Origin of the sequence: Legionella quinlivanii (genome assembly GCF_900461555.1) — a bacterium.
Classification (GTDB): domain Bacteria; phylum Pseudomonadota; class Gammaproteobacteria; order Legionellales; family Legionellaceae; genus Legionella_C; species Legionella_C quinlivanii.
Genome location: NZ_UGOX01000001.1, coordinates 57,672 through 115,342, shown reverse-complemented (window position 1 = coordinate 115,342; position 57,671 = coordinate 57,672). Strand labels below are relative to the sequence as shown.

Genomic DNA, 57,671 nt, shown 5'->3' with positions numbered 1-57,671 from the left:
CACTTTTGGAGGCAATCCATTAGCTTGTGCAACAGCACTTACTGTTCTGGATGTAATCGAAAGAGAAAAGCTCTGTGAAAAAGCGGCTCATGATGGAATGCAGCTGCAGGATAAACTGATGCGTAGTCTGCATGAGCATCCGGGAATTCGTGCCATTCGTGGCCGCGGACTGATGCTTGGTATCGAAATTGACAAACCGGCCAGCGACGCCCGCCTGATTGGCCTGGAGAATGGAGTTCTATTTAATGTGACAGCTGAGAATGTTATTCGGCTTCTACCGCCGCTTACTATCACCGAAGAAGAAATGGATGAACTGGTGAAGCGTTTAAGTAAAACTATCTATCAGTTTTATGGAATGTGAGCGCCTGGCTTTCTCTTGCCCTGACCGGCTTGAGAAAGCCTGTCTTTGAAGCACTCGTTTTTTATTGCAAAGGGATCTCCTTTCCTGACAACACGATGCTGTCCGCATGCTGAATATTTAAGTATTCGCTACGCATCGCCTGCAATATTTGCTGCAAGGTTAAAAACTCATAACTGAGCTGAAAATACAATTCTGCGCTTTGATTTTCCTGCAGCTCACCCACTGTGAGATAAGCGGCCTTCCCCATATCTGAAAAATAACGGAGACTGACATGCCGTTTCTGAGCCATTCCGGGAAACAATCCGCAGAATAATAAGCTCTTATCCCCTACATCTCTTAGCAATTCAACCTGCTTATGCCGAGTGGAATGCATGGACTCGAGAAAATCCATCGCAATTACCGATTCAATCAGTTTAGTGCCTTGTGAAAAACGCATTAATAGAAAAACCAGATAACTTTCAGTGGTTTCATTTAAGACCATCTGCGTTGAGGCTTGCGCTTCATTCACCAATGCATGCCATTGACTAAGTTCTGTGGGATGCAATATCAACTTCTTCATGAATGGCTTCCTTTTTTTGTACTTGTCATAGAAAGTTTAGCAAAGTGCATACCAAAAGATTAAAATTTAGGCATGAGCCGAAAGAAAAACCATGCTGAATAAAGTATTTGAATAGCAGCTTTTTAACGCGCAGAACATAAAAAAATTATGCATTTTTATATTATTTTTCAATAAGTTAAATAATAGTTTGTACTTGAACCCTTCTCTGTTTTTTCCTAAACTGAAATTTTGCATCGCTTGGGTGTTGCAATGTATAAACGCATATTCGCATTCCTGTTAAGCTTCCTGATTCTCAATTTATATGCCAGTAATCAGCCAGATTGTGATGGAACTACAGCAAACCCCTGTTTGATTCAGGATACTATGCCGGAGACTATCGCGTTGGCCTCCATGCGGGATTTATCGCAAATTATTCAATTTAAGAAAGAAGAGCCCTCAGCATTGTGGGTTTCTGCAAGTGCAAATCCCAATTTGCAAGGCTGGCTTCAACTGGCAAGCTATATCACCGCAAAAAGCAATGACGAAGCATCGCAGCGCATCGTTCTGGATTTAAGACAGGAAAACCATGCCTATCTGAATGGTAATTCCATCACTCTTTCTGACACTCATAACTGGATCAACCTGGGTAAATCCACTGAACAAGCGGAACAGGCAGAACTGGATTGGCTTAAAGATCTGGGTAAATCGGAAGTTATTTCTGGAATATTGACTCCTGATCAATTCATCGAGCAGAGTTTTGACGCGGGTTCGACAGTTCAGATCGAATCTTTGAGCAATGAGAAGCAACTGGTGAGCAGTTTAGGCTTCGTCTATTACCGTTTAGCAGTAAGTGACCATCAGAGACCCACTGATGAAATTGTCGATGAATTTGTCAGCTTTATTGATCATTTGCCGCCGCAAACCTGGCTTCATATTCATTGTCGTGGAGGGAAAGGACGCTCCACAACATTCATAGTGATGTATGATATGTTAAATAATGCAGCAGAAGTGAGTTTTGATGAAATCATTGCCCGCCATGCCGCCGTTCCCCCCTACTATGATCTGGCCAATACAAGCCGTTCCGATAGCGAGCTGACTCATTATTTTGTTGAGCGCTATCAATTTCTTGGTTATTTTTATAATTATTCTCAGGCACGTCTTACAGGTTACTCGGGGAGCTGGTCGGAATGGATAAACCAGCAAACCATAGGAAGCGCTTCAAAACTACAGTGATTAATTCAGGCAATCTTATCAAAAAAGGAATAGTCAATCTGGGTATCGGGGAGATTTAAACCTATGGGGAAGACAAAACTATTCAAAAGCGCATGCCAAAAATCAGAATATAAATAATTCTGCAAGGGATGCTCTGCTTCTATCGGAAAACAGGGCCCGTGATTAACTTCCAGCAACCAGACCCGTCCATTGCTATCCACCATAAAATCCACGCCGAATAAAGCAAATGTTTTTAATGTGAAGCGGGTAAAGGCCTGAGGGTAGCGTTGCTTCAAGCCCTGAACCAATTGGGAAATAATCTGCTGGATTTGTGGATAAAGGGTTGAGAAAAATTCAAAACGCTCGGAAGGAATCTGAATGACATTGCTTTCCTCTTCATGCAAGTGTTCATTAGTCAGATGGGGACGCAAATCGCTGAATTGTTCAGGAGTGTAGGGGTGGCGGGATACATTCAGATAGCCTTTTGGAAAAAGATAAGCGCCTGCATAATTACTGAGCACCAGAAACATGCGAATACTATATTTACGCTGATCCCTTAATAAGTGGGGCTGGTTAATGTATTCCTGCAGTACATGCTCTCCGCCAAGTCGCTGGTTACTGGAGAAATGGGTTTCCAGGTCAACGAGATTATTAAAGATTTTAATAAATTGCCCATTATTTAATAAGGAAGGCTTTAAAATCCAAACAGAATTTTGCCTTCTAAAGCTGTTTTGATTAAGAAATTGCAGAATAACAGGCCAATTCAGATCGTTAATGATAAAAGTCGGCATCATGACTTGCGGACAATATTCAGCGACCAAATCGCTCAGGCAGTGCTTGAACTCGAGACACTGCGCCGCATTTTCATCAAACTGCAGATTGGCGTCACTGAAACGAGCCATCCATTTGAATCTGGCAGGCATCCATCCCGCTTGAAGCAGATAATAATTCAAATTAAAAAAAGTAGGACTTGTCGTTTCTGTGAACAGAAAACGCCCCGTTTTTAACCTATTCATTACACAATTCCGGATCCTTTTCGTTTAACAGGGATTTGGCTACAGAACTCTGTTTAATAATTAAAGAAGATAATATGCCTGCGAGCAAGCCCCAGAAGGCCGCATTGATCCCCAAAAAGTTAAGGCCTGAAGCAGAAACCAGAAAGGTAAGTATAGCCGCTTCGCGCTGCCTGTCATTGTCTAAGGCTTCCTTGAGATTGGCAGCCAAGGTACCAAATAAAGCCATACCGGCAACCGCCAGAACCAGCGTTGATGGGAATGCTGAAAATAAAGCGACGATAGTAGCACTGAATAATCCCATCATTAAATAAAACAGACCTGCACTGATTGTGGCACGATAACGTTTTGAGGCATCAGGGTCAGCCTCTTCATTCGCACAAATAGCTGCAGTGATCGCGGCCAGATTCAAACTGAATCCGCCAAAAGGAGCCATCAGCAAATTACCTGCCCCCATGATGCTAATCAGTCTGGACACAGGAGGATTAAACCCCTCTGCTCTTAATACCGTCAGACCGGGAATATTCTGCGAGGTCATGGTGATGATAAACAGAGGTAAGCCCACGCTGAATAATACCGTCCAGGAAAACTCAGGCCAGGTAAACACAGGACCCGAAAAGCTCCAATGCAGAGACTGGAAACGAAGCTCTCCTTGTAAAGCTGCAACCGCAATGCCCAGCAACAAAACGACAAGCAACACATAGCGAGGATAAAAACGCTTTCCGAGAATATAGGCAGCCAGCATCGCTAAAACCATTAGCTGGGCATCCTGTAAGGCAAGAAATACATTCAAACCAAAATGCAGGAGAATGCCGGCGAGCATGGCAGAAGCCAGCTCACCCGGTATACGCGCCATGAACCGCTCAAAACAGCCGCTTATACCCGCCAGAAATGTCAGTAACGCGGAACAAATAAAGGCGCCCACCGCCTCAGACAAACGCAGGCCTGTCAGACTGCTTGCCAAAAGGGCCGCTCCCGGCGTGGACCAGGCGGTCAGAATAGGCATGCGGTAATACAGCGAGAATCCAATACAGCTTATCGACACGCCTACTCCCAAAGCAAAAATCCAGGAAGCTAGTTCGGCTGTAGAAGCATGCACAGCAGAAGCGGCCTGAAAAAGAATAGCAGCCGAACTGGTAAAGCCGACCAGGACCGCGATGAATCCGGCAGAGAGATGAGAAAGAGAAAAATACGATCGCATGCTTGGATTCCTATTAAAAACACTCTAGGTATGTTATGATCGATGCGCTATAACGCACAGGACCCAAAGCATAGCATTGTGCGTTATAACGCTCAAGTTTTTATTTATCAGACTCTCGTATCAGGTTCTCCACCCGGATACGAGAGTGCTTTAATAGGGGAACCCTGTGGACGAGTTAAACCAGCGTATTGGAATACGCCTGCGTGAGTTGAGGCAACACTATGGATGGAGCCTTGATAAAGCAGCCCAGGAAACCACTGTCAGCAAAGCGATGCTGGGACAAATTGAGCGTTTTGAATCATCACCTACCGTTGCCACTCTTTGGAAAATTGCGAGCGGCTTTCGAGTTTCCTTTTCCTCTTTTTTAGAAGAACCTGCCGAGGAGTCAACCAAACTGTTTCTCGAAGGAAGTACCAGTGCCTGGGAGCACAGTGACGAGCTTATTAAAGTCACTCCGCTGTTTCCCTTCGACAGGCATTTGCATGTGGAAATATTCAAGATCGAACTACTCCCTGGCTGTGAGCAACATTCAGCAGGCCATGAGCCCGGCGTAATCGAACATGTTATTGTGATTGACGGCGCTTTAGATGTATTAATTGATCAGCAATGGAAGCGGCTTAATAAAGGAGAAGCAATCCGTTTTGCTGCCGATCATGTACATGGATATCGTAATTTAAGCGAAGAGACCGTTTATTTTCACAATATTATTCATTATCCCCACTCCGCCCCTGCATTAGAAAAATGCGTTTAATACTAAATAAACACTAGTTACAAACAAACAACTCCATAACGTAAAGATTCCATCAAGAATTTGTAGCCCTCTTTTTGGAGATACTGGCTATGCTATGATTAACATATACCGTACTTCAAGAGAATTACCACAATGTCAGGTACTACTACCCAGTCTAGCAGCGCTGAAACCGTCGAAACTGTTTCAACTCCGGCTCCCACTACAACAAGCCCCGAGCCAGAGAGTACAGTAGCCGCTCCTGCGCCAACTGCCAGCAGTGATACCGCTTCCAAAACCGAGGAAACGAATAAAAAAGCCGCTCAGGATAAAGAAGTTAATGCAGCGCTTGCCGCAGAAGCCGCCAAGGCAAAAACCACAATGGCCCCAGCACAGCCCGCCAATACCGCGGGCGTAAAAAAAGAAGATAAAGCAGCGCCTGCCGCGGAAGAATCTTTTTTTCATCAGGAAGTGGATAAAAATGCAGACCCCTGGATGCAGATGATTCAGGAATGGATGAACCTTATCAATGACCTCAATGCCCAGTTTACCGACTTTGCAGCAGATAAGATCAAAGGCGCTGCCGCTACCGGTAAAGCACTGGGAGGCCAGGCAGTTGATTCAATAGCCGCCCAGGTCACCAGCTTCTTCAACAAATTTAATAATAAGCAACCTGCTGAACTTCCACCCGGTCAAGAGGTCAAACCTAAACCGAATGAAGGCTTGGACCTGGATGCGGATCATGATATTACAATGGGGGTTGTAACCAGTCCTGAAAATGCCAACACAGGTGATGAACTTGATTTAGGTGAAACTAAGGCCCCAAAAGCAGATATGCCTTTGCCAACTCCTTCTCTACAGGAAAGTGCTTCCCTGTTGGAAGAGGATGATGAACTTTTTGAGATGAGCGAACTCCCCGAATCCCCAGAGGATATTCTTGGCAGTTCTTTTATGAATGAAGCCGATTTTCAGATTGGGGATCCTGTCAGCGCAGAAGCTGATGACAACAGTTCCTCGCTAATGACTTCCATAGACGATGACGCGGTGAAGAATTCAGAAGCGGAAGACGTACCCGATCTGCCTGCACCCACAGCTTAGATCAAAATAAATAGTTGTTTGCGCCGGCTACAGCATAAAAAATGGCTATGCTATGATTAATGAATATGATGTTTCTGACGAGATTTTAAAGAATGTCCGGATCTACCAGTAATACAGCGCAGACTGAAGAGAACAATAAAAAAGCTCGGGAAAATGAAGCCAATGCTGCGCTTGCAGCCGAAGCTTCCAAAGCAAAAATGGCAGTTGCCCCGGTGGCGCCTGCAAAAGGAGCTGCTCCAGAGAAAGACGATAAAGAAGCTCCTGCAGCAGAGGAAGGACATTTCTTTAGTGTAACTGTCGACAAGAATGCCGAGCCTATGCAGCAGGTGGTTCAGGAACTGCTGAATATGGTTCTTGAAATGAATCAAATGACCACTGATTTTGCAGAGACGAAACTAAAAGGTGCTGCTCAAGGCGCGAAAGAGCTCGGCGGGCAGGCTTTAGATGCCCTGAAGCCCAAACTCTTAAGCGGTCTGGATGCAATCAAGAATTTCGTCAATCCGCCTCCCAAACCCGCTGAACTTCCTCCTGGCCATGAAGCCAAGCCCACGCCTGATGCCGGGCTCTCGCTGGGCCCCAGGCACTCTATCACAATGGACGAAATGGAAGAGCCGGAGGATATTATTGGTTCTTCTTATTTATACAATTCCAGTGCTGATTTTTCAGATACTGGCGACAGCCCTGATCTCGGAGATACCCAGGCGCCTAAAGCGGATATGAGCTCGGTAATGCTCCACGATCCGGAACAGCAAAAGACCGTTGAGCTTACTGCGGAAAAGTTGCAGACCTGGTTAAATAAAGTGGATATCACCCCAGCTCCTGAAGGGGAAAACCCTTCTATCAAACTTGGAAAGCAGGGCTTGCAGCAAGCAAAGGATGTCATCAACTTTCTGAATACTCCGGCAGGCGATACCACCAAAGAGAAAGTTGCGGCTGAACTGATGCAGGCTGTGGAACAGGAAAAAGCCCGGGAAGAGATGCAGAGGGAAGAACTGCTGCAGCAACAGCGCCTGGCCGCTTTCCTTGTTCATATAGCACAACAGGATGAAGACAAGATTGCAGAAAGAAACATTCAGATTCAGGAAGCGATTGACCAGAAAATACAACAGGACAGACAACATCAACTGGCCGATACAGATTCTGCCTCTGTCAAAGCGGAAAAAGAAGCCGAACTGGATGCAAGGATTGATGCCTATGACGCTCAGATAGGCGAACTGCAACAATCAATCGATAGTCTTAATAAAGACATTGAAGCGACCAATAGGGAGATTGAGCGTTTAGAAAAGAATACCAAGACAATTGATGCAAAGCATGATGCCTACCAGGCTAGTGCCGACAAAGTAAAAAAATATGATCCCAAAGATCCGGCTGAACGGGCTAAAATCGAGAAGGGGCTCGCGGATTTGAAAAAAGAGATCGCAAAGGATATGGATAAGATCGCCGAAGAGGCAGGCACTGTATCCCCGGAACAAACCAAAGCGGATATTGCCAAGGTGAATGCTAAACAGGTGGAGGTAGCAGCCACGGAAGATATGCTTGCTGTTTACAAGGGCGAAAAATCGGCCTATAAGGCAGACGGCACCCCGACTTCTGACTTCAATGACACCGCGTATGTAGCGCCTAAAGGAAAAAGTATATTGAAAGGCGATGATGGCAGTCTTTATCTGGTTAATAAAGATGTCACCGATGTGAACAGTTTAAGCGCTTCGCAAAAGCAGCAGGCAAGCAGCGATTTTAATCGCGCCAAAGGCCAGATGACCAGTGTAGAGGATGTCATTAAAAATAACAGAAGCGGTGAGCATGGTTTAAATAACCAGCAATTAGGCGCCGCAAGACAAACACAGCAGACCCAGCTTAGCCAGCTGTCTGAAATGCGCATGCAGATACAAAAAGCACAGGAAGAAAAGACCCAGACCCAACAGGAACGAAATAATCTTAGAAATCCATCTCCTGCACCCGGCAATTCAAGACCTTTATCCAAAGCGGAAGTCGATCAGGCCACGACGGTATTTAACAAGATGCTTAACCGGGTCGCGGATAAATACAGTGATGGAGGTATACAGGCTCTGCAAAACCAGGTTGTTAATACTTTTGGAAAAAACCCGCAAACCGATGCCCTGCTTAAGCAGATTCCTCAGGGTCAGCCTATTGACCCAGCGAATATCAGACAATTAACCCAGCAATTCCGCTCCTGCGGCACGACACCTGATGCGTCCATGCAGGCAACGGCCGAGGCTGATCAGCAAAATCAGCAACGTGTCGGGCTTGGATGACGCACCCAAAGACGGTTTTTTTGATTCGCCCATCTTTATTTATTCAAGCGCCACTAACAAATCGCCATTAGGATTGTGACCGCATCTAGTGTATAATGTAAGCACAATTAATTACTACACTGCCGCAAGAATCCAAAAAGAGTGTTTTTTTGGCAAAAATGGGCTTATAGGCCTGCAGCTGTGCATCGTTTTCGTCCTGAACAAGGTTTTTTATGATTGAGAAGATAAGAAATATAGCCATCATCGCGCACGTGGATCATGGTAAAACGACATTGGTTGACAAATTATTGCAACAAACTGGTACGCTGAATGAGCGCGGACCTAAAGTGGAACGCGTCATGGACTCCAATGCCCTGGAAAAAGAACGGGGTATTACCATTCTGGCCAAAAACACCTGTGTTTACTGGCGTGATTATCAGATTAATATTGTTGACACCCCGGGGCACGCCGACTTTGGCGGCGAAGTGGAGCGAATTCTTTCTATGGTGGATAGTGTGTTGCTGCTGGTCGACGCCGTGGACGGTCCTATGCCGCAAACCCGTTTCGTCACTCAGAAAGCCTTTGCCCGTGGATTAAAGCCCATTGTCGTAATTAACAAAATTGATCGCCCCGGCGCTCGTCCCCATTGGGTTATGGATCAGGTATTTGATTTGTTTGACAATCTGGGCGCTACTGATGAACAGCTTGATTTTCCGGTAGTTTATGCTTCCGCTCTGAATGGCTATGCCATGCTGGAACTGGATGAGGAAGCCACTGACATGAATGCCTTGCTGGAAACCATCGTCGATCGCGTGGCTCCGCCAGACGTGGATGAGAACGGCCCCTTCCAGATGCAGATCAGTTCGCTTGATTACTCCTCCTATGTCGGAACCATTGGCATTGGCCGAATTACTCGCGGCAACATCAAGGCAAAATCACCGGTCAAAATCATTGATAAAGACGGCGCAATCCGCAGCGGTCGTCTGTTGCAGCTGCTTGGCTTTAAAGGTCTGGAGCGGGTTGAGGTCGAAGAGGCCAGTGCCGGCGATATTATCGCGGTAACCGGTATTGAGCAGTTAAATATTTCCGATACGCTCTGTGATCCTAATAACGTGGAAGCCTTAACGCCGCTGACAGTGGATGAGCCGACTATCAGCATGACCTTTCAGGTTAACGATTCTCCTTTTGCCGGTCAGGAAGGCAAGTTTGTAACCAGCCGCAAGATTCGCGAACGTCTGCAAACTGAATTGCTGCACAATGTCGCCCTGCGGGTGGAAGATACGGCAGATCCTGACAAGTTCAAGGTGTCAGGCCGCGGCGAACTCCATTTATCCATTCTCATTGAAAATATGCGCCGCGAAGGCTATGAGCTGGCCATTTCCAAACCGGAAGTGATTATGCGCGAAGAGGATGGGGTGATGCTGGAACCTTATGAACGCTTGACTGTTGACGTTGAAGAAACGCACCAGGGCAGCATTATGGAAAAACTTGGTGAACGGCGCGGAGAACTGCAGAATATGCTCCCCGATGGAAAAGGTCGTGTTCGCCTCGATTATCTGATCCCAACTCGCGGCCTGATTGGCTTTCACACCGAGTTCCTCTCCAGCACATCTGGTACTGGTTTGAACTATCACGTATATGACCACTATGGTCCCGCTTTCAAAGGCCGTCTCGGCAAACGGAACAACGGCGTGATGATTGCGAACTGTCAGGGGGCTGCGAGAGCGTTTGCTCTCTTTAACCTGCAGGAACGCGGCCGTTTATTCATCGAACCGCAAGTAATGTGTTATGAAGGTATGGTGGTTGGAATCCATTCCCGCGATAATGATTTGGTCGTGAATGTCACCAAGGAAAAACAACTGACCAATATTCGCGCCTCAGGCAGTGATGAGAATATTTTGCTGACGCCGCCAATAAAACTCAGTCTTGAACAGGCTCTGGAATTTATTGATGACGATGAATTGGTTGAGGTAACGCCGCAAACCATCCGAATCCGTAAAAAGGAATTGAAAGAAACCGATCGTAAACGCAGTTCTCGTGCTAATGTTGAAGAATAACATTTAATTTTGCCATTGAGATGATGAAGCAGAAATTTCAACGCGTAATTTTGTATGCACGTCAACACCGAGCCAATCAGGGGGTCAATGAAACCATACAGCGTTTGATTGATTTCCTGGCCAAGCAAGTTGAAACCTTTGTTGATACCGATACGGCAGACCATTTCGATACCGGTCTGCCGGTACTATCCCGAATTCATATGGGTAAAAAACAGGATTTAATCGTGGTCGTTGGCGGGGACGGCAGCCTGCTATCCGCCGCACGAATGGCCATCGGGGTTGATGTGCCGGTTATTGGTATTAACCGCGGACGGCTCGGATTCTTAACCGATATTCTTCCCTCTGAACTGGAGAAACAGATTAAACCTGTTCTTGACGGAGAATATTATGAAGAACGGCGCTTTTTACTGAGAACGCGAATCCATGACCAGGAAAATACCTACTTTCAGGGCAATGCCTTGAATGATGTGGTCTTAAGCCGTGGCAATGAAACCCATCTGATTGAATTTGACGTTTACATCAATCAGCAGTTTGTCAGCCATTACCGCTCAGACGGGATGATTCTGTCAACCCCTACCGGCTCCACGGCCTATTCATTATCCGCAGGCGGTCCCATTATGCACCCGCATCTTAATGCCATTGTATTAGTGCCGATGTTTTCTCACAGCTTAAGTTCGCGTCCACTGGTCGTGGATTCACAGGTTTCAATCGATCTGGTTATCAGTAACTCCAATGAGTCAGATCTGCGAATAAGCTGTGATGGTCATGAGTCAAGACTGGTTAAACCGGGGCAGCAAGTGAATATTGAAAAAAATGCGCAATGCCTGCGCCTCTTGCATCCGCTTGACTATCACTATTATGATACACTACGCATTAAATTGGGTTGGGAATCCAAGCATCAGGGATAAATCATGCTGACCACCTTACGCATCGAAAACTTTGCAATTGTACAATTACTGGAGCTTGATTTCGCCAGGGGAATGACTGCCTTTACCGGGGAAACCGGAGCGGGTAAATCCATTATGATTGATGCTCTGATGCTAGCCCTTGGTGAACGTGCCGACTCATCCGTAGTGAGACCTGGGGCCGAACGCTGCGACATCACTGCCGTTTTTGACTGCAGCGGGTCAAAAGACACGGAGCTTTGGCTGAAAGCCCATGAAATTGATTCAGATGGTGAGCTGGTTTTGCGTCGTCTGCTTTATGCCGAAGGCCGTTCAAAATCCTATATTAATGGCAATCAATTCCCATTACAGAAAATAAAAGAGCTCAGTGAAATGCTGGTTCATATTCACGGCCAACATCAGCATCAGACGCTCATGCAGCACGCAACCCATCGTCAGCATCTGGATCATTATGCCAACCACCCTGAGCTTCTGCAGAATGTGCAGCTTCATTACAAGCAGTGTCAAAAAATAAAGCAGGAACTCGAACAATTACAAAAACTCGAGAATCAGCAGGACCGTATAGATTTACTAGGATTTCAAATTGAAGAACTGGATAATCTGGAGCTTAAAGCAGGAGAAACAGACAGTCTGCATACTGAACATCAGCATTTGCATCATGCCAAGGATTATTTACTAAACGGCAATCAGCTTCTGCAAATTCTCGATGGCGATGAAAGCCCAAATGTAAGTCAGGCTTTACACCAGAGCCTACAGCTTCTGGCTGATTTGCCATCACAGCATCCCGCTATCCAGAATGCGCTTGAGCTGTTGCAAACCGCCTCGATTCAATGCGAAGAAGCACTGTCTGAAATAAAACAATTTGTCGAATCAGTGCAATTGGATCCTGAGCGCTTGCAGGAGGTTGAATCGCGCTTGGGTGCAATTCATCAGGCTGCCCGTAAATACCATGTTGAGCCAGAGCAGCTTGTCGCCCATGCAGAAAAGCTGAGAGAAGAAATCCGGCAATTAAAGGACGCCGAGCAAAGAACAGTAGAACTTGAGAAACAGTATCAGATTCACTTGCAGGCGTATCAGAAAGCCGCTGCTTTACTCAGCGAATCGCGCAGAAAGCATGCTGTACAGCTCGCCAAAGAAATTACCAGCATAATTCAGCAATTAGGGATGCCGAAGGGGTTCATTAGTATGGAAATCAGCACCCTTGATAAAATGCAATCTCATGGCCTGGATAAAGTGGAATACAAGGTTTGCACTAACCCCGGCATGACCCCTGATGCTCTGAACAAGATTGCTTCTGGTGGCGAATTATCGCGAATCAGCCTTGCGATTCAGATGATTACGGCCCAACGCGGCGCCACCCCTACATTATTATTTGATGAGGTGGATGTCGGCATTGGCGGCTCGACAGCCGCATTGGTAGGGCAATTACTTCGCAAATTAGGAGAGCGACTGCAAGTATTTTGTGTGACCCATCAACCACAGGTGGCCGCTTCAGCGCATCACCATTTTATGGTGCAAAAACACAGCGATGCACATCATACCTACTCGAACATTCTCCCGCTCAATGAGATAGAAAAAGTGAATGAAATAGCCCGTATGTTAGGCGGAATCACCATTACCGAGCAAACACGCTCGCATGCTCGTGAACTGCTGACGCAACACTCCTGAGCAAAGCGAAATGGAAAAGGATTTTCTATGAAACAGTTTATTTCACTGATTGAACGTTTACGATTTCTCTTTTTATTTTTTGTGCTGATAGCATTCTGTTTAGCAAAAACAATCCATGCGATTTATGCCGATTCTGCGGAAGGCCTGGCCAACCTCTTCTTCTTTTTGCTAATCGTTTCCAGTCTGTTTGTCATTGGAAATCGTTCCCTCAAACTTCTGGCAATATTGACAACAACCGCCGCCATAGAAATTCTGCTGGTTCTAATTGATTATCCCCAACTAAATACCATCCGCTCTTCCTTTGCTGCAATCTATTTTATGCTGATGTTCGCAGGTTGCCTGCGTTATACTTTTCGTGATAAGTCCATCAATATAACTACTTTATTCGGCTCTTTATGTGCCTACCTTTTTATCGGTCTAAGTTATGCCTATATTTATCTGATGCTTTCCAGCTTAAATCCTGGGGCTTTTTCAAACCTGGCCATGAATGAGGAAAATCTGGCCATCTATTACTCATTCGTTACATTAACCACTATAGGCTACGGCGATATTTTACCGCTGAGCCCTTTTGCTCAAACGCTCTCATGGTTTGAATCCTTTACCGGTCAGGCCTATCTGGCGATAGTAATTGGGCAGTTGGTAGGCCGCTATGTGGCAGACCGTATGAGTTCACAGGAGCATTAAAAAATGCGGTTGCTCCATAACTGGCAACCCGCTAAACTTGCGCCAGACAATTCGTCTCCCTTCGGGTGAATAGAAATTTACTGGAAATGCTTAATGAATCAGGAAACACGCCGCAGGATATTTAAGATCTTTCAATCCTTAAATCCACATCCAACCACTGAATTGATTTACCATTCACCTTTTGAGTTGTTAATCGCTGTTTTACTTTCAGCGCAAGCCACTGATGTCAGCGTCAACAAAGCGACTGCCAAGCTCTTCGCCGTCGCCAATACGCCGGAGTCCATTTTAGAGCTTGGAGAAGAGCGGCTTAAAGAGTACATCAAAACAATCGGCCTTTTTAATACCAAGGCGAAACACGTCATCGCCACCTGTGAGATTCTGGTTACACAATACCAAGGGGAAGTACCTGCTGAGCGTGCAGCATTGGAGAAGCTGCCTGGTGTAGGGCGAAAAACGGCCAATGTAATCCTCAATACCGCCTTTGGTCAGCCCACAATGGCAGTTGATACACACATTTTTCGTGTGGCGAATCGCACTGGAATTGCCCCCGGCAATACCCCTTTAGCAGTTGAAAATGCTTTATTAAAGCGTGTCGATAAGGAATTTATTCATGACGCGCATCACTGGCTTATTCTGCATGGCCGCTATACCTGTCAAGCGAGAAAGCCACGTTGCCCACAATGCCCTATTCGTCAATACTGTGAATATCCTGATAAAACCATCGAATCCGATTTTAAATGAAAATCAACCAGATACTAAGCAACTGATTCCATTCATGAGTATTAGGTAATTCAGCGAAAAATGAACGTCTTGCTCTGGTTATTTGCAGATTTTCCCCATAGAATGAAATTTCGGACTATTGCAGGAGAGCATTATGGGATGGATGGCCAGCGTTCAAAATTTGGGAACCACGGTTCAAAATTGGGGAAAAAGTCTGAACAATGCGCTGACTTCGTTGAGTAATAATAGCACATTGACAACGGTTGCAAAGGGATTGGGTAATTCAGCGCATAAAGTCGTTTCCTATGGGTTCAAACAAATGGCGGTCGCTCCTGATCTGGCATACAACCTCACCAATTCGTCAGTACGTTCAGTATACCATAATATGGCCTATATCCTGGGCCGTGATGTTGCTCCTTTGGTTGCGGCTAGTTTTATTAATAAATTAGCCGTCGAGCAATTGCAAGCCTTGTACACTGAGGACGAAGGGCAGCTGGTTAGTGTCAATACTGGGCTGACCCTCCTTATTGGTGGTCTCTATGTGCTGGGTTTCGTGTATCGTTCAAAAAAAAATGTCGAAACGACAACCCATATGCTAATGCACATTTCGGATGCCTCAAAAAAGTTTTCGACGGCAGGAAGTGAATTAAATGGCGCTTCATTCAGAGTAATGGCTCCCCCTGCTCAAGGGGCGGCGCCAATTCCGATGACCATTTGCCAACAGCAGAAATGTGGTTTCATGGAAAAATTCAAAGGTTCTATTGAAAACAGTATCACCTACTGGGCAACTCGGGGTCTGATCTGGGGGATTAGTTTCATTCCCTATGTTGGAGAGATGGTTTCTACCGTCTTATTAATTCTTTATGATGGCCAGTTTATTCTGGCGATGGCAATGCCTGAGCATTGTAACCGGCATATTACTGCCTATCTTGAGGAGAATTGGGAGCTAGCCGCCTCACTGGGAATAGGGTCGCGCGGCGTGGCCTTTGCCTTTGTTGAAGGGATTTTTTATTTAACCGGAATACCTCGTGAACACTATCAGGATGTAATGCTGAAATTTGCAGTATTGATGCAGATTGCCACTGCGACGCATATGAATCTTCCCCCTCCCGTTGATGAAACATCACGCTATGTGGTTGACCCGCTTTTACTTTTCGGTCGAGGCGTTTCTTTTGTGGATGGATTAATCATGGAAGGAGCCAAGAAAAAAATCCCCGAAATGTTAAAACAGCAGAAATCCACCTTTAATTGGGAGAAGGCAGGAGAGATTGTGCAAAACTGCTGGCATCATCCCTATCTGCAAAAGATAATCCCCTGGGTAGCACCCTCTATGTTCGTCAGTAAGGCAAGTTTTACCAATGACCCTCTGATTAAAGCAGACTGGATAGCGTTTAGAAAAGGCAGCCCGGCAGTGACAAAGGCTATCATCAAGACCCGAAAAAACCTGATAGTTTGGGCGGCCTCAAATGAGCCAGATATTTCAGCTAAAGCCTTACAGAAAATTAAGGGAATGCCTCCTTTTGTGACTAAAATAGCGATGGCTTCATTGTATAATCCATCTATTATGGAGCTTGTCTATCGTGCCCACTTTAACTTCTCAGCGATACCTCCGGGAGAAGAAGGACCACAGATTCATCTCAATGGGAATAAATTAAGAGAGATTGAATCCTCTGCCAAACAAGATAAAAAAGACGAAACCACTATAAAAGAAGTTGCCGCGCTGTCTGCCCCGCCGACCGCAGATCTTAAGTCACAAGAGCCTGCTGACGTAAAGGCAACCCAGCTAAAGGATTCTTCGATTGAGGTCTCAGCCAAAGCCTTGCGATCACGAGGCAAGTTCTCTGCTACGGCCCGAACCGAAGATCTCAGGCCCCTCTCATCCTCCGACTCCAGAAATACCGCCGAACGTGATAATCTTAAAGCAGTTTCTTTTTCTTGAAGAAATAAAGCATGGCCGCAGCTAAAAAGGCCATGCCGCATAAGACAGTGGGGTAGGCATAACGCCATTTTAGTTCAGGCATATAGTCAAAATTCATCCCATAAACCCCTACAATAAAGGTCAGTGGGATGAAAATACTGGCAAATAAGGTCAGTATTTTCATGGTTTCATTCATACGATTATTAAGCGTTGACAGATAGATTTCCAGCATGTTATTGGTCATTTCGCGCTGTAAATCAATTGCCTCCAAAAGCCGTAAACAGTGATCATGCAGATCGCGAAAATACATGTGATATTCCGCATTGATTAATTGTCCCTTACTCGAAATTAATAAATGGACAATATCACGGAGAGGAGCGATGATTTTACGAAGCAGCATGATACGGCGCTTGATTACATAAAGACTTTGCAAGGATATAGTTTGCGGATTCTCAATCAGCCTGTCTTCGATGGCGGTCAGTGATTGTTCAATTCCCTCCACATAATCAAAGAAATTATCCACCACCTGGTCCATCAAAAGGTAAGCCAGATAATCAACAACCTGATCACGGATTAAAGAGTTTTCCATGGCCAGGCGTTTGTACAGGGAAACCAGCTCTTCATCGTCACTCTCCCTAAAGGTGATCAGCAGATTTTCCTTGATAATAATACTGAATTGCTCGCTTTCTTCGCATTCCTGCTCTTTAGGCTTATCCATCATGCGAAAGACAATGAATAGGCCTTCATTGATGACATCCACTTTCGGCCGTTGATGAGTATTCATGATATCTTCAACAATCAGGGGATGTATCCCGAACACATTGCAGCAGTGATTTATTTTTTCAACATCCTGCAAACCGAAGATGTCAATCCAGACGGTTTTCTTTTCGTCAAGCGCTGCTTCTACAAGCTCCTGATCAAAGCCCTCGTGGCATTGATAATTGGATTCATCATAGATGTGTATAAATGCGCGTGTGGGTTTGGGCGGATTTTCACCGACATACACCGCTGATCCCGGCATCATGCCTCGTTTGGCGGAAGATTGCTTTCTGAAATGAACCATTTGTAATTCCCTGTGCAGAATATTGTAGTTTAAATGAGGAAAGGGTTTATTGGCAATTTAACTGACTTATCAAAACACAGCTATAGGAACTCTCGTAAAGACCGAATTCCCCGCTCTCAATAACTTGCAAAAATAATTGGTATAGTGTTATATTGCCGGGCACTTATTGGCACGGATGTGGGCAATGAGTGCTCTAAACGGTTTGAATTAGGGCGGTTGGCTCATGTCTTTTCCAATACAGCAACAGTCACGCAATTGCTTAATGCTGACAGTTTCCATGCTCACTTGTCTGATGCTGCTTATTAATGTGTCATTCAAGATTATCAATTTTGAGAGCATGTTAATCACCTCCAGCAGTGTGCTCTGCCCGCTGGTCGCCTGTTTTTATCTGGCCATTTTAAGCAAATGCAGCTTTGTGCAGCAACGTCATGCTCTCAATCAATCCTTGCTGACACTGTATCTCTTTTCGATAGGCATTTATATCCTCGTTAATCTGCCTGCCGCTGAGTATATGCGCGACAGCACTGCCTATCAGATTGTATTTGAGGACATTCCCAGGAAATTTTTCGCCTCTACTATTGCCTTTGCAGTCAGCTTTTATTTACCCCATCTTTACTGTTGTGCACGGCGCCCCGCAATACTCACCTCGCCCAAAAAACGCTTATTGCTTGTTTTATTCGGCGGTATTTCCTTTTTCTCATTTGATTTCCTTCTTTTATTCGCTGACCCGCATGTGGAAAGCTTTGGCCGTATGTATTTCGACTCCCTGATCATTTCGGCGAGTATTTTGCTTATTGCAGCGATTTTTTATTTAATAAGGCACCTGACTGCCAAACCTGCCTCTACCGATGTTCCTAATGAATCATTTTATTTTATTTCGCCCTGGTATCATTATCTGGTCAGCTTCGCTGTCACCGTTACATTGATTTCTCTATCCTGTGAATACCGCATTGTTTCATTTGGAAATGACTGGACTCTGACTGCCAGCGGCATTGTGTTTCCTTTAGTTATTATGGCCAGTAATTTGATCGGCGAGCTATATGGCTATAAAGCCAATCTGCTGCTGGCCTTGTTCATTATCCTGGCTGAACTGGTATTCGACGGCCTCTTAATGCTGGTGACTGTGCTGCCTTCACCGGATTTTTTTGATTTGACTCCCTTTTATGCCTTCACCATGCCAAGACGCATTCCAGCGACCATACTGACCTTATTAATAAGCCTCGCTGGAAATAGTTTTCTTCTTGAAAAACTGAAGCAGACAGGTTACGGCAGCAATCGGGGCTTACGTCTGCTGGTAGCCAATCTCATCGTCAATTCCTTGTTATGCCTGATAAACTACAGTTTGTTATTTGGCGGAATGTACCCTTTTGAACAGGTGTTTAATCTCGCCACCAATGCCTGGGTGTTAAAATTTATTCTCACCTTAATTGGTGTGCCTTTCGTACTATGGATTTATGAGCTGCTCAATTCGCAGATTGTGAGACGCAGAGATTCAAGCCTTCCTACAGCTTATTAATATCTTATAATCTGCCCTTAAAGTACTCTCTCCCTCAGGGAGAGAGTTAGAGAGAGGGTTAAAATCAACCCTCACCCTAGCCCTCTCCCAAACTTGGGAGAGGGGATTTCTCTCAATAGAATTTAGGAAAAGGTGATTTTATTCCATTCATCTTTTCTTAGGTCTTTTCCACCCATAAACTGTTTTTTGTCGATTTTCACTTAAGGTTAATTCATCCGCAGGCACATTTTTACGAATCGTACTACCAGCACCCACGGTTGCATTCCTCCCGACGGTCACCGGAGCGACTAATTGCGTATCCGAACCAATAAAAGCGCCGTCTTCAATGACTGTCTGATGTTTATTAGCACCGTCATAATTGCAAGTGATGGTACCTGCTCCAATATTCACATCCCTGCCAATGCGCGCATCCCCCACATAGCTTAAATGGCTGGCTTTGGAATGCTCATCAAATACAACATTCTTGGTTTCGACAAAATTACCAATTTTGCAGAAGCTGGCAAGCTCTGTTCCAGGTCTCAGGCGAGCGAATGGACCGATATGGCATTCGGCACCCAGTTCGCTTTTCTCAATCACACTATTAGGAAAAATTTCCGAACCTGCCCCAATATGGCTATCCCGAATCACACAATTAGGACCAATACGACAGCCATCACCCAAACTCACTTTACCAATAAACACGCAGTTGACATCGATTGACACATCCTTGCCACAAGTTAATTCACCGCGAATGTCGATACGACTAGCATCGGCGATGGATACACCTGCCAAAAGCAACTTCTCCGCCTGTCGCTGCTGCCATATTCTTTCCAGCTGCTGTAACTGCAGTGGCGTGTTAACACCCTGAATCTCAACCGGATCTCGGGCAGTTATGGATTGAACCATTTGTTCTTCCTGTACTGCCAAAGCAATAATATCCGTTAAATAATACTCTCCCTGAGCATTATTGCTATTCAGCATGGGCAACCAGCGCTTTAGATCCCCGGCGTTGGCACAGCAAATGCCGCTGTATATCTCCCTGATCTGCCGCTGCTGCTCACTGGCGTCTTTTTCTTCCACAATGCCGTAAATAGCAGTATTCTCATCGCGCAAAATACGTCCCAATCCAAAGGGATTATCGAGATTGGCCAGCAAGAGACTGAGTTGATTAAAACTGCCTGATTGCCGGATTAAATGGCCCAGCGTTTCAGAGCTTATTAAAGGAACATCCGCAGAAAGAATTAAAACCCGGGCTTCTTCGGGAATAAACGGCAAGGCCTGCATCACCGCATGACCGGTACCTAACTGCTTTTCCTGCAGAACCCAGTTCACCTCCAGTGAAGACAATGCTTCCCGAACATGGGTTCCTCCATTGCCATAAATAATATGTACCGCTTCAGGCTTAAGGCTTTGTGCCGCCTCTACCACCCATGACAACATGGGTTTGCCGGCAAGCTTATGCAGCACTTTGGGCGTAGAGGAATACATCCTCTTGCCCAAGCCGGCCGCCAGAATAATAACGTGTAAGGACATCTATGAATTCTCCTGTGAAAACAAGTGCTTTTAGTGTTTATTGCGGTTTTGAATTAAACACTCTGCATCCGTATTGCTAATCCTAAAATTACTGATATGATAAAAAATTGCAACTAAAAGGAGTAGTGCAATGACAATATTTTTAAAGATCATGCAGGATTATATCAAAGAACAAATGCATTTGTATGATGCGGACTCCAGAAAGAAATGGGCTCCAACAGCTGAACGCGCGAAACTGGCAGAAGATAAAAGAACCATTGCGGATACTTTAACCAGCCTGATTTGTGCCATTGGAAATGAAGAAGCAAAATCACAAATCAAAGAGCCAGTATCTGATGAGCCAGAAGAGCCATCGCTACAAGAAAAAGAGCCAGTTAATTCAGATATCCATAATGATGAAATTTATCTTGCCAAAATTTTAAAAATACTCGAAGACAAACAAATTGAGGCGAATGAAGAGGCCCGCCTGAAGAACATTGGCCCCGGGGACTTTAATAAGTTAGTTGTCAATATAAAAGAATTGGCGAGCGCTTATTTGAGAAAGCTGAAAAAGCTGGGATTAAATAATATACCTAACGATCAACCTAAAGACCCGCAACAGATATTTAATTATTTTATGGCTGATTATCTGTTTAAAAATACCCAGGCAGAAAGCAAAAATCCAACTCTGCTGCAAAGCGTTGCTTCCTTTTTCTTTACTGATAAAGTGAATAATCTGCAAATTGCCGCAGCTAAAGAACGACTGGTCGGTATCGCGGTAAATAATCTTTTTATCATGCTTGGAAGACCAGGTACAGATAAAATGAGAGATAACCCTGAAGGCAGAAAAATTGCCGTGAGCCTGCAATTAACCGCTCTGGAAAGTGGTAACGTACAGGTAATAAAAGACAATGGCGTGGGCCTTGATCTTCCTATTCATTATGTTGCTCCTTTAGGAACAGTCGGTATGGATAATAATATAGGGGTCTCTGAAGCCTATCTGAAAGAATGTATTAATAAAGCCAGAGAGGCAATGGGTATAGCCATACCAAAACCAGCATCGACAGAGGCCTCATCAGTTTATCAACCCTCGTGATCGGTTACAAATCGTTCGGGCATTCTCAGAGTGGCATCTGACCGGGACACGCCCTAGTAGTTGCTTAGCTCACCACATAAATTTTTCTCTACTGCCAGTTTAATATCAGCCACTGGCAGGTTTTTACTGAGCAGATAAAGCAATTTACAATGTGCGGCCTCCGGCGTCATATCATGGCCGCTGATTAAACCGGCATCTTTCAGGGTGTGACCGGTGGCGTACTGATTCATTTCCACATAGCCCTGCTGACACTGGGTGCAGTTAATAATAATGACATCGCGCCTGCAGGCTTCTTCCAGCATCTTCAAAAAGCGGGCATCGTTATTTTGCGCATTGCCAGCCCCATACGTTTCCAGAACCAGACCCCGCAGAGGCTGTTGCAAAAGAGCCTGCAGCACATCGGTGGAGAAGCCGGGGAACAGTCTGAAGTTGGCGATAAAATGCGGGCTGATGGTTTGCAGATGAAACTTTTTCTTAACCGGAGGCAAAATCAAATCCTGATTAATTTTTATATCAATGCCTACACTGGCGAGCAGCGGAAAGTTTGGAGAGGCAAAGGCCTCAAAATGCTGGGCTGAAATCTTCTGACTGCGATTGCCTCTGAGCAAACGCTGATTAAAATAAATACAAACCTCTGCAATGGGCTGATGTGCACAGAGCCATAAAGAGGTCAGAATATTGTCATAGGCATCATTCCTTACCTCCGACAAAGGGATTTGCGAGCCGGTGAGAATTACGGGTTTGCTGAGATTCTCGAGCATGAATGACAGGGCTGAGGCGGTATAGGCCATCGTATCGGTTCCATGAAAAATAACAAAGCCATCAAATTGTTCATAATGGGAAGCAATATCGCAGGCAATCTGATTCCAGTCGTTAAGAGTCATGTTGGACGAATCAAGCAAGGGAGAATATTCTTTGATCCGGTATTCAGGCATACTCGGATGCGTGAGCGCACTCATTTGTTGTAGAGCCTGCTCCACATACCCCTCGGCCGGTTCATAACCGTGATTGGTTTTGACACTGCTGATGGTACCGCCCGTATTGAGGATAAGAACTCGCTTTTTCATTATCAGCCTTGTTCGTAAAGTTCAAAAATCTGCAAAACAGCTATTATTTTAGTGTTGGAACCAAGTTAAATACAGTTTTATTTGCTCGGCTCGAAACTTTGTGAAAAAATCAGAGCATTAAGAGTTTAGTGTAAGTAGTTAGTCATGGTAATTGATCGTGCCGGGTACCGGCTGAATGTCGGTATCATTCTGGTGAACGACTCCGGCCGGGTTTTTTGGGGAAGGCGCCACGGGCATGATGCCTGGCAATTTCCGCAGGGGGGATTGGCTGCGGGCGAAACCTCTCTGGAAGCGATGTATCGCGAACTGAAAGAAGAAATAGGCCTGGATCGGGATGATATTGAGGTATTGGGTGTTACCAAACGCTGGTTGAAATATCGCTTGCCGAAACAGTATCTGCGGCATGGCAGCGACCCGCTGGTGATTGGGCAAAAACAAAAATGGTATCTTTTGCGACTTGTAACAAGTGAGCAGAAGCTTAGGCTGGATCTTAGTGACTCCCCTGAATTCGACAGCTGGCGCTGGATTGATTATCACGAACCGCAGGAACAGGTTATTTTTTTTAAACGGCAGGTATATGCCCAGGCAATGAAAGAGCTGGAGCATTTGTTAAGAAAACGACGCACGCCCTATGGCATTCGGCGAAAGCGAGGTAACCAAAGTCGATAAATGTTAAAAATACTCAAGCGAATAGTTCAGGATGTAACGACTGCCAGCCATTTAAACGATGCATTGTCCATTCTCGTCCAGCGCGTACGCAAAGCGGTCAGCGCGGATGCGGTATCCGTATTTCTGATTGATAACAAACATGCCGAATATGTGCTGGTAGCGACGGACGGCCTCAATAAAATGGCAGAGTATCGGGTTCGCGTGGCGCTTGATCGCGGCATTATCGGCCTGGTGGGAAGACGGGAAGAACCTATTAATCTTGAGGATGCGCCCAGTCATCCCGATTTTCATCAGAATCCCCTGATTGGCGAAGAACATTTAAAAGCGTTTCTGGGTGTGCCGATTATCCAGCATCGCAAATTGTATGGCGTACTGACCGTTCAACAAGCGGAAAAGCGTTGTTTTGATGATGCCGAAGAAGCCTTTCTTATCACCCTGGCAGCGCAGCTTGGCGGCATTATCGCCCAGGCTGAGGCCACAGGCGAGCTGGTTCAGATTACTCAGCCAAAACTCACCGGCGCAAAAAAACCGGAAGCTGTTCAGACCGCTCTCACCGGTGTGGGCAGTGTTCCGGGAGTAGGTATTGGCACCGCGGTTGTGGTTTATCCGCCGGCGGATATTGATGCAGTGCCCAGGCATAATGTCGACGACATTGAACAAGAGATAGCCACCTTTTTTGATGCCTTGCAAATTGCCCGACAGGACATGCAAAGACTTAGCAGACGAATGAAACATACGGTTGCTGAAGAAGAGCATGCATTATTCGATGTTTATATCCGTATTCTGGACAAAGACAGTTTAGGTACTGAAGTAGAAGATGTCATTCGTGCAGAAAAATTAAGCGCCCAAGCTGCACTTTCCAGCGTTATCAAAAAGCATGTCCAGCAGTTTGAAAGTATGGAGGATGATTATTTACGAGAGCGGGCCAGCGATTTCCGCGATCTCGGCCGTCGGGTTTTAGCAGAATTGCAGCGCACCCAGCGGGAAGAAATTGTTTATCCAAAACGAACCATTCTGGTAGGTGAGGAAATCACCGCCTCGGCTCTGGCAGAAGTTCCAGAGGGGCATTTAGCGGGAGTGGTTTCGGCAAAAGGAGCCAACAACTCGCATGTGGCCATTCTGGCGCGTGCGTTGGGCGTACCTACTGTGATGGGGGTTCGCGGTTTAAAAACTGAATATCTGATGGAACGTGCAATCATTGTAGACGGTTTTTTAGGCCATGTTTACATTTCACCCAATCGCACTGTGCTCGCTGAATTTAAAAAACTGGCACAGGAAGAACACGAGCTGAATCAGACCTTAATCAGCCTTCGCGACAAGCCGGCAGAAACTCTGGATAGCTATAAAGTATCCCTGCAAGTCAATACCGGGCTTGCGATGGATGCCGGTTTGTCAATGAGCGTTGGTGCGGAAGGGGTTGGCTTGTATCGCTCCGAAGTCCCATTCATGAGCCGCGATCGTTTCCCCTCCGAAGATGAACAATACATTATTTATCGACAAATTCTCAAAGCCTTCGCCCCGCGCTTTGTCACCATGCGCACTTTAGATATTGGCGGTGATAAAATACTCCCCTATTTTCCGGTAGAAGAGGATAACCCCTATCTTGGATGGCGAGGAATCCGCGTCACGCTTGATCACCCTGACGTGTTTCTGATGCAGATTAGAGCGATGATTCGCGCCAGCGAAGATCTGAACAATCTGCGGATAATGCTGCCGATGGTTACTACATTAAGCGAAGTTGAAGAGACTTCTCTGCTCATTGAACAGGCTTATCACGAGTTACTGGAAGAAGGTTGCCGTATTGAAAAGCCCAGACTCGGAGTAATGATAGAAGTACCTGCGGCCGTTTATCTTGCCAGAGAACTGGCGAAACGCGTGGACTTTCTATCGGTTGGCAGCAATGATTTGACGCAGTATCTGCTGGCAGTTGATCGCAATAATGCCCGGGTAGCGGGACTTTATGAATCCTTTCATCCTGCTATGCTAAGAACATTAATGCGCGTCGTTGAGGGCGGACACGCCGCCGGAGTTGAAGTCAGTATCTGCGGCGAAATGGCCAGCGACCCTCTGGCGGTCATGTTATTGCTGGCAATGGGATTTGACACCTTAAGCATGAACTCCACCAGCCTGCCGCGAGTAAAATGGATCATTCGCAATGTATCTTTAGCCAGTTGCCGTAAAATTCTGGCGGACGTGCTGGAAATGGAGCATCCGGCAGAAATCAAGCTCTATTTGCAAACGGCACTTGAAAATGAAGGCCTGGGTGGGTTAATCCGGGCAGGCAAGACGTGAGTGGTAGTTTATTCCTGAATGCCCTGTCTTATTGCTTGACGGGTCTGTTCGCAGGTTTAATGGCGGGGTTATTAGGCATTGGCGGCGGTATTATTGTTGTGCCGGCATTGTTTTTCCTTTTTGAACAAAATCCGGCAATCAGCAATGATCTGGCGCCTCATTTGGCAGTTGGCAGCTCACTGGCAGTGATGATTTTTAGTTCTTTAGCCGCAATCCGGGCTCATCATCAACGTGCCAATGTATCCTGGTCTGTTTTTAACCATATCTGGCCAGGTCTGGTCAGCGGTGTTATTCTGGCTGCCGTCATTGCGCGGATATTGCCGGCGGACTGGCTGAAAGCCTTTCTCGGAGTTTTTCTTCTTGGCGCGGCAATGCGCATGCGCAGGGGATTACCGTCCAGAGCAGAGGGCAGCTTTCCGGCCGCCTGGCTCAATCACTGTTTCAGCTTCCTTACCGGGCTAATTTCAGGTTTGTTGGGGATTGGCGGCGGCCTGATGATTGTTCCTTATCTGGCTTATTGTGGGGTGAATATAAAAAAAATTGCCGGGATATCCGCCCTTTGCACCCTGGCTGTGGGTGCAATTGGCTGTCTCGCTTTCACTATAGCAGGTTTAACTGATAGAGAGCTGCCTTATGGAGCCTATGGCTATGTGTATTGGCCAGCGGTAATTCCTATCGCCATAAGCAGCATTTTATTTGCGCCAGTGGGCGTGAGTTTAAATTATCGCTTGCCGGTAAAACGCTTAAACATTATTTTTATTATCATGCTGATGGTGACCGCTGTAAATTTACTTTGGGACTTTGTTTAAACCTATAATTGAGGAAAACATGCTGACTTATCCCGTTATTAATCCTGTTGCGTTTACGCTGGGTCCAGTGAAGGTTCATTGGTATGGTTTAATGTATTTGCTTGGATTCTTTATGGCCTGGGCTCTTGCCCGCTTGCGCGTTAAGCTCTATCGCCTGGACTGGAGTAATGAGCAGGTAAGCGATTTAATTTTTTACGCAGCGCTTGGCGTTATTATTGGCGGTCGTGTAGGCTATATGCTTTTTTATAACACGCATCAGCTATTAAGTACCCCCTGGGCTTTGTTCAAGCTCTGGGAAGGTGGAATGTCGTTTCATGGCGGATTGATTGGAGTGGCTGTGGCTTTATGGTTATTTGCACGCCGCAGTAAAAAACCTTTTCTCGAGGTTGCCGACTTCATTGCCCCGCTTGTGCCATTAGGTCTTGCCGCGGGGCGCGCCGGGAATTTTATCAATGGTGAATTATGGGGACGGGTAACTGATGTGCCCTGGGCAATGATTTTCCCGGGAAGCGATGGCCAGCCGCGTCATCCATCCCAGCTTTATGAGCTTGGGCTAGAGGGTATTGTACTTTTCATTGTAGTCTGGTTATATGCAGCTAAAAAACGTCCGGCAGGCTGTGTATCCGCGATATTTTTAATCGGATATTCACTTTGTCGTATTTTTGCGGAATTTTTCCGCGAACCAGATATACAACTTGGTTATTTGGCATTTGATTCGCTAACCATGGGACAGCTATTGTCCATTCCCATGTTGTTAGCCGGATTATGGTTATGGTGGGTAAAACAATGCAAACCTATTTGAATCTATTAGAACATATTTTAAAAAACGGCACCGAAAAAACTGATCGTACCGGCACCGGCACTTTATCGGTATTTGGGTATCAGATGCGCTTTGATCTGCGCCAGGGCTTTCCTTTGGTCACCACTAAAAAACTGCATACCCGCAGCATTATTCACGAGTTACTGTGGTTTCTGAAAGGCGACACCAATATCGCCTATCTTAATAAAAATGGCGTGAGCATCTGGGATGAATGGGCTGACAGTAATGGCGATCTGGGGCCTGTTTATGGCCGCCAATGGCGAAGCTGGCCTTCTGCCAATGGTGAAACGATTGATCAGCTCAGTGAAGTTCTTCAGCAAATTCAAAGCAACCCGGACTCCAGACGGTTACTGGTCAGTGCCTGGAATGTGGGCGAGCTTGATAAAATGGCATTGATGCCCTGTCATGCACTCTTTCAGTTTTATGTGGCGAATGGCCATCTATCCTGTCAGCTTTACCAGCGCTCGGCTGACGTGTTTTTAGGCGTCCCTTTCAATATCGCCTCCTACGCTCTCTTAACTCATATGGTGGCGCAGCAGACCGGGCTTCTGCCTGGCGAATTTATCTGGACCGGCGGTGACTGCCATCTTTATCTCAATCATTTGGAGCAGGCACAAACGCAATTACAAAGAACGCCTTATCCTTTACCACAATTGGAAATCAAGCGCAAACCGGACTCTTTGTTTGAATATCGTTTTGAGGATTTTGAAATTGTGAACTATCAGTTCCACCCGCTGATTAAAGCGCCGATTGCGGTATAGGCGGTGTCACTCCGCACAGGCACGTGTTGGCATTAACTTAAGAGAAAATCCCCTCTCCCCTGAGGGGAGAGAGGATTTTTAATTAATGTTTTGAAGCTATTTGCTTCGGTTCTGCTACCGAACGCGGCAATTTGCCGTTCTCGCTTTTACCAAAGACAACCACCTGATTCCTGCCATTGTTTTTCGCGCTGTAAAGCGCTTTATCCGCTGCCTCAATTAAATCCGCTGTGGTTTTTCCATCTTTAGGATACATTGAAAGCCCAATTGACGCGGTCACCTGCCCTATTTGCTGAGCTCCGTATTTAAGCGGGGTTTTATTAATAGCCGCTCTTATCGCTTCAGCACGCATTTTTGCATCATCCAAGTGAATATCGTAAAACATCACAATAAACTCTTCTCCACCATACCGGGCCGCGATATCTCCCAAGCGGATATTTTCCTGCAAGATGTGTCCAAACTCTTTTAAAACGACATCTCCCGCTTCATGGCCGTAAGTGTCGTTAATCTTCTTAAAATGATCCAAATCGATCATCAAGATCGCAAAAGGCGAGTTGGAGCGCTGTGCCTGATGCAGTTGCTTGAACATGAAATCTTCTAAATAACGGCGATTGTATAAACCCGTCAAAGGATCGCGGATGGACTGATGACGAAGGTTTTCGCGCAGGCGAACATTAGCCAGGGCTAATGCGGTTAACTCAGCAAAGGCAGTAATCAGCAAGCGTTTGTTTTCATCAATTAACAAAGGAGTATCTGTCTTTGCTTCCATATAGAGTAAACCATAGATGTCGTTTTGAGCCATCAGTGGTACACAGAGCAATCCCCGGTCACCATGCTCTTTTAGCTGAATATGAGAACAAACCAGTTCTTTCTCTGGGTCATTCACCTGGTGAATACGACCAAGACGAATCGCCCAGCATTGGTCGGGAACAAAGGTTTGATCCTGATCATGCGGCTCTCCCCAACTGGATGCTTTCTCGAGGTAGTTTTTAGAAGGGTGCATAATAAACAGATAACCGCCATTGACAAACGATAACAAACGCTGCGAGTATTTTGACATAACCGCGCTAAGCTCCTCCAGTGTACTGCAGGCCAGCATGATGTCACTCATTTCCACCAGCAAGGTGATTTCTATGTTCTTATTTTGCAACTCCAGCATTCCAGCAGTTAATTTCTCATAAGACAGTTGTAGTTCGGTATGTTCTTTAATGCGCTGGGTGATGTTTCGCACGCTGTGAACGACTCCGTTGACCTCATTATTATCGTTTTGAATTAGACTGGATGACATCTCATAAGTATATTTATCGTCCTTCACCTTAAGTTCGGCACGAAGCAGTTTCTCATGGTTTTGTAAAGAATCCTTCCATTGAGCCGATATTGCACGTTTTTCATCGGCAATACCCTCGAAAGCTTCATCGATGGACATTCCCAGGGTCAGGTTTTTTCCGAAAAGCTGCTTGAATTCCTGCTGATAGGCTTCATTAAAAATGATGAATTGCAGATTTTTATCCAGGGCAGCAATCATATCGCTTGCACTTTCAATAATTTTTCGCAGGCGAGTCTGCGTATTGAAGTTATGCTGTTCTGCGCGTCTACGGGTCAGGAGTTCCAGATTCGCCAACGCAAAGGCGATAATCAGAAATAAAATACTGATAGTACCGCCGACAATTAGAATAGAGCTAAACACTTTTGATTGACTTATTGCAGAATTATTTCGCTCAGTCAGCAAAACCATTTCAACTGATTTAATCTCCTGGCCCAAATCCTTTACCCGATTCGACAAATTCTGACTTAAGTTCAATTGCTCAAGGCCTTCTAGCGTATCCAGTTTATTACTTAATTTAAATTGCAAAATACGGCTTAATAATTCCATGCGTTTATTGACGGAATCAACAAAACGCTGTACACGCAATTTTTGTCCTGGATTATCCTTAGTCAATATGACAAGTTGCTCAATATCGGCGGTTAATTGCTTTTTAATAGGCTCAACATCCGCCAGAAACTGCTCATTACCTCGAAGTAAATACGCTCGCTGCCGAGATTCGATATCGACCACGCTATATAAAGAGGAGTCGATACTTTGAATCACCTGATAGGTGTGGATAACCCAGTGATTGGCTTTGACTAAAGCCCTAAGCTGATAATAGGAATAGACATTAATTATCAAGAGGCAGATTAATGCAGCAATAAAGACAAAATTAAGTATACCTCTGCTTAATTGCAGATTATGTAAGAAAGACGAAACGGGTTTTCCTTTCACAGAGTATCTATCCTTATAGCCTATGTAACTTTGTTTTTTTATTATAGCTCTCAAATTACCGCAGGGTAATTGTATAGCTGCCAGGCTAAGAAGTAATGTTATCCCCTCTCCACCGCGCGCAGCGTGGGGGAGAGGGTAGGGTGAGGGGGGTTAATAAATTTATCACGTTAGTGATTCCATTTTGTTGTGGCAATAAATCATAATCACAGAAATATGATTAATGAATCGCTACGCGACCTTGTTTATAGCCCCCTCTCCCTAACCCTCTCCCCCGCTGCGCGCGGTGGAGAGGGGATCAGATATTCTTAGCCTGACGGCTATGGGGCACAAGCCCAGGCACGTAGGAAGCGGAAGGAATTGCTCTGTAATTTAAGACCTTAGGCAGAGCAGCACTCATCTTAAAAAACCTGGCAGAGATAAGTTAATGTTTTTTAGTACAGCTCCTATACCCTTCTTTACCCGCAATTAAATACTCCGGTAATTTGGGGTTATCAATTTGCTCTGTATTCCTGTCCAGGATTAAATGACATTCCTCAACATAAGTGATCTGGCTGCTTTCATCAACCAGCAGTCGATACCAGGGGCTTCTTGCAGCAAACTCACGTTTACTGGCCTGCGGGTTATAGCGCCCGGATGCCTGGAACAAAGGATCGATATCAACAATGACGGCACGGTAGCCGTGCTTCTGATGCCTGACGCAATCGCCGATATTAAATTTGGCTTCTTTAGTCATAGGCCCTCCTCTTCTGTTTTGCATTACATTACTAGTATCGGTCAATTTCCATAAAGCTTAAGCTTGCTATTCCCTGGATTCAGGCTCAAAATGGCGGTCAATAGTAATATTTTGCATATTAGAATGTCGGCCAGGACTAGCCCGCAGAGCATTAATTCGGATCTGTTTCTTTATAAAACCCGGTTTATCAGTTTTGTATTGCTGCTTGCCTATACGTTTCTTCATACCCGGCTCACGGTAATCTACATAAAGGTTACACTGGAACAAATGCTTGATTTTTGCACTCGCATGCCGTTTGCCCAACGCCTGCTTGTTCCTGCAATGGCGAAACTTTTATCCTCTTTTCTGCCTTTTTCTCCGGGCTCTCTTTTCTTTCTGTTGGAATTTCTGTTTACAGCCGCCTTTTTTTTTAGTTTACAGGCATTACTTCAGCGGCAGCTTTCTTTGCGGGCAAGCCTCGTTTGCTCCTGGCTGTTTCTGTTGTTATTACCGCTGTTGTCAGTGGTTAATTACCGCATAATGTTTGGCGGCCCGGCGACTTTTTATTACCCCTCAGACTCAGCCTCCCTTTTTTTTATAAGCATGGGGTTTCTGCTGTGTTTACAAAAACGCTGGACGCTGCTCCTGCCCTGGATATTTCTTGCCACATTTAATCGAGAAAGCAGTATTTTACTGGTGTTGTTAATCCCGGCGCTGCATTGGAGCGACAGAAAACAAATAGTCAAGCCTATGATTGCTGCAATGCTGCTCTATATTCTGGCGCGGCTGATCATTCTTCATTTAACCAGGAATTCGCCTGGCCCGCTCACCGAATGGTATGATCAGTTTTTTGGCCACACCTATTTTGAAACCAATTTCAACTGGCTATTCCGGCAACTGGCTATTTTTCTGATTAATTTTTGTTTTATGGGGTTGCCTATACTGTGGTTTGCTTTTATTGATTATATCCCTCCGCAGTTAAGACCCATTCGATTCATAGCACTCTTCTATTTCCTTGGCTTACAGCTCATTGGCAATTTCTCTGAAGTTCGCATCTTTCATGAAATTGTCGTTCTTCTTTATTTACCGGTCTGCACTGCAGTTAATCGCTGGATTCAAAATAAGCCCGTTTATGAAACGCCTTATTGCTCTGCCGGACTCTTCCTCCTCAATCGTTATGCTGTCTCGCTCATTTTATTAGCCACTACCCTGGCTCATCCAGTGCTTGAGCCTTTGGTAATCAGAGTCGCCAACCTGTCAGGAAGCAAGAACCATAGGGCAATGAATGAAGACTGGTATGATCAATATTATAAATAATGCACCAAATGGTGCAAAGAATGCTATAATATCCCATATGGTGCTAAAAGGAGGTCTTATGAACATTAAATCCAAGCCTAATGAAAATTATGTCCTGGCAGTGGCTCTCACTAATTTAAAGGAGCAACTGGGATTAACTGACGAGGAATTGGGCAAAATCCTGGGCCGCCATCGTAATACAGTCAATCGAATCCTAAAGAAAGGGGGAATTGACCCAAAAAGTAAAGAAGGTGAGCTTTCTTTATTATTAATTCGAGTTTACCGTTCTTTGTTTGCTTTAAACGGCGGGAATAAAGAGGCAATTAACCACTGGTTAAGGACAAATAACCTTCATATTCAGGATATTCCTTTGGAGGCTATGAAGACTGTAACAGGACTATCCAGAGTAGTGAATTATCTGGATGCCATCAGAGGAAAAATATAATGGTCGATATTTGGCTGCAAGCTAAAGGTAAAAATGAGATTAAACCCATCTTGGCGTCCATATTTCGTTTTGTAGAATCACAGGAAAAAGCAGCCACCTTGAATCTGGTAAACAATTTACATGAGCAATGTGTTTTGGAAGAGTTACTTGAGCATACTAAACCGCTTTTTCCCGATAATACCGATTCTCTGGACTATCTGCTAAAAACAGCATTCCGTTATCCTCCGCTTAAATATGGTTCCCGATTCGGATCTACTTTTGAGCAAAGTCTCTTTTACGGATCATTAAATCTTTACACGGCACTAGCGGAAGTTGCTTATTACCGTTTTGTTTATATGCTAGGCCCGGAAGTTCCCTTTCGTACCTCTATTTCAAGCGAATTCTCTTCCTTTTCCGTGTCTATTAAAAGCAAATTGGGAGTCTTTTTAGATCAGCCGCCCTTTACTGAATTTGAATCCATTTTAACCTCTCCAACTTCTTATGCAGAGACACAGCTATTGGGTTTTAATATGAGGCAAGACGGAGTAGAAGCTTTCCGATATATTTCGGCCAGAGATAAAGAGAAAGGAAAAAATATTGCTCTCTTTTCACCTAAGGCTTTTCATGCAGACAGCCCCTCCAATTTAACAGGTTGGTTATGCCATACCAGCGTTAACGAAGTGAGCTTCCTATCCAAACGAGATAAAGATAGTCAACTCACAATGTTTACTCAGGACTATTTCTGGATTAACGGAAAATTCCCTTCACCATCAACTTAAGGCTTTAACGCCTTGATTCAGAGTAGGTTTCTTCCACCGGCACAGTAAAATGCCCAATTCGTATAAGAGGCATAAAGGCACTGCCAGCAATATCTGTGATAAAACGTCAGGCGGTGTCAGCAGCATACCGACAGTAAAGGCCAGCACGATAATGTAGGGGCGTACCAGGGTTAAATGCCGGATTTCAAGCCATCCCAGCTGAACGAGTACAAAGCAGATTAAGGGGACCTGAAAGCAGATGCCGAAAATGATTAGCATGCGGGTAATAAAATCCAGGGCATTGCTGATATCAGGCATCATTTTGACCCCATCAGGCACTGCCTGAATAAAGAATTGAAACATAAAAGGCAAAACCCCATAAAAACAAAAAGCAATCCCCAGAAAAAAAAGGCCTAAGCTGCCAAGAATCGCTCCCTTTATTTTTTTTCGCTCATTACGATACAGCCCGGGCGCCACAAAACACCAGAGCTGGAATAAAAAAAACGGCGTTGCCGAGAGGAAGGCGAGATTGCTTGCCAGAGCGATTGGCGTCAACACTGGGGCGGTAACCTGTGTGGCAATCAGGTTTCCTTGAGCGGCAGGCAAGGCATTTAAAAGAGGAGAAACCACCCAGTGAAATAAATCCCTGGCGAAATAAAAATAACTGGCAAAGAGGATAGCAAAAAAAATCAGCACCCTGATCATACGTTTTCTAAGTTCAATTAGGTGCTCTAACATAATTAATTCCAAATGGCTGATCACTGAGATGCGTTTAAAGACTATTCATTTATATCGATCTCGGTTAGTCTGGTCAATCCGGTGGTTTGAATTATTGGAATTATGAACAGGGATCTTTTCCGCTATAAATTACGTTTCATCAGCATTGCCCTTATCTTCGGTTACGCCTTTATGCATGTCAAATTAACCGGTGTCTATGATGGAGCGACCCTTGATGAAATGATCAATTTTACGGCCAGACTCCCTTTTGGTCAGAGAATGCTGGTACCCGCGCTGGCCCGAGGACTCAGTTATATTTTACCCATCGGTACCGATCAACTCTTCTTTCTGCTGGAGCTTCTATTTGTCAGCTCTTTTTTTATTGCGCTCTTTCATTTGCTGAGAACCGAATTTTCGATTGATGAAGCTCGGCTGTTAAGCTGGTTTTTTCTTCTGCTGCTTCCCTTAATGTCCATTATAAATTACCGCTTTACCATCGACGGCGAAGCCTCGTTTTTTTATCCTGCCGACAGCGCCTCCTTATTTTTCATGACAATGGGCTTTTTATTCTGTGTAAAAGAACAGTGGCGCTGGTTGGTCCCCTTGATTTTCATCGCCACTTTTAATCGCGAAAGCAGCATCCTTCTGGTTCTCTTAATACCGGCACTGCACTGGCAACAGTTAAAAAAAGTTCAGGCGATATTCGGACTGGCTTTAATCACTTACCTATTAGCACGACTGCTAATAGTATTGCTGACTTATAAGCTGCCAGGTACTTATAGTGAATTTTATTTTCGTGATACCAGTCATACGCATTTTGAAGCCAATCTGCTCTGGCTGCTGGAAGATAATAACTTATTATTTTTTATTTACTGCCTTTGCGGACTACCCTTATTCTGGTTTGGTTTTCATGATTATATCCCACCGCAATACCAGCCAATCCGCTATGTGGCCTTAATTTACTTTATCGGACTTCTATTAGTCGGGCATTTCATGGAAGCGAGAATCTTTAATGAATTGTTAATCCTGCTTTATATTCCAGTGAGCATTGCCGTATCCCGATGGGTGTCAGGCCGCTCGCCCTTTATTTCCGCGAAACAACACTGGCTTTACTTTGCTGATCGCTATGCAGTTCTGGTAATTCTGGTGGCGATTGTCGTGGGCCGCGCGGCTATCAATCCCTGGGTGCTGTGGTTTGCTGCAAACTAGCCGAGAGGAAACATTTGGCGGTTTACACAAAGTACTGTATAATTGGGAGCGATAATTTGTAGGTGAGCAAGCTCATCACTCGATACGCACTTAACCCAGAGTTTGTAGCAGATAACAATTCTCGCATCCAATTTTATCTCTTTGATATCCTAATTCTGAATTCGAGTGCAATTACTAGCAGACTGGATTTTCAGGTGAAAAAGTGAGTCATCGTCCTCGTAAACGTTTTGGTCAGAACTTTTTGCAAAATCAATCTATTATTGCACAAATTATTACTGCCATTCATTTAAGCCCCACTGATACTGTAGTGGAAATTGGCCCGGGTATGGGCGCAATGACACAGGCTTTATTGAAAATTTTGCCCAAACTGACCGCAGTTGAAATTGATCGCGATCTTTGCGCATTGCTCAATGAAACCTACAGTCCGGAACAGCTGCAGCTTATTAACGCCGATGCCCTGACTGTCCATTATGATCAATTGGGTACTGACCTGCGGGTTGTGGGCAATTTGCCTTACAATATTTCGACGCCGCTGCTCATTCATTTATTTGGCTTTGTGTCGTCCATCCAGGACATGCATTTCATGCTGCAAAAAGAAGTGGTTGAACGGCTTGTTGCTTCCCCGGGTTCAAAGGATTACGGGCGTTTGAGCATTATTACTCAGTATTATTGCCAGGCTGATTTCTTATTTGAAGTGCCGCCAGAAGCTTTTTTCCCAAAACCCAAGGTAGATTCGGCCATCGTACGTCTTAAACCGTATACAAACTCTCCCTATCCCAAAATTGACATCATTCGCTTTCAAAATCTAGTCGCACAGGCTTTTTCCATGCGCCGCAAAACACTGGCCAATAACTTAAAACCACTGCTGTCAGCCAATGATATAAGTAACCTGGGGATAGACCCCTTGAGAAGACCAGAGCAGATTTCAATCAGAGAATATATCGACATCAGTAAGCATCTGGAAATGATATAAAATTAATTAGGAGCAATTGGTTTACACCGTGAATCAATTGCTCAAAGACTCGTAGATTATGGAGGTTGTCTTGTTTCATCGTTATGGAAGAGGACGTATGTCCCAAGCCCGGCCTTTAAAGGATTTAACTAAGATAGTAACAGTTGAACAAATCCTTGCCGAAGATAAACGTAATCAGTTAGTGCAGCACATTGGCGAAAACTGTGCTCTGGAATCGGCGCGCTTCGATAGTATCGGCCTGACAATCATCCATAATCTGGTAAATCACACACAGCTTTTGCCTGAAACCTCCAATAGTTATTATTCCCAGCCAGGCGGCTTAATCGATCATGCCTTAAATCGTACTGAAGCCGCACTGAATTTGTTCAAGCAATATATGATCCTTGAAGAAAATAACAGTTATTCAGAAGAGCAGAAATTATGGCAATACGCTCTGCTCTCCGCAGCCTTACTGCAGGGAATTGGCAAATTACAAATTGATTTGACCGTAGAGCTCTTTGACAATAGCGGGCAATACCTTAAACAGTGGAATCCCTTGCTGGAGAACCTGATTTTAGTCGGCAGCCATTATTCCTATACTTTCCAGAAAGAAAGCAATATTGAGTTTCGCAAACGCCTTAATTTGCTAATGGCGCGCTTACTGATGCCCGCCAGCGGGTTTGCCTGGATTGCCTCAAAACAGGAAGTGCTTGAGGTTTGGCTAGCCTTGCTGAATGAGGATGCCTATTCTGCCGGTACACTTGGCGCAATATTAATCCGCGCCAATGCGATTGCCTTGCAGCGCTATTTTAATCAGCAGGCAGCACGTCACTATGGCAACAGAGGCCGCTATGGCCGGGTGAGCACTTTTGGCGGCGGAGCTCCTGACTCGGTGAGTGATATCGAGCAGCAAATCGGTATTGAGTTTTTACAATGGTTGCAGAAAGGTCTGGATAGCGGCCTCATTATGATTAATAAGCCGCCGCTGTTAATGGTACCCGGCGGCCTGCTTATGTGTCCGGATATTTTCAAATGGTTTGTTCGCGAACATCCTGAGTATAAAAACTGGCAAGCGATTCAAAATGCCTTTCTTTCATTAGGCTTGCACCGAAAAGGGCCTGACGGATCTACTTTTCGGTTTGAGCATAGCAAAACTCAGCAAATGTATAGCGGCGTGGTCGCTGAAGATTACGGCTCAGTCTGCATGCCTGCTGAAGCCACCGTGAGTCATCTCACCACCGGTAAAGAAGGCAGAGTCAGCTCGCTTGAGTTAATTCATAACGCTCCCTATAACAATATCTTCACCCAGCAAACCCAGCAGGCCTCTCCACCCCCGCTAGCGCATGTTGATGCGGCTGGGGAGTGGAAGAATCCGCGGCTGCCATCCATAGGAAATCAGCACAGCTTACTGCCTGGGTAAATTATTGTATAAGGACTCTTCACCATGCCCGATTATGCGATTGGGGATATTCAAGGTTGCTATGATCCATTAATGAGATTGCTGGACAGCCTTGACTTTAATGATCGCAGTGACCGCTTATGGTTTGTCGGCGATTTAGTCAATCGTGGACCGGAATCACTGAAGGTGCTTCGATTTATCAGGCAGCTTCCTCTGAAGCCGGTTATTACCCTGGGTAATCATGATCTTCATCTTCTTGTTAAAATATTTGGCCAGAATGCAAAAGTAAATGCAGATGATACTCTTTATGAAATCCTCGAGGCTCCTGATTGCGAAGAATTAGGGCATTGGCTGCGCAGCCAATCGATACTCGTTCATAATCAGGATTTAGATGTGGTCATTTGCCACGCAGGAATTGCACCGATGTGGGATCTTGAAACCGCTATTCAGCTTGCATCAGAACTGGAGCAGGTCCTTCACTCATCTGACTATGCGCATTATTTAGCTGCGATGTATGGAAATGAACCCAGTTTATGGCGCGATGATTTGAATGGTGTGGAGAGGTTGCGTGCGATTACCAATTATTTTACGCGAATGCGTTTCTGTGATAAGGATGCGCGTCTGATATTAAATTATAAGGGAACGATTGCTGAGGCACCGGTCAATCTATTGCCCTGGTTCGCTGTTCCTAAGCGTATTTCCATTGATGCGGATCTGGTTTTTGGCCATTGGGCAGCTTTAGGAGGCTATTGCCCGGTGCCGCGTCTGCATGCGATTGATACGGGCTGTTTATGGGGCGGCCAATTAACCGCATTGCGCCTGCAGGATAAAAAGCGCTTTGCAGTTTCCGGACAATCAGGGGATGGATTGCTTTAATTTTACCGGAATAATCCCCCCTTTTTTGATACGGGCTAAGTCGGGATTAAATTTCAGATTTTGATACACGCTATCTATCGAGCGCAGATCAAGTAATAAAGGGATAAGCTTTCCTTTAGGCTGGCAAACATTCACCAGATAATCACCAGGAGTAAGGCTTAGCGGCTGTGGATCGTAATCGACGTCAATTTTAACGGTTGTAAAAAAATCCTGAATGGGCGAATAGTGGATTGAAACAGAATGCACTGCCGGATTAATGGCAATTACCTCTTGTGCGGCATCGATTTTTTCCACCTGAATATGATGTTTGCTCAATAAATCCAGTACGCGGGTTTCGCCGCCTTTTATTAAATAGGCGTCAGGCATTAAAATGGTTTCATCAATTTCTATATAATCAAAATTGGCAAATTCACGTTCAACAGCCTGGAAATTATCAGCGCGGCGTAAAGAAACGGCTGTTCTGGGCTGCTGCATGTTCAGATTATAGTGGTAAGCCAGATAGCTTTTATAGTGTAAGGGATATTGCGTCCATTCATTACGCGCTTGCTGAATAATCGCCTGCAAAGCCTGTTTATTTTTTTCAATCACCTTTAAGAAGCTCAGCACACTGATGTACTGTTTGTTCCGCCTGACCTCAATATTGCCCGGGGTTGCATAATGCCCATCCCTGGAGTCCAGACGATTTTCAACCAGTACCGAGAAAACCCCCTGCAGTGCGCTGTAATTCCGCATGTTACTCACTCTTAACCCGCCATGACTAACCGGCTGGTTAAGCTGCAAAATTTCACCGCGGTAATGTTCACTGCGCAAACCATATTCTTCACTGGTTTTCAGTAATTGCGGCAATAGTACTTCATGGCTGAACTGTCGCAACTTCTCGTTAATATTGGGGTTATTCCCAATTTCGTATTGTGCTTCTGCATTAACATAGTACCCTTCTTTCAGGGTAAGAATTTTCTTTTTGGTGGATGATTCATGCAAATCAAGTAAAGCGTCAATCTGGTAATCTTCAAGAATATTGATAAAAATTTGAGTTTCAGCATAGGCCAGTCGGGTAAAATCGACATTCAGGTTGCCGTTTATGGCATTAAAACGGGAGTTATTATCACGGCCATCCGGATTCGCGTTGACAATAATCATAAAATTAATATCGTCCAGTATACCTTGCTGCTGCTTATTGACGGCTAACTCCAAGGCCAGCTTCTGCAGGGCTTCGCAGCCTGAGGGCTCTGTTCCATGCTGCGAACCGAGCAGTAACACAGTCAGCTTGTTAGCCTCATGCTGCCCGTTTTCCAAAAATGCTTTTGAATTGGAAACAAGCAAGGCTGAAATGGGACGCCCTCCCGCTGAAAGCCCAAGATGAAGCAGCTTCATGTGAGGAGAATACTCACTTAACTGCTGAAGAAATGCCTCAATGTGCCGGCTATCCGGTAAGGATTGAAACTGGCTGGCCTCCAGAGGGGTCGCAAGGGGTACTGGGCTGGTTTTCGCCATCAGCGGATGGCAAACTAGCCATAGCACAGAAATCACCATCCATTTTTTCATTATTTAATTTCCATTTTTTTATTCATTCTAGCAATTTTTATGCCTATCCCAACAGAGAGAGAGATTTAAAGAGCCAAGCAAATTCGGCGAGCTGTTTTTTTCAAACAGACTAGTATTTTCTGTCACTAGTAGCCTAAACTAAAATTAGTGACATCAATAAGTTATCTTACAGGATAAGACGATGGATTTAGTGAAACTATTAGAGTCCTCATCGCTGTTTTCAGCCCTGAACAAGCGCATTTTATGGCGAATTGCTGACTTGGCCCAGGAAAAAACCTATCTGAAAGGGGACTATCTGGTTCGCGAAGGGGAAACAGCTCAATATTGCTTCATCATTGTATCCGGTAAGGTCGAGGTGTTTCGGGAAATGAACCTGCCCGATAAACTGTTTATTGCCACATTGGGAGCAGGAGAAATCCTCGGTGAACTGGCAATAATTGATGGCTTGCCTCGTTCCGCGAGTGCCATTGCTTTGGAACTTACTAAAACTTTAGCAATCTCTGCCTGGGATTTTAAAGCCCAGATTCAGGCTTATCCTGAAATTGCCTTGCAGTTATTACCTGTTATTGCCAGGCGCTTGCGGGATGTCCAAAATCAATTAACCACTATGAATACTTAATATGGAAAAAAAGCCTATTGTTTTCCGACAAAGTGCTTTGGAGCATGTCAACCGGCCAGTGCTGCTTGATGACGCGCTGCAGGTGGTCTCTACACGCAATTGGCTCATCCTGTTAATTCTGACCTTGCTATTGCTGGGTTTCGTTTACTGGTTATTTTATGGAAATATTTATCTGCGTGTGCAAGGCAATGGAATGCTTTTGAGCCTTAACAATCCAATTGTATCGGTACAATCCTCAGAACAAGGGGGAGTTGTTCAGCAAATCTATGTACAGCCCGGTCAGCGCGTACATAAAAATATGCTGCTGGTAAGAATGGATAGCGAGTTGGGCATGCAACTGCAATTGCAGAAAAATTATCTGATCCAGCTTAAGAAGCAGCAAGCTGATCTGACTGAGCGCGCCAAGACAATTCTGGTTAATCTTGAAACCAGTCAAAAACAGCAAATTGAAAAAATAAACTCCAGCCTTGCGGCAGCGCAGCAAAAAATCAAGCAGCTGGAAACCATGATGGGTCTGAAAGAAACGGCCTATAAGAAAGGAATTCTTGATTTACCCAATGTCACCGAAACCCGTATTGAGTATTATCGTCTGCTCCAGGAAGTGCGCTCTCACGAGGCGGATTTGATTTCCATGAAAGCTAATCTGGTTGATCTCAAGGATAAGTGGAGAGAACGTCAACTCGAAATGGACATGACCGTTCAGAAAGCTGAGTATGATTATAATCTGGCTGCGAAACGCTGGGAGCTCACGCAGAATATTATTAGCCCCACCGAGGGTGTGGTTGCAGAGATCAAGGTGAAGGAAGGCGATCTGACAAAACCCGGCGAACCCTTGCTGACTATTGCGCCAGCTGAAAGCAATTTATACGCCTTGATCTTCATACCAGCTACCAAAGGCAAGCTTCTTAAAGTGGGCATGACTGCACAAATTGCTCCAAGCACGGTGAATAAACTGGAATATGGAACCATCCAGGGACGGGTCGAAACCATTTCACTACTGCCGGTAACTGCTGAAAATATGATGACTATTCTGAGAAGCCAGGATCTGGTTCGCTTTTTTAATAACTCCACTCCGTTAATTGCTGTAAAAATTCTACTTGATAAAAATAAGGCTACTCATAGTGGTTACCAATGGACCAGCTCGAAAGGGCCTGACATTAATCTGACCCAGGGAACCGTGGTTGAAGGGATGATTAATGTCGAGGCGAAGAAACCAATTGACTTGTTTGTTCATTTTGTGGACTAAAAAGCATACCCTATGGCAAAAGAAAAATTACAACAAACGCGCGTCAAAACGCCAACCATTCTGCAAATGGAATCCACTGAATGTGGAGCCACCTCCTTGTCTATAATTCTGGCTTACTACGGGAAATATATTTCTCCAGAAGAGGCAAGAGTAGCCTGTAATATTTCCCGGGATGGCACCAAGGCAATCAATATTGTGAAAGCAGCCAGACATTATGGAATGGATGCTTTTGGCGCCAATGTCGACATCGATGAGTTTGAACATGTTAAAGTCCCCTTTATTGCCTATTGGGAATTTAATCACTTTCTGGTAGTAGAAGGCTTTGATGCAAAAACAGTTTTTCTAAATGATCCGGCAACAGGCCCTCGCAAAATAAGTTGGGAAGAGTTTGGTAAAAGTTATACCGGCGTGGTGCTGGAACTTACTCCAGGAGAAGGGTTTGAAAAGGGAGGCACTCCCGAACGCTCGACCCTGTCTTTATTGTTTGACAGAATCGGCAATAATTACTGGCCTATGCTGTTTATTATATTAACCACTGTGGCCTTAATAATTCCCCAGGTTGCCACGCCAATTTTTACAAAAGCCTTTATTGATCATCTTCTTATCGACAATCAACGCTCATTAATTCCTGTCGTTTTACTGGGGCTGGCTTTTACAACGATTGCTGAAGTTCTGTTTAGCATACTGCAATTTAAAGCATTAAGACGCTTGCAATTCAAACTCAACATTGTCAATTCCATCCAGTTTCTTTGGCATCTTCTGCATTTACCCATTCGTTATTTTCAGCAGCGGGCATCGGGTGATATCGCGAACCGAAACTCTCTAAATGAGGAGCTGGCCTTATTGCTGTCAAAAAATTTGCCGGCACAAGTGGTAGGTATTTTTGAGATGCTAGCCTTTGGCTTGGTTATATTCCTGTTAAGCTGGCAAATCGGTATCGCACTATTTCTTCTGACTTCTTTAAACCTGTTTTCAATGTTATTAGGTAGACGTTTCTTACTCGATTATGGCCGACGTTATGCGCAAAATAAAGGAAAGCTGGATGGTATAGAGGCTAATGGCTTTCAAATTATTGAAACCCTCAAGGTCGCAGCGCTGGAATCCCATTTTTTTAACCGCTGGCTTGCGCACTATACAGAATACCTGACCACCGAGCAGCGCTTGCACTGGATAGGCGCACTGCTTGGCCTTATTCCCAGCCTGCTTGGTTTCTGGGCGAATCTGGTGATTATTTGCTATGGCGCATATTTGGTGATGTCAGGGGTTATCACCATTGGCTCAGTGGTAGCAATTCAGGCGCTGCTTAGCAGTTTTCTGCAACCGTTGAATAATTTGATAGGTTTTTATCATCAGCTAAATCAGATTAAAGGAGACATTGTCAGACTGGATGATGTAGTGAACACCCCCTCTGATGCGCATTTTGATAGCAGGCAAACTCGTCAGGAGGCCCCTCCGGTTCCCGAGGATAAACGAATTCTTCAGGTTACAAATCTTGGTTTCAGCTTTTCTCCTCTTGATCCCCCGGTTCTATACGATGTGTCTCTGGAGCTTAGACAGGGAGAGCGTGTGGCGGTGGTCGGTCAAAGCGGGAGCGGTAAATCGACGCTGGCTAAATTAATTACAGGAGTGTATCAGCCTACTGAAGGCAGCATCGACTTAAATGGCTGCCCTATTGCTGAATTAAGCCGGTTGTCCATCAGCAAACTGCTGGCCCAGGTTGATCAAAACATATTATTCCTTCCCGGAACTTTACGTGATAATTTAAGTTTTTGGGATAAATCGCTTAAAGATGAACAGTTGTATCAAGCCTTGAAAGCGGTTGAGATGGATGAAATTATCCGAGCGCGTGGCGGGCTGGATATTCTTATTAACGAGTCGGGAAATAATTTTAGCGGCGGGCAGCGCCAGCGTCTGGAAATCGCCAGAGCCATCCTCAGGCAGGCTCCATTGTTGGTTCTCGATGAAGCGACTTCGGCGATGGATACTGTTCTTGAACGACAGATTTATGACAATTTATGGGCAATGAATACCAGTTTACTCATTATTGCTCACCGTTTGAGTGCCATTCGCGATTGCGATCGAATTTATGTGCTGGACCAGGGACAATTGACTCAAACCGGAACCCATGAAGAGTTAGTCGAACAGGCTGGCTTATATCGGGAACTAATTAACCAGGAGATGTAATGAATCAGGACGAGGATCTGCCTCTTTCCAGTTTGCATTTGCTGGAAGATATTTATAACGAAAAAGAAACGCCGCTCCACAGCGATAATATATTGGAAAGCTATTTTGCGGTTTGCTCCATGATCACCAGACATTTGGGGATGGAGATTCATAAACCGGTTCTCCAGTCGATTGAACATCCCGACCCGGTGGATTATCTGAACTCTGTGGCAACAGCCAATAGCCTGCGCATAAGAAAAATCCGCTTAAAGCGCAACTGGTGGCATAATGATCTCGGGCCAATGGCCGTGTTTTACAAAAAGAAACTCTGCGCATTAATTCCGCAGGGCACCGGGTATCAGCTGATCGATTGCCAGACAGGGAAACAATTCCGGATAACTCCGTCTAATCAGCAAAACGTTAAGGCCGACGCCTATATATTTTATCCTACCCTGCCCCAGGAAAGCATACCGCTGAAAGATATCCTGAAGTTCACCTTCAAGGTGTTGAAAAAAGATCAGGCCAAGGTCATCATTTTTCAAATATTAATCAGCTTATCGCTTCTCGTAGTTCCTGTAATGACCGGAGTTATTTTCGATGACATTATTCCTTTCGCCAATCTTTCGCTTTTAGGGCAAGCACTTGTTTTGCTGCTTTTGACCAATGTCATCACTCAATTATTATACCTCTTACAGGTTGAATCGATTATTCGCCTGCAGATTAAATCCAAACACAGGCTGCAAGTGGCCATTATGGATAGGCTTTTACGTTTGCCGCTTTCCTTCTTTAACCAATACACAGCAGGGGAGCTGAGCTTTCGGGCGGGCATTATTAATGAAGTCCAGGAAATTCTGAGTGCAAACATTTTGCGCAGCATGCTGGATGGTCTGATGTCCCTGGTTAATTTCTTTTTAATGTTTTATATCAACTCAATGCTGTCGCTGGCGGCTGTTTCGATAGTACTGGTTATAACTGTCGCCAGCTTAATCTTTAACCGGATTATACTGCGCCAGGAACGAAAAGTGATTGAAGCGGAATCCACTCTAAGCGGTATTTTGCTTAGTATTATCAATGCGATTATCAAGCTTCGCATTGCGCACAAGGAAGATGCGGCCTTTGCCAGCTGGAACAAGTGTTACAGCGATAAAATGCGAGAAGAGAATAAAACCCATATTTACCAGAACCGGCTTGATATTTTTAATATTTTTCTCACCGGGATGAGTACATTGACCATCTATAGTCTGGTCATATGGCAAAATGCCGGCATCAGTTTCGGGCAGTTTATTGTATTTAACGCCGCATTCGTACAATTTTTCTCAGCCTTTGTTTCTTTAAGCAATGTGGTCAGTGAAAGTCTTGAAATTATCCCTTTGTTCAAGATGGCCAAACCTATTTTTGCGACTGAAACTGAGAAGGAGGAAAACAAATCACCAGTTGATTTGGACGGGCACATTGTTTTGAAAGATGTTGTGTTCCGTTATCCCGACCAGGAGGAGCCAATATTTGTCGATTTTAATCTGGAAGTACAACCCGGCTCTTTTACAGCGATTGTCGGCCCTTCCGGCTCAGGAAAATCGACCCTGTTCCGCTTGTTGCTTGGGCTGGAAAATATTGAATCCGGTGAAATCAAATTCAGCGGAATCGATCTGAAAAATATCCATCTGCGAAACTTACGGTCACAGATGGGTGTGGTCATGCAGGTTACCCGTCTTATTCCGGGTACTATTTTTGAAAACTTTGCCGGTAATAACGATTCGTTGACCCGTCGTGAAGCCTGGGATATCGCTCGGGCAACAGGGCTTGAAGAACTTATTCAGGACTTGCCAATGGGCATGGATACCTTAATCAATGACGGGATCCAAACCTTTTCCGGCGGCGAAGTGCAGCGTATTAACCTGGCTCGCGCCATCAGTGCCAATCCTAAAATCCTGCTTCTCGATGAAGCAACCAGCGCTCTGGATAATAAAGTTCAGAAACAAATCAATGAAACTCTGGAAGCAATGAATCTGACCCGCCTCGTCATTGCGCACCGTTTCAGCACCATTGTCAATGCGGATATCATTCACGTCATCCGAAATGGCCGCTGCATTGAATCGGGCACTTATGAGGAGCTCATACGACAAAAAGGCTTCTTTTATCAGATGGCTAAACATCAACTCTAAGCCTGATTTGCTCTCATTAAATACAGAATACCCTCCTATTAAGAAGATGATTTATTAAGATGCTAAAATTAATAATAGGCTCAGTAAATCTGGAGGTTCGTCATGAAAAAGGAAGACAAGAGCGATGACAAAAATACAAACAATTATTCAGCCTCCTATAATCAGTTCAAAGAATTTAAAGGCCAGGCTTATACTGGCATGAAAATTGGCCGCAGTCATAGCTGGAATTATGATCAGGGACAATGGAAAGAGCGCAAACTAACACCCGATAAATGGGAGATCCATTACGCGGTAACCAAAAGGCGAAAAGGCAAGGCGCCAGAAGGATCAGGGGTACCGGTAGGAACTAAATACCACTGGTATATTCTCGCTGATCAAATAGTTGAAAAATTAAATGCCAATGACTATTCGACCGAAATGGTGGGAATTAAATTTAAAATTGCCCATCAGCGAGCAGATAAAGAAGCGTGGAATATTTCCGAAATTACCCAAAAAAAACATTTGGTCAATTACCTGTACGAGGTAATTTATACTCTGGAAGCAGAAATTGAAGCGCTGAAGAAACGAAAAACCAGAATAAAATCCACGGGCAAAATGACCTCCTTCTCAGCTGAGCAACTCATTGCGCAAAATGAGCCTCTCAATGAAAAAAAGAAGAGCAAGGAGGTTAAGCAACGCTAGCCTTGACAGCAAACTATCAAGGCCAGATCAGTTATTTCATTTTTTTAATACGCTGTGCTTCGATAACCAGCAATTTGAAATAATCATAAGACATATAAAAGTTGCCTTTGTCGCCGATCCTGTCGCTCCATGAATTTCGTAGTTTTAATAAACCACGATGGCTTACTTTTTTATCATCAACCGACACTGCATTATCATCATAACCAATGATAACCATTTCATGGCCGCCAAACTCGGGATTGTTTTTAATATCGTTGGCTATGTCCTCTGAAATGACCCAAGTATCAAATTTCTGCTTATAGGTACCGACAGCACCCATCACTCCTTTGTCGAAATCAAGCAGTAAAACACCGAAGGTCACACGATCACCTGCGTTTAGTGCCTTTTTCACTTCTGTCAGGGTACGATTAGCATCCATATTACCTGTAAATGCGTCGTATACATCGAGTACGGGAGACCAGGTTATCTTGCTGCTGTCTAATGGTTCACTCAAAGGATGGAAACTCTCAAGAGACATCGCCGTACCAATATTGGGATTGTTGGTAGGATAATCAGTTAAACCGCCACAGCCATAGCGTTTTTGCTTGTCTTTATTAATAAAACCAAAACTATCTATCTGTCCTAAAAGAAAGCGTCCCCAGGTGCCTTCCCAACCGCTTGTGGCATAGCCGTTATCGGCTAAATAAGCACCTAATTCTAGCTGGCATAGCTGGCTAATATAATCACCTTTGCCAAGGGCAGCATCAAGAGCTGCTGTCGTTGCGAAAGTTACACAGCTTCCGTGGCTTCCCTGATTTAATACCGGGGTATTATTCATACCGAGATTTACAGCTGACTGCGCGGCAGATGCTGTAAGAGCGAACTGCTTGCTGTGCGTTTGTAAATTTTGAACCTGCTGGCTTAAATAATCTCGTCCCTGTTCCGATAATTCAATTTTCATCAGACTGATTTCTTGCGGAGGAGCGACATTTACGCTGCGGGCATTGCTGCTGGCTGGAATTTCTTTCGTAATACTTCCTACTATCGAAACATTTTGAGCAGCTAATTGACTACTCAATAATAATGAAACGGCAGCGGCTGACGCATATTTCATATTTATTCTCCAGTGTATTCATTAAATGAACGGCGAAACGATTCTATCATGTGAATCAAATTTAATCACCATGTTCAATTTAAACATTTAAGAACGCCATCAGTTATTTATTATCCCGGGGATTCAAACAGGAATGGATTTCCAGGAGGTAAGTTTTTATCGGAATATCTGAAAAAAACTTTAGTATCCCGCCTTAAATTTCATCACAATGAGCGCAATATAATGAATTAAGAAACCCTTAATCTGCTTTTGTTAAAATCAATTTTTTTGAACGTTGATAAATGCTGGATTTCTAGAAATGATTGTACTGTATGTTCCCTTTGCGCGCGCAGAAGCGGGTGATCTTGTCGCAGGAATGGATGAGTGGTTAAGGAACCATCTACCAAATAGTGCTGAATCTATTCGAGTTGTTTACTTTGGAGAGCCGCTTAAATTGGCTCTGCTTTATGAACCACTTCAGGTGTACATTTGCGCTCATGGCTATGCGAATTCCAGTCTGGAGGTAGGAAACCATAAAAATTACACCCAGGCTTTGCGTATTAGTGCGGAGAAAGTTGCTCAGCGCTTTAATTATGATTTTTTACTAGTTCATCATAGAATTTGTTCAATTCATGTCTATTGCTGTGGAGAAAGCCGTAAAAATTCGGCTATCGCCTCGCAGTTGACCGAAGATTTACAATTATTTGAATGCCGTATCGTTTCATATAGCGGCATACTGACCGTTCCAGATATGAATGGAACGCAATGGAGCCTGGATGGGAATTCGAGAGTTCCTGTTGGTTTTACCGCCCGTGAACTGAAATCAAAATCTCTGGCAGCAAACTCGGACTCAGATAGAGTCCTGATTACCAAAAGCTCCTCTCTTTGGTGGAGAGACTCTCAGGAGTCTCGGAAAATGTCTTTTTTTATGCACCAGAAATTAGATCGAAAACGAAAGTTTGAGGATGTATATCATTCAGAGCAATCCGCTTTATCAGCCTCGCTTTGATTAATCTGGTCAAGCTATTCTAAATGAAGGGAAGGATTATTCCTGCTTAGCGAAGAAACTGCTCGCGGCTGAATTTCACTCGTTCTTCTACGGGCTCCTTACAGGCAGCAGCTCGGGCCTCAATAGCCCGATAGCGTTTTAATCCGCCCTCGCGATTGGCGATTTGAATATTTAATCCAGGCCTGGCGTTCAGCTCGAGCATTAAAGGGCCGTGATCTTTATCGAGGACAATATCAACGCCCAGATAACCTAAACCGGTGAGTTCATAGCAACTGGCCGCTATCTCCAGAATTTTTTGCCAATAAGGCACTTCAATGCCGACAATCGGCATCATGGTATCGGGGTGAAAATCGATAGCATCATTATGAAAAACTCCTCCCAGGGTTTTTCCAGTACCGAGATTGATTCCGGCACCTATTGCCCCCTGATGCAAATTGGCCTTTCCACCTGATTGACGCGTCGGCAAACGTACCATAGCCATTGCCGGATATCCCAATAACGTGATAATCCGTATATCGGGGATCCCCTCATAACTGACTTCTTTAAAGATGGGATCAACCACTACGCGATGTTCAACAATGGCATAATCAGCGTGCCCTCCCAGGCTATAAGCTCCAGAAAGCAGACAGGACAAATGGTAATCCATTTCCTGATTAGTCAATAACTTGCCATTAATTTGACGATAGCGTCCAAAAACGCGATCAGTAATTACAAGAATGCCATCTCCGCCGGCGCCATGAGCCGGTTTAATTACAAAGTCTTTATAGGGTTCGAGAATGGAATCCAGCTGCCTTATCTGATGTTCTGTTTCAATAATTTCATAAAGCTGCGGCACCGCTATTCCTGCGGCAACCGCGAGACGCTTGGTTTTTAGTTTGTCATCGACCAGAGGATAGCGTTTTCTTTCGTTGTATTTGAGAACAAAATCGCTGTTTCGTTGATTAATACTTAAAACATGTCCCTGTTTGAGCCGCCTGTAAATTCCAAACATTAATGTTCCCCAGCCAATGCCTTGAAGCGGAACAATTCAAACAGCCGGTAACCACGATATTGACCAAAAAGTAAAATCAAAGCCAGCAACACTAGCAATAATTCAGGAAAGGCAAATACAAGATACTGGAGTGGAGGATAATTCATAGCGCCAAAAGCAATTACTGCCGCCACAAGACTGCCAACGCCGGCTCTTATTGCTTCGGAGGCACCGCGCTCATCCCAGGTGATACACATCCGCTCAATAGTCATTGTGAGAATAACCATTGGGAATAAGGCAACCGACAAGCCCGACTCCAGGCCTAGATTCTGGCTCATGACGCTGACAAAGATCATCAGAAGAATGACAACCGTTAGAATCGCCGCGAGACGCGGAACCAATAATAGTTTGAGTTGATCGAGATAAAAGCGCGCCAGTAACCCAAAGGAGACGATGAATACAAAGAGTACAATCCCCCATATGACATGGGTTTCACGAAATGCCAGAGCAATCAGAACAGGCATGAAAGTACCGAAAGTTTTCAACCCAATAAAATTGCGCAGCAGTAATATTATAAAAGCACCAATTGGCACAGTGAGTAAAATCTTGTAAGTCTCCTGTACATTAACCGGCAACTGCAGCAGGGAAAAGCGCAGCAATTGCGAGTCGGTTTGCAAACCGCGGGTTTTAGCAATAGATAAGGCATTGATAGGAGTCGGCGACACAGTCAGATTAAAACTGGCTTTTTTGCCGCCATTGACCTCAAATAGAGGTTCTGATCCATACTGCCAGACCAGAAAAGTCTTTGGCAAACCTGTACCGCCAGTGCGGGGGTTGATGTAAAACCATTCCTTGTCGTTGTATACGGCCATGAACAATTTAAACTCGGCATGGCTTTGCTGATTGAGGTAAATCCCTTTAACCGGCATTGCATATATCTTTGCCTGATTGAGGATTAAAATAGCCGCTTTGATCACATTCTCTTCGTTAAACTCAGGACCCACCAATAATTTGGCATTTCCATCTTTTTTATTCAGCTCTTTTATTGTTTCTTGAGCAAAGGTCTGGATATCTGCCGACGTTGGGCGAACAATATTCGAAATCGTATCAACAGCCGATTTCTGATTTTCATCCAGCACCTGCGCCTTAACCATTGGCGGCTTGGGCAAAACAGATTCATTGTTATCCGTCTCACGAAAAATGGCACGATAATATAAGGATTGCGCACCATGCCCGCGGCGAAGCGACCAAACGGTCTGACGGTTATAGCCCTTCAAATTGGTCGTTACCCCATAATTATGAGAAACGAAGTACTCATCCAGAATGGCATAATAAGGCGGCAGATAGGGAATTATGAAGCTGGCTTTTACTGGTGCATTTTTGTCGGCCGTGAAACGTAAATTTGACTCGACCATCCAGCTATTGACCGTTTCGGTGTCCGTCAGAGGAACATCAAGAATAAAATGCCGGTATAGAAAAAGACCTGTACCCAATAAAAACAAACAGAGAATTAAACCATAAACATGACGTTGATTAGACTTCATTCTTGTCCTACTTACCCATTTTTATTCTAAATGCTGAGGAAGGGTCTACCAGACCTGAAAACGCATTGATGGCATCTCTACCTAGTAGAAGCGGATAAATAAATCGTTTGCGGTTAGTCAGATTGACCGGGATCTGCTGCTCAACATTTCCCATCCGAATACGCATTAAGACCACCGGCCGCCTGATGGGCTCGAGTTTGCCAGCCAGATGCTCTCCGGCTCTGACCTTGATTCTGACTTTGCCCAGATATTCGGCGACAAAATCAACATTGCCTTGCTTGCTGGGTACGGTGAATTGCAAATATTGCTTACCATCCTTGACAATCGGCTGAATATTAATGGCGCTTAGAGAGGCTGATTTTGCTCCCGTATCCAGCTTGGCGGAAACCGTTAGATTTTTATCAACCAGCAGCGCTTTTTCAACATAGCCATACACGATTTTTTTTTCAGCTGCCATGAGGGAACCCGACATTAAGGTAAACATCAAAACACTCAAAAACCACGATCTCATTAATTTCCTTGCTGTAAATAAGGGGCCTGCCATTTGATGAGGAACAAGCCATTAAAGCCTGCTTAAATAGTAGCATCTTTGACTCGGCTCGCCCAGCCTTTAATAAAAAAACCGGACTGCTCGCTTTTGGAAAAGAATTAGCCAATATTAACCAGATGAAAGGATACCAGTCCGCCAACCAGCGCGGTAATCAGATAGAATATCAGCGTTTTCAGACGCTGACGGCCGCGGAGTAAAATGCATAAGGCAGTAAGCACAATCACTGCCGGATAAGTTAACTGAAGAATTGGGGAAAGAAAAGCGGCAATGCCCTTAAAATCCAGTAGTGAAATGGCAAATGCCGTTAAGCTGGTCAAACATAGAAAAAAAGGAAACTTATCCTCTTGCTTAAACAGCGAGCAAAGGTAACGCGCAAACAAATTATTCAGAGCCACTGCAGTAGTCAAGCAAGAAAAAAACATAGTGATTGCCATAAACAAAGTGGCTTTATCACCCATGGCGTAGGACGCTATTGCCGGCAACATCAGCTCCGGGGAAACATCGCCAATCAAACTGGAGTAATGTGCACCCAAATAGACCAGCCCTAGATAGATGATTGCCAGGAGACCGGCCCCAATGATGCTCGGTTTAATGGCAAAGCCGATGATTTCTCTGGAAGATGCATTAGGAAATTGCTGTTGAATCTGCTGGAAAATTAAAGCAGAAAAAAAGAAAGAGGCAAACAGGTCCATCGTTTGATAGCCGGTTACAAAACCGTTATTAAAAGCAGCCAATGCCGCCGTATTACCTCCCGCCTGAGGCGATTTCCACATTGCCACACCAATCAGAACGACAAGGGTCAATAATAAAAGCGGACTCATCCATTTTCCAAGCAGTTTGACCATAATGCGATCATTTAAACAGAAAAAGAAGGTTATCAGGCAAAATGCCAGACTAAAGGGCATCAGGGAGATTTTTGGAAACAGGTAATTAACACTGCCATAGGCTACTGTTATGCAGCGTGGAACTACACCAAAAGATCCTAATAAAGCCAACATAATTAAAGGAAGCAAGACGCCTGCTGTCTTCCCAGCCTCAGAGAAAAACCGCTGATAGCTGCCCTGGTAAAGCTTAATCACAAACAAGCCCATCAGCGGCAAAAAAATGCCGGTCAGCAAAAGTCCGGCAAATCCCATTAACCAATTACTTTCGCCCGCATATCCGATTTGCAAGGGGAAAACCAGATTTCCTGAGCCAAAAAACATTACAAAGATGGCAAATCCGTAGATAAAAATTGATTTGTAATTCTGCATTAAGTTCTCCTTCATGCGGGTTTGAGCGAGATAAGTTCAGCTGTGGTTATCCGTTAACAGGCCACAAAGGCCACATGGAGAAAGTCGAATTGTGAACAGAGAACATCAGAACTTGTCATCAGGAAAGAGAACTTCTTGTCAAAATACCGTTTTATCATACAAAAGCCAGAAAAAATGTTTAATAATGTTACAGACTTTCTCCTTTATACACAGTTTTGCAAGTTTTGGCAAGCATTATCGGCTTGCGGCTGTCTATAGAATCTGATTTCCGGACTTTGGAATATGTCCGCTGGGTCCAGTGTTTCTATATGAGTCTTCTGGATCCCTCGGACAAGCCGAGGGACGTAGGGAGAGGGATTTCCCTACGTTCTGCGGATTATCCCTGAGAGATGGTCTCAAACTTTAACTATCCTGTAAGAGCCTAGGTACCCCTAAGAACCTACGTACCCCTAAGAGCCTACGTACCCCGCTTTATGCGGGGTACCCATAAAAATCGTAGTGAGTTTTAAAATGCTTTTGCCAATCAGACGCATTGCCTGGATACCGCGCATAGGAACAACGCTTAAGCAAACAACCCTAAAAGCTGTCGGATCACCTGATTAAGAAAGAGAAGATAGACGGCAAAGCCTAGATAGGCGAGCAAAATAAGCAGTCCATCCTTTTCTACCAGCCCCAGGCCAAAACAAATAATCAGAGCTGCGAAAACAAAATTGCTAAGAGGAATCGGGAGCAGTAATAATAAACTTAAAAAAAGAAGGCAAAGCCCGTGGATACGCTCGGCAATGCCGGAGAAAAAAAATAACAACCGCGGTTTAAGCAGCCGCTCGATGTGTAATAAATAAGGCCTTGTCCTGGCAAGCACTTTCTCCAAGGTGTCAATAGCAACAGTCTGGCTAGCCAGGCGGGCAGGTAACCACAGGCTTTTTCTGCCAATAATTAAATGCAGGGCGATAAAAACAATTGGCAAACCAAACACAAAAGAAAATCCGGGAATAATTGAAATAGGCAAACCACTGGGCAAAGCAAACAGAATAGTGATTAAGCCAAAAGCGCGCTCTCCCATTGAGTGAATCAATTCCCCATAACTAATCGATTTCTCTGTTTTATGAGCTGAAACAATTTTTCTCAATAATTGAGAAACCGATTCTTTTTTTCTGGCTTTTTTAATTGCCGGTTTTTTCTGAGCCTTTACCAAAACTCGCTCCATTAAGCGCACTGTGCTTATAGCTATAACTAAAATAGATGACTAATCCAATAGCCATCCAGATTACAAAACGTAACAATGACAGGGTAGGAAGATTAATCAGTAAATATAAACAGGAGATCACCCCCAGAATGGGAACGACTGGCATAAATGGCGTTCTGAATGGTCTTGGCAAATCCGGATGAGTGTATCGCATCACAATGACCCCGATACAGACAGTGATGAATGCGAACAAGGTTCCAATATTCACCAGCTCCGCCAGTTCACTAATCGGCAGTAAGGCGGCAATAAGCGACATTAAAATACCACAGATAATTATAATTCTAACCGGAGCTTTGGTTTTAGGCGAAGTCTTTGCAAAAAATCGCGGCAATAAACCGTCTCTGGACATCGCCAGAACAATTCTTGTTAGACCATAGAATAGCACCAGCATCACAGTGGTTAGTCCCGCTACTGCACCCACACCGATAAATCCGGCAGCGGTCCGGTAGCCCAGCAACAGCATCGCGTGCGTTACAGGCGAAGAAACATTCAGGTCAGGATAGGGAACAATGCCGGTCAGCAGTCCTGAAACAATAATATAAAATAAGGTACAAAGAATTAATGAGCCCAGAATACCAACCGGCAGATCGCGTTGCGGATTGATTGCTTCCTCGGCTGCCGTGGAAACCGCGTCAAATCCGATGTAGGCAAAAAATATCAATGCGCCGCCCTGAACCACGCCTTCCCAGCCGAAAGGTAAAAAAGGCGACCAGTTGGCAGGATTGACATTGGAACTGGCAATAATGATAAAGAGACAAAGAACGGCCAATTTCACAAAAACCATTAAATTATTGACCCGCGTGCTCGACTTGATTCCTATACTCAGCAACAGCATTAAAAACAAAATAATCGACATGGACAGCACATTAAATACACCGCCGCTTTGCGGAGCATGCAGCAGATCCGCAGGAACTATAATGTGCATCGCTTTCAGCAGGTCGTTAAAATACCCGCTCCAGCCGACGGAAACAGCTGGAACAGAAATCGCATACTCGAGAATGAGATCCCAACCGACAATCCAGGCCACTAATTCACCAAACCCGGTGTAGGCATAGCCATAGGCACTGCCGCAGCCCCCTACTGCCGCCGCGAGCTCTGCATAGGAATACGCTGAAAAAGCACAGGCCAAACCCGCCAGAATATAAGAGAAAACAATACCTGGCCCCGCGTGTGTGGCAGCCACAATACCGGTCAGAACAAAAATTCCTGCGCCGATAATCGCGCCCACGCCCAGAAACACTAAATCCAGCGCAGACAGGCATCGGGCCAGGCGGGAGGACTCATCCTCCGATTCGGAATTAACCGCTTTTTTACGAAACAAGTCCATGTTAGTATGCTCTTAATAAATAACAATTTTACTAATGGTGATTAAGCTACGCACCCGAATTCAATTCACTGTAGCATTAAACAAGTGCTGGCTGAACCCCTTCATTTCAATATCAAATGAATCGTTTACTATTTTTACTAATTTCAGGCCTATCTACGGCAGCTCATGCCGGCGAAACGTCTTCATCCTGTGAAGGTCTTCCTTATTTGATACATAAAACATGCCAGCGTTTGCATAAGATATGGACTGAAGGCAGCAATGAGCTATACGGAACCGGCTATGCCTGGCACAACCGCTACACTTACGACAAAGAGCGCCTGAAAACTTATAATGAACAGGCCTGGGGCGGAGGTCTTGGAAAAGGGTTCTATGATGAAGACAACGATTGGCATGGTCTATACGCGATAGCATTTCTTGATTCGCATAAAAACATTGAACCAGCGTTAGGCTATGCTTTTTTAAAAGTGGCGCATTTGAGCGAAAACCTGCGGCTTGGCGGTGGTTACAGCGTACTGGTCACTGCCCGGCCTGATATTTTCAAGGGCATCCCATTTCCAGGCGTCCTCCCCTGGCTATCCATCAATTATCGCCATGCCAGCATTGGAGCGACTTACATCCCCGGCGCGCAGGGCGCCGGCAACGTCTTGTTTATATTTGGGAAGTGGACCTTTGAAAAACTCTGAGCGGATTCGCTGCGCCTGGTGTCAGAAAGATGAGCTATACCAACGCTATCATGATGAAGAATGGGGTGTTCCCCTTAAAAATCGCGACAAACTTTTTGAAATGATTGTCCTGGAAAGTATGCAGGCAGGCTTGAGCTGGCATATTATTCTGAAACGACGCGAAATAATGCGTAAGGCGTTTTATAATTTTTCTCCCGAACGCCTGGCGGCTTTAAGTGATAATGAGCTAATCACATTTCTGAGTAATGAGGAATTAATTCGTAATCGGCTCAAAATTTTTTCAATCAGGAAAAATGCACAGGCATTTCTGCGTATCGAAGAAACACAATCTATTGTTGATTACCTCTGGCAATTTACCAACGGACAGGTTATTGTCAATAAAAGGCATGATTTATCCGAGATTCCCACTGAATCCAGCGAATCTCGTGCTATGGCCAGACAAATGCGTAAAGATGGGTTTGCCTTCCTCGGTCCTACCAGCTGCTATGCATTTATGCAGTCCGTTGGCATGGTTAATGACCATATGCGCTCTTGTTATCGTTATAATGAACTTATTGAACAAGCTGACACTTGATTTGTCAGAATAGATTCGCTAAGATAAATGTCTTGCCCAAAAATAGTACAAACTGCCCGTATGATTTTCTGAAGGGATAGAATGCGTTAAAGTCAGGAAATGAGCTGAATCATGCTAATTTATCACTCAACGAGGATATGTTATGTCTGTAGAAGGAATAGTTGGATCCTTAGCCTCACAAAAACGCCATGTTTCTGAATGGAATAAGCAAGATACCATATGGGTGCTGGGTCTTTATGGCACCGCCATTGGGGCAGGAACCTTATTTCTTCCTATTAACGCCGGTTTACATGGCATCTGGCCGCTGATTATCATGGCTTTGCTGGCTTTCCCGATGACTTATTTTTCCCATCAGGCACTCTGCCGTTTTGTTTTGTCAGGCTCGGGCAAAAGCAGTGATATTACGGAAGTGGTCGATGAGCATTTTGGCTCACGGGCAGGACGTATTCTTACCCTGCTGTATTTTTTTACTATTTACCCTATCCTGCT

Annotated in this window: 51 protein-coding genes (2 of these 51 cut by a window edge); 34 read left to right on the top strand and 17 right to left on the bottom strand. The window is 44.7% G+C overall.

Going from position 1 to position 57,671, the window contains the following annotated elements:
- Positions 1-361, top strand: the end of a protein-coding gene (locus tag DYH61_RS00495; RefSeq protein ID WP_058506829.1) for an aspartate aminotransferase family protein. Its footprint begins 809 nt before the window's first position; the window shows 361 of its 1,170 coding nt (coding positions 810-1,170); the start codon falls outside the window, past its left edge; the stop codon is at positions 359-361.
- A gap of 61 nt (positions 362-422) precedes the next feature.
- On the opposite strand, the gene DYH61_RS00490 is transcribed toward DYH61_RS00495, so the two are convergent.
- On the bottom strand, positions 423-920 hold the full coding sequence (locus DYH61_RS00490) for a hypothetical protein (RefSeq protein ID WP_058506830.1): 498 nt from the start codon (positions 918-920) through the stop codon (positions 423-425).
- 249 nt (positions 921-1,169) lie between these two features.
- Between DYH61_RS00490 and DYH61_RS00485 the strand changes: the two genes are divergently transcribed.
- Positions 1,170-2,132 carry a phosphatase domain-containing putative toxin gene (locus DYH61_RS00485; protein ID WP_058506831.1) on the top strand — a complete coding sequence of 321 codons (963 nt, stop codon included), beginning with the start codon at positions 1,170-1,172 and terminating at the stop codon, positions 2,130-2,132.
- 5 nt (positions 2,133-2,137) lie between these two features.
- Here the strand turns inward: DYH61_RS00485 and DYH61_RS00480 are convergent, their stop codons facing one another.
- Both DYH61_RS00480 and DYH61_RS00475 read right to left on the bottom strand, forming a co-directional pair.
- Entirely contained in the window at positions 2,138-3,127 is a 990-nt protein-coding gene (locus tag DYH61_RS00480) for a YheC/YheD family protein (RefSeq protein WP_058506832.1), read from the bottom strand.
- Entirely contained in the window at positions 3,120-4,325 is a 1,206-nt protein-coding gene (locus tag DYH61_RS00475; RefSeq protein ID WP_058506833.1) for a benzoate/H(+) symporter BenE family transporter, read from the bottom strand. The genes DYH61_RS00480 and DYH61_RS00475 overlap by 8 nt, the downstream gene beginning before the upstream one ends.
- A 166-nt stretch (positions 4,326-4,491) precedes the next feature.
- Here DYH61_RS00475 and DYH61_RS00470 point away from each other — a divergent pair, with 166 nt between their 5' ends.
- The 9 genes from DYH61_RS00470 (at position 4,492) to DYH61_RS00430 (ending at position 16,375) form a co-directional block, all read left to right on the top strand.
- Positions 4,492-5,076 (top strand): helix-turn-helix domain-containing protein, encoded by a 585-nt coding sequence (locus tag DYH61_RS00470; RefSeq protein ID WP_058506834.1) that lies wholly within the window; start codon positions 4,492-4,494, stop codon positions 5,074-5,076.
- 132 nt (positions 5,077-5,208) lie between these two features.
- The gene (locus DYH61_RS00465) at positions 5,209-6,150 is read left to right on the top strand and encodes a hypothetical protein (RefSeq protein WP_058506835.1); all 942 of its coding nucleotides are present in this window, start codon (positions 5,209-5,211) and stop codon (positions 6,148-6,150) included.
- A gap of 92 nt (positions 6,151-6,242) precedes the next feature.
- On the top strand, positions 6,243-8,423 hold the full coding sequence (locus DYH61_RS00460) for a hypothetical protein (protein WP_058506836.1): 2,181 nt from the start codon (positions 6,243-6,245) through the stop codon (positions 8,421-8,423).
- Between the two features lie 212 nt (positions 8,424-8,635).
- Positions 8,636-10,459: a translational GTPase TypA gene (typA, locus tag DYH61_RS00455; protein WP_058506837.1), complete on the top strand. Its 1,824-nt coding sequence runs from the start codon at positions 8,636-8,638 to the stop codon at positions 10,457-10,459.
- Positions 10,460-10,482: 23 nt separating this feature from the next.
- A complete protein-coding gene (locus DYH61_RS00450; RefSeq protein WP_058506838.1) occupies positions 10,483-11,367 on the top strand; it encodes an NAD(+) kinase in 885 nt (294 codons plus the stop codon).
- Positions 11,368-11,370: 3 nt separating this feature from the next.
- A complete protein-coding gene (gene recN, locus DYH61_RS00445; protein WP_058506839.1) occupies positions 11,371-13,032 on the top strand; it encodes a DNA repair protein RecN in 1,662 nt (553 codons plus the stop codon).
- 27 nt (positions 13,033-13,059) lie between these two features.
- Positions 13,060-13,716: a potassium channel family protein gene (locus DYH61_RS00440; RefSeq protein ID WP_058506840.1), complete on the top strand. Its 657-nt coding sequence runs from the start codon at positions 13,060-13,062 to the stop codon at positions 13,714-13,716.
- A 93-nt stretch (positions 13,717-13,809) separates the two neighbouring features.
- Positions 13,810-14,457, top strand: coding sequence for an endonuclease III (gene nth / locus DYH61_RS00435; RefSeq protein ID WP_058506841.1), 648 nt, complete (start codon positions 13,810-13,812; stop codon positions 14,455-14,457).
- Between the two features lie 133 nt (positions 14,458-14,590).
- The gene (locus DYH61_RS00430) at positions 14,591-16,375 is read left to right on the top strand and encodes a hypothetical protein (RefSeq protein ID WP_058506842.1); all 1,785 of its coding nucleotides are present in this window, start codon (positions 14,591-14,593) and stop codon (positions 16,373-16,375) included.
- Here DYH61_RS00430 and corA read toward each other — a convergent pair.
- Positions 16,353-17,417 carry a magnesium/cobalt transporter CorA gene (corA, locus tag DYH61_RS00425; RefSeq protein ID WP_058506843.1) on the bottom strand — a complete coding sequence of 355 codons (1,065 nt, stop codon included), beginning with the start codon at positions 17,415-17,417 and terminating at the stop codon, positions 16,353-16,355. The genes DYH61_RS00430 and corA overlap by 23 nt on opposite strands.
- Before the next feature lie 223 nt (positions 17,418-17,640).
- Between corA and DYH61_RS00420 the strand changes: the two genes are divergently transcribed.
- Entirely contained in the window at positions 17,641-18,933 is a 1,293-nt protein-coding gene (locus DYH61_RS00420) for a VUT family protein (RefSeq protein ID WP_058506844.1), read from the top strand.
- A gap of 147 nt (positions 18,934-19,080) precedes the next feature.
- On the opposite strand, the gene glmU is transcribed toward DYH61_RS00420, so the two are convergent.
- Complete coding sequence (glmU, locus tag DYH61_RS00415) at positions 19,081-20,445, bottom strand: bifunctional UDP-N-acetylglucosamine diphosphorylase/glucosamine-1-phosphate N-acetyltransferase GlmU (RefSeq protein ID WP_058506845.1); 1,365 nt, start codon at positions 20,443-20,445, stop codon at positions 19,081-19,083.
- A gap of 130 nt (positions 20,446-20,575) precedes the next feature.
- Between glmU and DYH61_RS00410 the strand changes: the two genes are divergently transcribed.
- Positions 20,576-21,520 (top strand): hypothetical protein, encoded by a 945-nt coding sequence (locus tag DYH61_RS00410; RefSeq protein WP_058506846.1) that lies wholly within the window; start codon positions 20,576-20,578, stop codon positions 21,518-21,520.
- A 53-nt stretch (positions 21,521-21,573) separates the two neighbouring features.
- On the opposite strand, the gene ansA is transcribed toward DYH61_RS00410, so the two are convergent.
- On the bottom strand, positions 21,574-22,587 hold the full coding sequence (ansA, locus tag DYH61_RS00405) for an asparaginase (RefSeq protein ID WP_058506847.1): 1,014 nt from the start codon (positions 22,585-22,587) through the stop codon (positions 21,574-21,576).
- A gap of 144 nt (positions 22,588-22,731) precedes the next feature.
- Between ansA and DYH61_RS00400 the strand changes: the two genes are divergently transcribed.
- Genes DYH61_RS00400 through thyA form a run of 5 tightly spaced genes read left to right on the top strand, consistent with a single transcriptional unit; the run spans position 22,732 to position 27,938 of the window.
- The gene (locus DYH61_RS00400) at positions 22,732-23,256 is read left to right on the top strand and encodes an RNA pyrophosphohydrolase (RefSeq protein ID WP_058506848.1); all 525 of its coding nucleotides are present in this window, start codon (positions 22,732-22,734) and stop codon (positions 23,254-23,256) included.
- On the top strand, positions 23,257-25,548 hold the full coding sequence (ptsP, locus tag DYH61_RS00395; RefSeq protein ID WP_058506849.1) for a phosphoenolpyruvate--protein phosphotransferase: 2,292 nt from the start codon (positions 23,257-23,259) through the stop codon (positions 25,546-25,548).
- Positions 25,545-26,357: a sulfite exporter TauE/SafE family protein gene (locus DYH61_RS00390; RefSeq protein WP_058506850.1), complete on the top strand. Its 813-nt coding sequence runs from the start codon at positions 25,545-25,547 to the stop codon at positions 26,355-26,357. Before ptsP ends, DYH61_RS00390 begins: the two co-directional genes overlap by 4 nt.
- A gap of 19 nt (positions 26,358-26,376) precedes the next feature.
- Positions 26,377-27,159 carry a prolipoprotein diacylglyceryl transferase gene (lgt, locus tag DYH61_RS00385; RefSeq protein WP_058506851.1) on the top strand — a complete coding sequence of 261 codons (783 nt, stop codon included), beginning with the start codon at positions 26,377-26,379 and terminating at the stop codon, positions 27,157-27,159.
- Positions 27,144-27,938, top strand: coding sequence for a thymidylate synthase (gene thyA / locus DYH61_RS00380; protein WP_058507302.1), 795 nt, complete (start codon positions 27,144-27,146; stop codon positions 27,936-27,938). Before lgt ends, thyA begins: the two co-directional genes overlap by 16 nt.
- Before the next feature lie 82 nt (positions 27,939-28,020).
- On the opposite strand, the gene DYH61_RS00375 is transcribed toward thyA, so the two are convergent.
- A complete protein-coding gene (locus tag DYH61_RS00375; protein WP_058506852.1) occupies positions 28,021-30,195 on the bottom strand; it encodes a diguanylate cyclase in 2,175 nt (724 codons plus the stop codon).
- 421 nt (positions 30,196-30,616) lie between these two features.
- Positions 30,617-30,928, bottom strand: a complete 312-nt coding sequence (hspQ, locus tag DYH61_RS00370) for a heat shock protein HspQ (RefSeq protein ID WP_058506853.1) — start codon at positions 30,926-30,928, stop codon at positions 30,617-30,619.
- A 90-nt stretch (positions 30,929-31,018) separates the two neighbouring features.
- Between hspQ and DYH61_RS00365 the strand changes: the two genes are divergently transcribed.
- The 3 genes from DYH61_RS00365 to DYH61_RS00355 are packed head-to-tail and all read left to right on the top strand — an operon-like array spanning position 31,019 to position 33,406.
- Positions 31,019-32,224, top strand: coding sequence for a hypothetical protein (locus DYH61_RS00365; RefSeq protein ID WP_058506854.1), 1,206 nt, complete (start codon positions 31,019-31,021; stop codon positions 32,222-32,224).
- Between the two features lie 58 nt (positions 32,225-32,282).
- Entirely contained in the window at positions 32,283-32,648 is a 366-nt protein-coding gene (locus DYH61_RS00360; RefSeq protein ID WP_058507303.1) for an MbcA/ParS/Xre antitoxin family protein, read from the top strand.
- Positions 32,648-33,406, top strand: a complete 759-nt coding sequence (locus DYH61_RS00355; protein ID WP_058506855.1) for an RES family NAD+ phosphorylase — start codon at positions 32,648-32,650, stop codon at positions 33,404-33,406. The genes DYH61_RS00360 and DYH61_RS00355 overlap by 1 nt, the downstream gene beginning before the upstream one ends.
- Here the strand turns inward: DYH61_RS00355 and tatC are convergent.
- Entirely contained in the window at positions 33,398-34,123 is a 726-nt protein-coding gene (gene tatC, locus DYH61_RS00350) for a twin-arginine translocase subunit TatC (RefSeq protein WP_058506856.1), read from the bottom strand. The two genes, DYH61_RS00355 and tatC, sit on opposite strands and share 9 nt — an antisense overlap.
- A 102-nt stretch (positions 34,124-34,225) precedes the next feature.
- Between tatC and DYH61_RS00345 the strand changes: the two genes are divergently transcribed.
- From DYH61_RS00345 to DYH61_RS00330, 4 genes are all read left to right on the top strand, one after another.
- Positions 34,226-35,311 carry a hypothetical protein gene (locus DYH61_RS00345; protein WP_058506857.1) on the top strand — a complete coding sequence of 362 codons (1,086 nt, stop codon included), beginning with the start codon at positions 34,226-34,228 and terminating at the stop codon, positions 35,309-35,311.
- 202 nt (positions 35,312-35,513) lie between these two features.
- A complete protein-coding gene (gene rsmA, locus DYH61_RS00340; protein ID WP_058506858.1) occupies positions 35,514-36,284 on the top strand; it encodes a 16S rRNA (adenine(1518)-N(6)/adenine(1519)-N(6))-dimethyltransferase RsmA in 771 nt (256 codons plus the stop codon).
- Between the two features lie 58 nt (positions 36,285-36,342).
- Positions 36,343-37,683 (top strand): TraI domain-containing protein, encoded by a 1,341-nt coding sequence (locus DYH61_RS00335; protein WP_058506859.1) that lies wholly within the window; start codon positions 36,343-36,345, stop codon positions 37,681-37,683.
- Positions 37,684-37,707: 24 nt separating this feature from the next.
- Positions 37,708-38,538, top strand: coding sequence for a symmetrical bis(5'-nucleosyl)-tetraphosphatase (locus DYH61_RS00330; RefSeq protein WP_058506860.1), 831 nt, complete (start codon positions 37,708-37,710; stop codon positions 38,536-38,538).
- Here DYH61_RS00330 and DYH61_RS00325 read toward each other — a convergent pair.
- A complete protein-coding gene (locus tag DYH61_RS00325) occupies positions 38,518-40,083 on the bottom strand; it encodes a M14 family zinc carboxypeptidase (protein WP_058506861.1) in 1,566 nt (521 codons plus the stop codon). The two genes, DYH61_RS00330 and DYH61_RS00325, sit on opposite strands and share 21 nt — an antisense overlap.
- 181 nt (positions 40,084-40,264) lie before the next feature.
- On the opposite strand from DYH61_RS00325, the gene DYH61_RS00320 reads away from it, so the two are divergent.
- The 5 genes from DYH61_RS00320 to DYH61_RS00300 all read left to right on the top strand — a co-directional run bounded on the left by DYH61_RS00320 (position 40,265) and on the right by DYH61_RS00300 (position 46,954).
- On the top strand, positions 40,265-40,702 hold the full coding sequence (locus DYH61_RS00320) for a cyclic nucleotide-binding domain-containing protein (RefSeq protein ID WP_058506862.1): 438 nt from the start codon (positions 40,265-40,267) through the stop codon (positions 40,700-40,702).
- Position 40,703: 1 nt separating this feature from the next.
- Positions 40,704-41,948 (top strand): NHLP bacteriocin system secretion protein, encoded by a 1,245-nt coding sequence (locus DYH61_RS00315; RefSeq protein WP_058506863.1) that lies wholly within the window; start codon positions 40,704-40,706, stop codon positions 41,946-41,948.
- Between the two features lie 12 nt (positions 41,949-41,960).
- A complete protein-coding gene (locus DYH61_RS00310; protein ID WP_058506864.1) occupies positions 41,961-44,132 on the top strand; it encodes a cysteine peptidase family C39 domain-containing protein in 2,172 nt (723 codons plus the stop codon).
- Entirely contained in the window at positions 44,132-46,273 is a 2,142-nt protein-coding gene (locus tag DYH61_RS00305; RefSeq protein ID WP_058506865.1) for an ATP-binding cassette domain-containing protein, read from the top strand. The genes DYH61_RS00310 and DYH61_RS00305 overlap by 1 nt, the downstream gene beginning before the upstream one ends.
- Positions 46,274-46,375: 102 nt before the next feature.
- A complete protein-coding gene (locus tag DYH61_RS00300; protein WP_058506866.1) occupies positions 46,376-46,954 on the top strand; it encodes a hypothetical protein in 579 nt (192 codons plus the stop codon).
- 31 nt (positions 46,955-46,985) lie between these two features.
- Here the strand turns inward: DYH61_RS00300 and DYH61_RS00295 are convergent, their stop codons facing one another.
- Entirely contained in the window at positions 46,986-48,047 is a 1,062-nt protein-coding gene (locus tag DYH61_RS00295) for a C1 family peptidase (protein ID WP_065236119.1), read from the bottom strand.
- Positions 48,048-48,345: 298 nt separating this feature from the next.
- Here DYH61_RS00295 and DYH61_RS00290 point away from each other — a divergent pair, with 298 nt between their 5' ends.
- The gene (locus DYH61_RS00290) at positions 48,346-49,035 is read left to right on the top strand and encodes a hypothetical protein (protein ID WP_058506867.1); all 690 of its coding nucleotides are present in this window, start codon (positions 48,346-48,348) and stop codon (positions 49,033-49,035) included.
- 46 nt (positions 49,036-49,081) lie between these two features.
- On the opposite strand, the gene DYH61_RS00285 is transcribed toward DYH61_RS00290, so the two are convergent.
- The 6 genes from DYH61_RS00285 to DYH61_RS00260 form a co-directional block, all read right to left on the bottom strand.
- A complete protein-coding gene (locus tag DYH61_RS00285) occupies positions 49,082-50,026 on the bottom strand; it encodes an alpha-L-glutamate ligase-like protein (RefSeq protein ID WP_058506868.1) in 945 nt (314 codons plus the stop codon).
- Positions 50,026-51,549 carry an inactive transglutaminase family protein gene (locus DYH61_RS00280; protein WP_058506869.1) on the bottom strand — a complete coding sequence of 508 codons (1,524 nt, stop codon included), beginning with the start codon at positions 51,547-51,549 and terminating at the stop codon, positions 50,026-50,028. The genes DYH61_RS00285 and DYH61_RS00280 overlap by 1 nt, the downstream gene beginning before the upstream one ends.
- Before the next feature lie 7 nt (positions 51,550-51,556).
- Positions 51,557-52,060 (bottom strand): ATP-dependent zinc protease family protein, encoded by a 504-nt coding sequence (locus DYH61_RS00275; RefSeq protein WP_058506870.1) that lies wholly within the window; start codon positions 52,058-52,060, stop codon positions 51,557-51,559.
- Positions 52,061-52,197: 137 nt separating this feature from the next.
- Positions 52,198-53,352, bottom strand: a complete 1,155-nt coding sequence (locus tag DYH61_RS00270) for a branched-chain amino acid transport system II carrier protein (RefSeq protein ID WP_058506871.1) — start codon at positions 53,350-53,352, stop codon at positions 52,198-52,200.
- A gap of 562 nt (positions 53,353-53,914) precedes the next feature.
- Complete coding sequence (locus DYH61_RS00265; RefSeq protein WP_234999820.1) at positions 53,915-54,547, bottom strand: exopolysaccharide biosynthesis protein; 633 nt, start codon at positions 54,545-54,547, stop codon at positions 53,915-53,917.
- Positions 54,516-55,925, bottom strand: coding sequence for an amino acid permease (locus DYH61_RS00260; RefSeq protein WP_058506873.1), 1,410 nt, complete (start codon positions 55,923-55,925; stop codon positions 54,516-54,518). The genes DYH61_RS00265 and DYH61_RS00260 overlap by 32 nt, the downstream gene beginning before the upstream one ends.
- Positions 55,926-56,041: 116 nt before the next feature.
- On the opposite strand from DYH61_RS00260, the gene pagP reads away from it, so the two are divergent.
- From pagP to DYH61_RS00245, 3 genes are all read left to right on the top strand, one after another.
- On the top strand, positions 56,042-56,608 hold the full coding sequence (gene pagP, locus DYH61_RS00255) for a lipid IV(A) palmitoyltransferase PagP (protein WP_058506874.1): 567 nt from the start codon (positions 56,042-56,044) through the stop codon (positions 56,606-56,608).
- Positions 56,595-57,182 (top strand): DNA-3-methyladenine glycosylase I, encoded by a 588-nt coding sequence (locus tag DYH61_RS00250; protein ID WP_058506875.1) that lies wholly within the window; start codon positions 56,595-56,597, stop codon positions 57,180-57,182. The genes pagP and DYH61_RS00250 overlap by 14 nt, the downstream gene beginning before the upstream one ends.
- A 142-nt stretch (positions 57,183-57,324) precedes the next feature.
- Positions 57,325-57,671, top strand: partial view of a serine/threonine transporter gene (locus DYH61_RS00245; RefSeq protein WP_058506876.1) — the 5' end (the start) only. It continues 946 nt past the right edge of the window; 347 of the gene's 1,293 nt are visible here — the first part of the coding sequence; the start codon lies at positions 57,325-57,327; the stop codon falls past the right edge of the window.

Bases quoted from the DNA above. Each gene is read 5' to 3' on its own strand.
- DYH61_RS00485 (WP_058506831.1), top strand. From the start codon at position 1,170: ATGTATAAACGCATATTCGCATTCCTGTTAAGCTTCCTGATTCTCAAT.
- pagP (WP_058506874.1), top strand. From the start codon at position 56,042: ATGAATCGTTTACTATTTTTACTAATTTCAGGCCTATCTACGGCAGCT.
- lgt (WP_058506851.1), top strand. From the start codon at position 26,377: ATGCTGACTTATCCCGTTATTAATCCTGTTGCGTTTACGCTGGGTCCA.
- ansA (WP_058506847.1), bottom strand. From the start codon at position 22,587: ATGAAAAAGCGAGTTCTTATCCTCAATACGGGCGGTACCATCAGCAGT.
- DYH61_RS00410 (WP_058506846.1), top strand. From the start codon at position 20,576: ATGACAATATTTTTAAAGATCATGCAGGATTATATCAAAGAACAAATG.
- DYH61_RS00330 (WP_058506860.1), top strand. From the start codon at position 37,708: ATGCCCGATTATGCGATTGGGGATATTCAAGGTTGCTATGATCCATTA.
- DYH61_RS00420 (WP_058506844.1), top strand. From the start codon at position 17,641: ATGTCTTTTCCAATACAGCAACAGTCACGCAATTGCTTAATGCTGACA.
- DYH61_RS00465 (WP_058506835.1), top strand. From the start codon at position 5,209: ATGTCAGGTACTACTACCCAGTCTAGCAGCGCTGAAACCGTCGAAACT.
- DYH61_RS00325 (WP_058506861.1), bottom strand. From the start codon at position 40,083: ATGAAAAAATGGATGGTGATTTCTGTGCTATGGCTAGTTTGCCATCCG.
- DYH61_RS00480 (WP_058506832.1), bottom strand. From the start codon at position 3,127: ATGAATAGGTTAAAAACGGGGCGTTTTCTGTTCACAGAAACGACAAGT.
- DYH61_RS00275 (WP_058506870.1), bottom strand. From the start codon at position 52,060: ATGAGATCGTGGTTTTTGAGTGTTTTGATGTTTACCTTAATGTCGGGT.
- DYH61_RS00290 (WP_058506867.1), top strand. From the start codon at position 48,346: ATGATTGTACTGTATGTTCCCTTTGCGCGCGCAGAAGCGGGTGATCTT.
- corA (WP_058506843.1), bottom strand. From the start codon at position 17,417: ATGGTTCATTTCAGAAAGCAATCTTCCGCCAAACGAGGCATGATGCCG.
- DYH61_RS00490 (WP_058506830.1), bottom strand. From the start codon at position 920: ATGAAGAAGTTGATATTGCATCCCACAGAACTTAGTCAATGGCATGCA.
- DYH61_RS00400 (WP_058506848.1), top strand. From the start codon at position 22,732: ATGGTAATTGATCGTGCCGGGTACCGGCTGAATGTCGGTATCATTCTG.
- DYH61_RS00355 (WP_058506855.1), top strand. From the start codon at position 32,648: ATGGTCGATATTTGGCTGCAAGCTAAAGGTAAAAATGAGATTAAACCC.
- DYH61_RS00345 (WP_058506857.1), top strand. From the start codon at position 34,226: ATGAACAGGGATCTTTTCCGCTATAAATTACGTTTCATCAGCATTGCC.
- DYH61_RS00305 (WP_058506865.1), top strand. From the start codon at position 44,132: ATGAATCAGGACGAGGATCTGCCTCTTTCCAGTTTGCATTTGCTGGAA.
- DYH61_RS00300 (WP_058506866.1), top strand. From the start codon at position 46,376: ATGAAAAAGGAAGACAAGAGCGATGACAAAAATACAAACAATTATTCA.
- DYH61_RS00440 (WP_058506840.1), top strand. From the start codon at position 13,060: ATGAAACAGTTTATTTCACTGATTGAACGTTTACGATTTCTCTTTTTA.
- nth (WP_058506841.1), top strand. From the start codon at position 13,810: ATGAATCAGGAAACACGCCGCAGGATATTTAAGATCTTTCAATCCTTA.
- DYH61_RS00280 (WP_058506869.1), bottom strand. From the start codon at position 51,549: ATGAAGTCTAATCAACGTCATGTTTATGGTTTAATTCTCTGTTTGTTT.
- DYH61_RS00475 (WP_058506833.1), bottom strand. From the start codon at position 4,325: ATGCGATCGTATTTTTCTCTTTCTCATCTCTCTGCCGGATTCATCGCG.
- DYH61_RS00460 (WP_058506836.1), top strand. From the start codon at position 6,243: ATGTCCGGATCTACCAGTAATACAGCGCAGACTGAAGAGAACAATAAA.
- DYH61_RS00260 (WP_058506873.1), bottom strand. From the start codon at position 55,925: ATGGACTTGTTTCGTAAAAAAGCGGTTAATTCCGAATCGGAGGATGAG.
- hspQ (WP_058506853.1), bottom strand. From the start codon at position 30,928: ATGACTAAAGAAGCCAAATTTAATATCGGCGATTGCGTCAGGCATCAG.
- DYH61_RS00320 (WP_058506862.1), top strand. From the start codon at position 40,265: ATGGATTTAGTGAAACTATTAGAGTCCTCATCGCTGTTTTCAGCCCTG.
- DYH61_RS00335 (WP_058506859.1), top strand. From the start codon at position 36,343: ATGGAGGTTGTCTTGTTTCATCGTTATGGAAGAGGACGTATGTCCCAA.
- DYH61_RS00315 (WP_058506863.1), top strand. From the start codon at position 40,704: ATGGAAAAAAAGCCTATTGTTTTCCGACAAAGTGCTTTGGAGCATGTC.
- DYH61_RS00430 (WP_058506842.1), top strand. From the start codon at position 14,591: ATGGGATGGATGGCCAGCGTTCAAAATTTGGGAACCACGGTTCAAAAT.
- DYH61_RS00270 (WP_058506871.1), bottom strand. From the start codon at position 53,352: ATGCAGAATTACAAATCAATTTTTATCTACGGATTTGCCATCTTTGTA.
- DYH61_RS00360 (WP_058507303.1), top strand. From the start codon at position 32,283: ATGAACATTAAATCCAAGCCTAATGAAAATTATGTCCTGGCAGTGGCT.
- recN (WP_058506839.1), top strand. From the start codon at position 11,371: ATGCTGACCACCTTACGCATCGAAAACTTTGCAATTGTACAATTACTG.
- ptsP (WP_058506849.1), top strand. From the start codon at position 23,257: ATGTTAAAAATACTCAAGCGAATAGTTCAGGATGTAACGACTGCCAGC.
- DYH61_RS00450 (WP_058506838.1), top strand. From the start codon at position 10,483: ATGAAGCAGAAATTTCAACGCGTAATTTTGTATGCACGTCAACACCGA.
- DYH61_RS00365 (WP_058506854.1), top strand. From the start codon at position 31,019: ATGGCGGTCAATAGTAATATTTTGCATATTAGAATGTCGGCCAGGACT.
- glmU (WP_058506845.1), bottom strand. From the start codon at position 20,445: ATGTCCTTACACGTTATTATTCTGGCGGCCGGCTTGGGCAAGAGGATG.
- DYH61_RS00295 (WP_065236119.1), bottom strand. From the start codon at position 48,047: ATGAAATATGCGTCAGCCGCTGCCGTTTCATTATTATTGAGTAGTCAA.
- DYH61_RS00285 (WP_058506868.1), bottom strand. From the start codon at position 50,026: ATGTTTGGAATTTACAGGCGGCTCAAACAGGGACATGTTTTAAGTATT.
- tatC (WP_058506856.1), bottom strand. From the start codon at position 34,123: ATGTTAGAGCACCTAATTGAACTTAGAAAACGTATGATCAGGGTGCTG.
- DYH61_RS00310 (WP_058506864.1), top strand. From the start codon at position 41,961: ATGGCAAAAGAAAAATTACAACAAACGCGCGTCAAAACGCCAACCATT.
- typA (WP_058506837.1), top strand. From the start codon at position 8,636: ATGATTGAGAAGATAAGAAATATAGCCATCATCGCGCACGTGGATCAT.
- thyA (WP_058507302.1), top strand. From the start codon at position 27,144: ATGCAAACCTATTTGAATCTATTAGAACATATTTTAAAAAACGGCACC.